The sequence below is a fragment of the Paenibacillus sp. Soil787 genome, assembly GCF_001429545.1.
Classification (GTDB): Bacteria; Bacillota; Bacilli; order Paenibacillales; family NBRC-103111; genus Paenibacillus_E.
Window position 1 is genome coordinate 1 of sequence record NZ_LMSP01000009.1, and the last position, 57,073, is coordinate 57,073.

General features: G+C 46.2%; 62 protein-coding genes, 2 pseudogenes and 1 other annotated feature (1 of these 65 cut by a window edge). Of the genes and pseudogenes, 26 read left to right on the forward strand and 38 right to left on the reverse strand.

The genetic code is table 11. The features are described 5' to 3' along the window. Positions 1–543: 543 nt before the first annotated feature. The 5 genes from rplT to ASG93_RS10720 form a co-directional block, all read right to left on the reverse strand. Positions 544–903 carry a 50S ribosomal protein L20 gene (gene rplT / locus ASG93_RS10700; protein ID WP_029199204.1) on the reverse strand — a complete coding sequence of 120 codons (360 nt, stop codon included), beginning with the start codon at positions 901–903 and terminating at the stop codon, positions 544–546. Positions 904–957: 54 nt separating this feature from the next. Next, positions 958–1,161: a 50S ribosomal protein L35 gene (rpmI, locus tag ASG93_RS10705; protein ID WP_029199203.1), complete on the reverse strand. Its 204-nt coding sequence runs from the start codon at positions 1,159–1,161 to the stop codon at positions 958–960. 33 nt (positions 1,162–1,194) lie between these two features. Then, positions 1,195–1,695: a translation initiation factor IF-3 gene (gene infC, locus ASG93_RS10710; protein ID WP_047681158.1), complete on the reverse strand. Its 501-nt coding sequence runs from the start codon at positions 1,693–1,695 to the stop codon at positions 1,195–1,197. Positions 1,696–1,746: 51 nt separating this feature from the next. Further along, positions 1,747–1,893 (reverse strand) — a sequence feature (ribosomal protein L20 leader region). Between the two features lie 30 nt (positions 1,894–1,923). Next, entirely contained in the window at positions 1,924–3,159 is a 1,236-nt protein-coding gene (locus ASG93_RS10715; RefSeq protein ID WP_056831701.1) for a glycosyltransferase family 2 protein, read from the reverse strand. 350 nt (positions 3,160–3,509) lie between these two features. Further along, positions 3,510–4,694: a glycosyltransferase family 4 protein gene (locus ASG93_RS10720; protein WP_200984473.1), complete on the reverse strand. Its 1,185-nt coding sequence runs from the start codon at positions 4,692–4,694 to the stop codon at positions 3,510–3,512. Between the two features lie 189 nt (positions 4,695–4,883). Here ASG93_RS10720 and ASG93_RS10725 point away from each other — a divergent pair, with 189 nt between their 5' ends. Next, positions 4,884–5,411, forward strand: a complete 528-nt coding sequence (locus ASG93_RS10725; RefSeq protein WP_056831706.1) for a phosphatase PAP2 family protein — start codon at positions 4,884–4,886, stop codon at positions 5,409–5,411. A 4-nt stretch (positions 5,412–5,415) separates the two neighbouring features. After that, entirely contained in the window at positions 5,416–6,546 is a 1,131-nt protein-coding gene (locus tag ASG93_RS10730) for an MGDG synthase family glycosyltransferase (RefSeq protein ID WP_056831707.1), read from the forward strand. 72 nt (positions 6,547–6,618) lie between these two features. Here ASG93_RS10730 and trmB read toward each other — a convergent pair whose 3' ends face one another. From trmB to ASG93_RS10745, 3 genes are all read right to left on the reverse strand, one after another. Then, a complete protein-coding gene (gene trmB / locus ASG93_RS10735; RefSeq protein ID WP_056831709.1) occupies positions 6,619–7,350 on the reverse strand; it encodes a tRNA (guanosine(46)-N7)-methyltransferase TrmB in 732 nt (243 codons plus the stop codon). Between the two features lie 75 nt (positions 7,351–7,425). Then, positions 7,426–7,617, reverse strand: coding sequence for a hypothetical protein (locus ASG93_RS10740; RefSeq protein WP_056831711.1), 192 nt, complete (start codon positions 7,615–7,617; stop codon positions 7,426–7,428). Positions 7,618–7,760: 143 nt separating this feature from the next. Then, positions 7,761–8,270: a WGxxGxxG-CTERM domain-containing protein gene (locus ASG93_RS10745; RefSeq protein ID WP_056831713.1), complete on the reverse strand. Its 510-nt coding sequence runs from the start codon at positions 8,268–8,270 to the stop codon at positions 7,761–7,763. 149 nt (positions 8,271–8,419) lie between these two features. Between ASG93_RS10745 and ASG93_RS10750 the strand changes: the two genes are divergently transcribed. From ASG93_RS10750 to ASG93_RS10765, 4 genes are all read left to right on the forward strand, one after another. Then, on the forward strand, positions 8,420–9,379 hold the full coding sequence (locus ASG93_RS10750) for a TIGR01212 family radical SAM protein (RefSeq protein ID WP_056831715.1): 960 nt from the start codon (positions 8,420–8,422) through the stop codon (positions 9,377–9,379). A 127-nt stretch (positions 9,380–9,506) separates the two neighbouring features. Further along, positions 9,507–10,139, forward strand: a complete 633-nt coding sequence (locus tag ASG93_RS10755) for a c-type cytochrome (protein ID WP_056831717.1) — start codon at positions 9,507–9,509, stop codon at positions 10,137–10,139. Positions 10,140–10,170: 31 nt separating this feature from the next. Continuing rightward, positions 10,171–10,749 carry a class I SAM-dependent methyltransferase gene (locus tag ASG93_RS10760; RefSeq protein ID WP_056831719.1) on the forward strand — a complete coding sequence of 193 codons (579 nt, stop codon included), beginning with the start codon at positions 10,171–10,173 and terminating at the stop codon, positions 10,747–10,749. 75 nt (positions 10,750–10,824) lie between these two features. Further along, positions 10,825–11,790 carry a type I phosphomannose isomerase catalytic subunit gene (locus ASG93_RS10765; RefSeq protein ID WP_056831720.1) on the forward strand — a complete coding sequence of 322 codons (966 nt, stop codon included), beginning with the start codon at positions 10,825–10,827 and terminating at the stop codon, positions 11,788–11,790. 490 nt (positions 11,791–12,280) lie between these two features. Here ASG93_RS10765 and ASG93_RS10775 read toward each other — a convergent pair whose 3' ends face one another. The 5 genes from ASG93_RS10775 to ASG93_RS10795 form a co-directional block, all read right to left on the reverse strand. Further along, entirely contained in the window at positions 12,281–13,780 is a 1,500-nt protein-coding gene (locus tag ASG93_RS10775) for an IMP dehydrogenase (RefSeq protein WP_056831723.1), read from the reverse strand. A 226-nt stretch (positions 13,781–14,006) separates the two neighbouring features. Then, entirely contained in the window at positions 14,007–14,204 is a 198-nt protein-coding gene (locus ASG93_RS10780; RefSeq protein WP_056831725.1) for a twin-arginine translocase TatA/TatE family subunit, read from the reverse strand. Positions 14,205–14,240: 36 nt separating this feature from the next. Further along, positions 14,241–14,969 carry a twin-arginine translocase subunit TatC gene (gene tatC, locus ASG93_RS10785; protein ID WP_056831728.1) on the reverse strand — a complete coding sequence of 243 codons (729 nt, stop codon included), beginning with the start codon at positions 14,967–14,969 and terminating at the stop codon, positions 14,241–14,243. A gap of 40 nt (positions 14,970–15,009) precedes the next feature. Then, positions 15,010–16,731, reverse strand: a complete 1,722-nt coding sequence (locus ASG93_RS10790) for a GMC family oxidoreductase (protein ID WP_056831730.1) — start codon at positions 16,729–16,731, stop codon at positions 15,010–15,012. 41 nt (positions 16,732–16,772) lie between these two features. After that, a complete protein-coding gene (locus ASG93_RS10795) occupies positions 16,773–17,540 on the reverse strand; it encodes a gluconate 2-dehydrogenase subunit 3 family protein (RefSeq protein WP_056831732.1) in 768 nt (255 codons plus the stop codon). 147 nt (positions 17,541–17,687) lie between these two features. On the opposite strand from ASG93_RS10795, the gene ASG93_RS10800 reads away from it, so the two are divergent. Next, a complete protein-coding gene (locus ASG93_RS10800) occupies positions 17,688–18,062 on the forward strand; it encodes a c-type cytochrome (RefSeq protein WP_056831735.1) in 375 nt (124 codons plus the stop codon). A gap of 46 nt (positions 18,063–18,108) precedes the next feature. On the opposite strand, the gene ASG93_RS10805 is transcribed toward ASG93_RS10800, so the two are convergent. From ASG93_RS10805 to ASG93_RS36285, 3 genes and pseudogenes are all read right to left on the reverse strand, one after another. Next, positions 18,109–19,872, reverse strand: a complete 1,764-nt coding sequence (locus tag ASG93_RS10805) for a B12-binding domain-containing radical SAM protein (protein ID WP_056831737.1) — start codon at positions 19,870–19,872, stop codon at positions 18,109–18,111. A gap of 92 nt (positions 19,873–19,964) precedes the next feature. Next, positions 19,965–20,189, reverse strand: coding sequence for a hypothetical protein (locus ASG93_RS10810; RefSeq protein ID WP_056831740.1), 225 nt, complete (start codon positions 20,187–20,189; stop codon positions 19,965–19,967). Between the two features lie 475 nt (positions 20,190–20,664). Then, positions 20,665–20,833, reverse strand: a pseudogene (locus ASG93_RS36285) (FAD-dependent oxidoreductase); the annotation flags it as partial. Between the two features lie 304 nt (positions 20,834–21,137). On the opposite strand from ASG93_RS36285, the gene ASG93_RS10815 reads away from it, so the two are divergent. Continuing rightward, positions 21,138–22,148: an RluA family pseudouridine synthase gene (locus ASG93_RS10815; protein WP_082614844.1), complete on the forward strand. Its 1,011-nt coding sequence runs from the start codon at positions 21,138–21,140 to the stop codon at positions 22,146–22,148. A 21-nt stretch (positions 22,149–22,169) separates the two neighbouring features. Further along, entirely contained in the window at positions 22,170–23,126 is a 957-nt protein-coding gene (locus ASG93_RS10820) for a D-2-hydroxyacid dehydrogenase (protein ID WP_056831742.1), read from the forward strand. Positions 23,127–23,775: 649 nt separating this feature from the next. On the opposite strand, the gene ASG93_RS10825 is transcribed toward ASG93_RS10820, so the two are convergent. Further along, positions 23,776–24,723, reverse strand: a complete 948-nt coding sequence (locus ASG93_RS10825; RefSeq protein WP_056831744.1) for a 1,4-dihydroxy-6-naphthoate synthase — start codon at positions 24,721–24,723, stop codon at positions 23,776–23,778. 1 nt (position 24,724) lies between these two features. Then, complete coding sequence (locus ASG93_RS10830; RefSeq protein WP_056831746.1) at positions 24,725–25,363, reverse strand: futalosine hydrolase; 639 nt, start codon at positions 25,361–25,363, stop codon at positions 24,725–24,727. A gap of 199 nt (positions 25,364–25,562) precedes the next feature. On the opposite strand from ASG93_RS10830, the gene ASG93_RS10835 reads away from it, so the two are divergent. Then, positions 25,563–26,177, forward strand: coding sequence for a metalloregulator ArsR/SmtB family transcription factor (locus ASG93_RS10835; RefSeq protein WP_056831748.1), 615 nt, complete (start codon positions 25,563–25,565; stop codon positions 26,175–26,177). 245 nt (positions 26,178–26,422) lie between these two features. After that, positions 26,423–26,530, forward strand: a complete 108-nt coding sequence (locus tag ASG93_RS35880) for a sporulation protein YjcZ (RefSeq protein ID WP_200984474.1) — start codon at positions 26,423–26,425, stop codon at positions 26,528–26,530. Between the two features lie 62 nt (positions 26,531–26,592). Here the strand turns inward: ASG93_RS35880 and ASG93_RS10840 are convergent, their stop codons facing one another. Further along, entirely contained in the window at positions 26,593–27,861 is a 1,269-nt protein-coding gene (locus tag ASG93_RS10840; RefSeq protein ID WP_156410864.1) for a mannosyltransferase family protein, read from the reverse strand. Positions 27,862–28,064: 203 nt separating this feature from the next. Between ASG93_RS10840 and ASG93_RS10845 the strand changes: the two genes are divergently transcribed. The 7 genes from ASG93_RS10845 (at position 28,065) to ASG93_RS10875 (ending at position 31,736) form a co-directional block, all read left to right on the forward strand. Next, positions 28,065–29,072, forward strand: a complete 1,008-nt coding sequence (locus ASG93_RS10845; RefSeq protein ID WP_056831751.1) for a glycosyltransferase family 2 protein — start codon at positions 28,065–28,067, stop codon at positions 29,070–29,072. Between the two features lie 7 nt (positions 29,073–29,079). Then, positions 29,080–29,526 carry a GtrA family protein gene (locus ASG93_RS10850; protein WP_235550815.1) on the forward strand — a complete coding sequence of 149 codons (447 nt, stop codon included), beginning with the start codon at positions 29,080–29,082 and terminating at the stop codon, positions 29,524–29,526. Between the two features lie 20 nt (positions 29,527–29,546). Next, positions 29,547–29,840 (forward strand): alpha/beta-type small acid-soluble spore protein, encoded by a 294-nt coding sequence (locus ASG93_RS10855; protein ID WP_029199178.1) that lies wholly within the window; start codon positions 29,547–29,549, stop codon positions 29,838–29,840. A 99-nt stretch (positions 29,841–29,939) separates the two neighbouring features. Then, positions 29,940–30,383, forward strand: coding sequence for an Hsp20/alpha crystallin family protein (locus ASG93_RS10860; RefSeq protein ID WP_056831753.1), 444 nt, complete (start codon positions 29,940–29,942; stop codon positions 30,381–30,383). 177 nt (positions 30,384–30,560) lie between these two features. Continuing rightward, complete coding sequence (locus ASG93_RS10865) at positions 30,561–30,779, forward strand: hypothetical protein (protein ID WP_056831755.1); 219 nt, start codon at positions 30,561–30,563, stop codon at positions 30,777–30,779. Between the two features lie 8 nt (positions 30,780–30,787). Continuing rightward, positions 30,788–31,372 (forward strand): hypothetical protein, encoded by a 585-nt coding sequence (locus ASG93_RS10870; protein ID WP_056831757.1) that lies wholly within the window; start codon positions 30,788–30,790, stop codon positions 31,370–31,372. 28 nt (positions 31,373–31,400) lie between these two features. Then, positions 31,401–31,736, forward strand: a complete 336-nt coding sequence (locus ASG93_RS10875) for a hypothetical protein (protein ID WP_063891851.1) — start codon at positions 31,401–31,403, stop codon at positions 31,734–31,736. 23 nt (positions 31,737–31,759) lie between these two features. Here ASG93_RS10875 and ASG93_RS10880 read toward each other — a convergent pair whose 3' ends face one another. The 7 genes from ASG93_RS10880 to ASG93_RS10910 all read right to left on the reverse strand — a co-directional run bounded on the left by ASG93_RS10880 (position 31,760) and on the right by ASG93_RS10910 (position 36,855). After that, entirely contained in the window at positions 31,760–32,020 is a 261-nt protein-coding gene (locus ASG93_RS10880; RefSeq protein ID WP_056831759.1) for a hypothetical protein, read from the reverse strand. Positions 32,021–32,040: 20 nt separating this feature from the next. After that, complete coding sequence (locus tag ASG93_RS10885) at positions 32,041–32,283, reverse strand: spore germination protein (protein WP_056831761.1); 243 nt, start codon at positions 32,281–32,283, stop codon at positions 32,041–32,043. 873 nt (positions 32,284–33,156) lie between these two features. Beyond that, complete coding sequence (locus ASG93_RS10890) at positions 33,157–33,456, reverse strand: hypothetical protein (protein WP_056831763.1); 300 nt, start codon at positions 33,454–33,456, stop codon at positions 33,157–33,159. Positions 33,457–33,649: 193 nt separating this feature from the next. Next, positions 33,650–33,874 carry a DUF1128 domain-containing protein gene (locus tag ASG93_RS10895; protein ID WP_056831766.1) on the reverse strand — a complete coding sequence of 75 codons (225 nt, stop codon included), beginning with the start codon at positions 33,872–33,874 and terminating at the stop codon, positions 33,650–33,652. Positions 33,875–33,986: 112 nt separating this feature from the next. Beyond that, complete coding sequence (locus ASG93_RS10900) at positions 33,987–34,628, reverse strand: TetR/AcrR family transcriptional regulator (protein ID WP_056831768.1); 642 nt, start codon at positions 34,626–34,628, stop codon at positions 33,987–33,989. Between the two features lie 61 nt (positions 34,629–34,689). Further along, entirely contained in the window at positions 34,690–35,331 is a 642-nt protein-coding gene (locus ASG93_RS10905; protein WP_056831926.1) for a YigZ family protein, read from the reverse strand. A gap of 168 nt (positions 35,332–35,499) precedes the next feature. Continuing rightward, positions 35,500–36,855, reverse strand: a complete 1,356-nt coding sequence (locus ASG93_RS10910) for a glucose-6-phosphate isomerase (protein ID WP_056831928.1) — start codon at positions 36,853–36,855, stop codon at positions 35,500–35,502. Between the two features lie 206 nt (positions 36,856–37,061). On the opposite strand from ASG93_RS10910, the gene ASG93_RS10915 reads away from it, so the two are divergent. Next, entirely contained in the window at positions 37,062–38,345 is a 1,284-nt protein-coding gene (locus ASG93_RS10915) for an NAD(P)-binding domain-containing protein (RefSeq protein ID WP_056831770.1), read from the forward strand. A gap of 1,811 nt (positions 38,346–40,156) precedes the next feature. Here the strand turns inward: ASG93_RS10915 and ASG93_RS37150 are convergent. From ASG93_RS37150 to ASG93_RS10945, 5 genes and pseudogenes are all read right to left on the reverse strand, one after another. After that, positions 40,157–40,630, reverse strand: a pseudogene (locus ASG93_RS37150) (glycoside hydrolase family 73 protein). After that, positions 40,627–41,025 carry a holin family protein gene (locus tag ASG93_RS10930; RefSeq protein ID WP_056831776.1) on the reverse strand — a complete coding sequence of 133 codons (399 nt, stop codon included), beginning with the start codon at positions 41,023–41,025 and terminating at the stop codon, positions 40,627–40,629. Before ASG93_RS10930 ends, ASG93_RS37150 begins: the two are co-directional and overlap by 4 nt. 57 nt (positions 41,026–41,082) lie before the next feature. After that, complete coding sequence (locus ASG93_RS10935; RefSeq protein ID WP_056831778.1) at positions 41,083–41,898, reverse strand: minor capsid protein; 816 nt, start codon at positions 41,896–41,898, stop codon at positions 41,083–41,085. Between the two features lie 329 nt (positions 41,899–42,227). After that, positions 42,228–42,902 carry a hypothetical protein gene (locus ASG93_RS35885; protein ID WP_056831780.1) on the reverse strand — a complete coding sequence of 225 codons (675 nt, stop codon included), beginning with the start codon at positions 42,900–42,902 and terminating at the stop codon, positions 42,228–42,230. A 294-nt stretch (positions 42,903–43,196) separates the two neighbouring features. Then, a complete protein-coding gene (locus ASG93_RS10945; protein ID WP_056831782.1) occupies positions 43,197–43,616 on the reverse strand; it encodes an ArpU family phage packaging/lysis transcriptional regulator in 420 nt (139 codons plus the stop codon). Between the two features lie 165 nt (positions 43,617–43,781). On the opposite strand from ASG93_RS10945, the gene ASG93_RS10950 reads away from it, so the two are divergent. From ASG93_RS10950 to ASG93_RS10960, 3 genes are all read left to right on the forward strand, one after another. Next, positions 43,782–44,186 (forward strand): helix-turn-helix domain-containing protein, encoded by a 405-nt coding sequence (locus ASG93_RS10950; RefSeq protein WP_056831784.1) that lies wholly within the window; start codon positions 43,782–43,784, stop codon positions 44,184–44,186. A 204-nt stretch (positions 44,187–44,390) separates the two neighbouring features. Beyond that, entirely contained in the window at positions 44,391–44,915 is a 525-nt protein-coding gene (locus ASG93_RS10955) for an ImmA/IrrE family metallo-endopeptidase (RefSeq protein ID WP_082614847.1), read from the forward strand. Continuing rightward, entirely contained in the window at positions 44,908–45,285 is a 378-nt protein-coding gene (locus ASG93_RS10960) for a hypothetical protein (protein WP_056831789.1), read from the forward strand. The genes ASG93_RS10955 and ASG93_RS10960 overlap by 8 nt, the downstream gene beginning before the upstream one ends. Positions 45,286–46,419: 1,134 nt before the next feature. On the opposite strand, the gene ASG93_RS10975 is transcribed toward ASG93_RS10960, so the two are convergent. The 3 genes from ASG93_RS10975 to tkt form a co-directional block, all read right to left on the reverse strand. Continuing rightward, positions 46,420–46,599 carry a hypothetical protein gene (locus ASG93_RS10975; protein ID WP_056831794.1) on the reverse strand — a complete coding sequence of 60 codons (180 nt, stop codon included), beginning with the start codon at positions 46,597–46,599 and terminating at the stop codon, positions 46,420–46,422. Between the two features lie 75 nt (positions 46,600–46,674). Continuing rightward, positions 46,675–46,992 carry a pyrimidine/purine nucleoside phosphorylase gene (locus tag ASG93_RS10980; RefSeq protein ID WP_056831796.1) on the reverse strand — a complete coding sequence of 106 codons (318 nt, stop codon included), beginning with the start codon at positions 46,990–46,992 and terminating at the stop codon, positions 46,675–46,677. A 78-nt stretch (positions 46,993–47,070) separates the two neighbouring features. Further along, positions 47,071–49,092: a transketolase gene (tkt, locus tag ASG93_RS10985; RefSeq protein ID WP_056831798.1), complete on the reverse strand. Its 2,022-nt coding sequence runs from the start codon at positions 49,090–49,092 to the stop codon at positions 47,071–47,073. A gap of 185 nt (positions 49,093–49,277) precedes the next feature. Here tkt and ASG93_RS10990 point away from each other — a divergent pair, with 185 nt between their 5' ends. Beyond that, positions 49,278–50,591, forward strand: coding sequence for a DUF1800 domain-containing protein (locus ASG93_RS10990; protein ID WP_056831800.1), 1,314 nt, complete (start codon positions 49,278–49,280; stop codon positions 50,589–50,591). Between the two features lie 19 nt (positions 50,592–50,610). Then, the gene (locus ASG93_RS10995) at positions 50,611–51,846 is read left to right on the forward strand and encodes a DUF1501 domain-containing protein (RefSeq protein ID WP_056831803.1); all 1,236 of its coding nucleotides are present in this window, start codon (positions 50,611–50,613) and stop codon (positions 51,844–51,846) included. Positions 51,847–51,884: 38 nt separating this feature from the next. Here the strand turns inward: ASG93_RS10995 and purU are convergent, their stop codons facing one another. Together purU and ASG93_RS11005 are read right to left on the reverse strand one after the other, a co-directional pair. Then, positions 51,885–52,736, reverse strand: a complete 852-nt coding sequence (purU, locus tag ASG93_RS11000; RefSeq protein ID WP_235550816.1) for a formyltetrahydrofolate deformylase — start codon at positions 52,734–52,736, stop codon at positions 51,885–51,887. 153 nt (positions 52,737–52,889) lie between these two features. Next, entirely contained in the window at positions 52,890–54,017 is a 1,128-nt protein-coding gene (locus ASG93_RS11005; RefSeq protein ID WP_056831806.1) for a deoxyribonuclease IV, read from the reverse strand. 122 nt (positions 54,018–54,139) lie between these two features. Between ASG93_RS11005 and ASG93_RS11010 the strand changes: the two genes are divergently transcribed. Next, entirely contained in the window at positions 54,140–54,568 is a 429-nt protein-coding gene (locus ASG93_RS11010) for a DUF2621 domain-containing protein (protein WP_056831808.1), read from the forward strand. Between the two features lie 722 nt (positions 54,569–55,290). Further along, the gene (locus ASG93_RS34995) at positions 55,291–55,449 is read left to right on the forward strand and encodes a hypothetical protein (RefSeq protein WP_156410868.1); all 159 of its coding nucleotides are present in this window, start codon (positions 55,291–55,293) and stop codon (positions 55,447–55,449) included. A gap of 970 nt (positions 55,450–56,419) precedes the next feature. On the opposite strand, the gene ASG93_RS11015 is transcribed toward ASG93_RS34995, so the two are convergent. Further along, positions 56,420–56,638 carry a hypothetical protein gene (locus ASG93_RS11015; RefSeq protein ID WP_056831810.1) on the reverse strand — a complete coding sequence of 73 codons (219 nt, stop codon included), beginning with the start codon at positions 56,636–56,638 and terminating at the stop codon, positions 56,420–56,422. A gap of 72 nt (positions 56,639–56,710) precedes the next feature. Next, on the reverse strand, positions 56,711–57,073 hold the 3' end of the coding sequence (locus ASG93_RS11020) for a hypothetical protein (protein WP_156410869.1). Its footprint extends 1,032 nt past the window's final position; only the last 363 of its 1,395 coding nucleotides appear in the window; its start codon lies off the right edge, out of view; its stop codon occupies positions 56,711–56,713.

Here is a 57,073-nt window from a genome sequence, read left to right on the forward strand (position 1 = left end):
GCCTCGCACTTCCTTTACACGTTCATTTATCCATTACTTAAAAATTTCGTGACAGCATGGGTGAACTCCTGTTTTCGTCGGACAGACTCCTAGCGCCCTGTGGCGACAGATCCGACGACCTTGAGCACAATTTTTGTGCGCTAGCGTCCGGTAACGACGGATCTGATGACCTTGAGCACAATATTTGTGCGCTAGCGTCCGGTGGCGACGAATCTGATGACCTTGAGCACAATATTTGTGCGCTAGCGTCCGGTGGCGACGAATCTGAYGACCTTGCGCACAATTTTTGTGCGCTAGCGTCCGGTGGCGACGAATCTGATGACCTTGCGCACAATATTTGTGCGCTAGCGTCCGACGGATCTGACGACCTTGCGCAGAATTTTTGTGCCCTAGTATTCCTTCTCTCCATACTACCAAATTCACCAAAAAAACAAAAAAATTAGAAAGGGGGAACCCTAAGCTCTACCTCGAAACTTAACTTTCTATTATATTGAAAAAAGCTTGCCCCCTCATGGGGACAAGCTCTTGAACGCGAAGCGAAGCTTACGCGTTTACTTTTGCTTTTGCAGCTGTTGCCAAATCGTTGAACGCTTTGGAATCATTCACAGCTAGATCAGCCAAGATTTTGCGGTTGATGTCGATACCAGCCAATTTCAGGCCGTGCATCAATTTGCTGTAGCTAAGGCCGTTTTGACGAGCGCCTGCATTGATACGTGTAATCCACAGTCTGCGGAAGTTACGTTTCGTTTGACGACGGTCACGGTAAGCATACACTAAAGATTTCATTACTTGTTCTTTAGCTGTTTTAAATAAACGGTGTTTGGAACCGAAATAACCTTTTGCTAGTTTCAAAATTTTCTTGCGACGGTGAGCGCGAATAAATCCGCCCTTGACTCTTGCCATTGTGAACTACCTCCTGGGATATATAAATGATGTTCGAATTTTAGCTAATAACGATTAACCTTTGATGTTAGAAAGTTGTTGTTTCAGACGACGTACATCGCCTGGAGCCATAACTGGGTTTGTTGCAAGAACACGTTTAGTACGTGAAGATTTACCGGAAAGCAAGTGATTCTTACCTTGTTTGTATCTCATCACTTTGCCTGTGCCAGTAATTTTGAAACGGCCTTTCAAGCTGCTGTGTGTTTTCATTTTCGGCATGGTGTTTTGTTCCTCCTAATTTAGTATACGCGCCTAGGTTGTTACTTTCGGCGTTAAGATCATGATCATGCTTCTTCCCTCAAGCTTAGGAGCGCGCTCCTGTGAGGAAATGTCAGCTGTTTCAGTAGCTAAACGTTCAAGCACTCTGCGACCAATCTCCGAGTGCGCTATTTCGCGACCACGGAATCTGACACTGGCTTTCACTTTATCGCCTTCGCCAAGAAACTTAACGGCATTGCGAAGCTTCGTTTGGAAGTCGTGCTCATCGATCGTCGCGCTTAAGCGAATTTCTTTGATATCCACGATTTTCTGGTTCTTGCGAGCTTCTTTTTCTTTCTTCTGTGTTTCATAACGGAATTTACCGTAATCCATAATGCGGCATACTGGCGGCTTAGCCGTCGGTGCCACATTTACCAAATCCAAATTCGCGTCAAGTGCGATTTGAAGAGCTTCGCGAATCGGCGTGATGCCGAGTTGTTCTCCGTCCGCCCCAATCAGGCGTACTTCCTTCACACGAATCTCGTCATTAATCATATGGTCTTTGCTAATAGTATTCCACCTCCAAAAAGTATGTACATCTTCTCGAAAATATAAAAAAGATGCGGGCACAGGTAACGGCCCACATCTTCATCAATAACAGGTTCAGACAAACCTATTGTACTTTCATGACGATTCATTCAAACCAGCCAACGGTGTTGGTCAGGTGAGAAGCGGGCGCTTCTGCTTTTACTTGAAATATAATATCATCTCAGTCAGAGAAAGTCAACTCACTTGTTTACTTTTCATTTCGTCTAAACGAATCACACGTGTATGCTCCGTATGGCTCCATTGTTTGTTGTTTTGCGTGAAGAACGCATAGAACGTAATTGGCCACCAAGAAAGCATAAACACTGGATAAAGAATTAAATACTTATATACCTTGACAGGAGCTTTCTCTACGAACATGGAAATAGGCAGCAGTACATAAATCGCTATGCTGACAGAGTTAAAGAAAATAGGATTGATATCGGCAAGCATCGGTGTGTCAGACCAACCCGGAGTCACGGATTTAATCCACAGCAGCACGGAGATAATCGCACCGAAAAAGAAGTTATATACGTTAGCTGAGTATACAGCCGCGTCAATCTTCGTCCAGCTGCCCTCTTTGATGCCTTGCCACAACAGAGGGAAGAAATAACGCTTGGCCACATCAAAGTGTCCTTGCATCCAGCGCAAACGCTGTTTGGCAGATACTTTAAACGTCAGTGGCTTCTCATCATATACAATCGCCTCGTAGTTGTAAGTCGGTCTGATACCGAGCTTAATGCAGCGCATGGAGAACTCAAGATCTTCAACAAGGCTGGTTGCTCCCCATCCGATTTGTTTAAGCAGCTTGGATTCAAAGCACATTCCTGTGCCGCCCAAGTAATTAGCAAGCCCTAAGTTTGTACGGGGCATTTGCCAGAAGCGGTTTGCAAAGTAATACGAGATGGCATAGGAGCCAGTAACCCAAGAATCGTTCGGGTTCTTGCTGTCTAGGTAAGCCTGAATAACTCTGGAACCGGAGCAAAGATCATTGTTCATGTGCATCAAGTAATCAGGACTGGAAAGATTGTCGGCATCAAACATGACAACGGCGTCGTACTGACGCTCCCGCTTCCAAAGCTCTTTCAGCATCCATTCGATCGCGTAACCTTTCCCTCTCAGGTTCGGGTTATGGCGTTCCATGGCATGAACACCATGACTGCGTGCAATATCCGCTGTATTGTCTGTACAGTTATCACAAATCACGAAGATGTCATAAAGCTCTTTGGGGTAATCCAAAGCCTTCAGATTCTCGATCAATGCGCCAACGACCTGCTCCTCATTATGAGCGGCGACCAATACGGCAAACGATTTCTGGGGAGCAAATTTCTGTTTGTTTCTGGGACGGTACCATCCGAAAAAAGTTAAAAACAACTGATACGCACCAACCAAAGCCAAGCCAATTTGAAAGGTAAGCATAATCTTGTCAAGCATGAAGCAAAGTCCCCCTTTTTTTGTTTATGCACACAAGCTATCTTTTTATACGCGTATGCGCAGTTTTATGTACTCTGTGAATAACCGCTCTTGATTTTCCTCTCTTTCCACTCATTTGTCAAAGTTCACAATGACGAATATAAGCCATTTCTCTGAGATTTGAGCGGAACGCGCACAGACTATGCAGCATGTGCTTGAAATCAGATCGTTAAAGTCCTGTTTTCAACGTTTTTCATTTTATTGTGTACCAAAAGTTCACCATTTAGACGAACTAGCCGTCCCCCATGTGATACGGGGTTTATTATAATTCACCTGAGCTCTTCCTGACAACTTTTGCTCATCTGCCCCTGTTAACGGATCATACGGGTTGCCTGCATGTGGGACTGATTGGCAGATGTCCTATAGACTACTTCTTCATAGCTGGTCAGCAATTGGTTAAATATGTGATCCCAGGATTGACGCAGGGCAAACTCCCTGCCCGCTATGGCAAGTCTATGACGTGTTTCCTGTGATTCATACAATCTTACGATGGCTTGTGTGAAAGCAGCTACGTCGCCAGACGGACAGAGTAAACCCGTCACGTCATGCTCAATAGTATCTTGTACCCCGCCAGCAGCAGCTCCAATCACCGTTGTCCCCGAAGCCATTGACTCCAGAACAACATTGCCGAAAGTCTCTGTCGCCGACGGAAAAAGAAACACATCTGCAGCCGCATAAAGCTCAGCTAGCTGTGTCCCTTGAACGAATCCGGTAAAGGTAACTTCCGGAGCCCCTCCATAACATTCGCGCAGTACACCTGAAGACGGTCCGTCACCAGCAATAATTAGATGACAATCATCTCTGATATCAGCTGGCAGCGCAGTAAAACTGTCGAGTGCGACCTCTACACTCTTCTCAGGGGCCAAACGCCCGACATAAAGCATCACGAACTTTGCAGGATCTATGCCATATGTCCCGAGTACTGACTTTCGGTCGACAATTGGCTGGAAACGTTCTGCATCGACACCGCGGCTCCAAATCTCTAAATGACCTAACCCTTTGGCATGCAGATGCTGCAAGGTAGACTTAGAGGGCACATATACCTTCTGACAGCTTTGGTGAAACCATTGCATGTATTTCCAGAGCGTAGGCTCCACCCAAGGAATTTTATAATGACTCAAGTATTGGTCGAAGTGAGTATGGTAGGACGCAACTAATGGTATTTTGTGCTTGCGAGCATGGTGCAAGCCAAAAAGTCCCAAATTGAAAGGGGTTGCACAATGAATGATTGTAGGCTGAAAGGCATGGAGGGATTTGCGAACATTGAGAGGATTTGGGATAGCCAATCGACATTCGGGGTACAATAAAAAGGGAATACTGTAAAAACGTTCTACGCGGAACGGATCGTTGTCTCCTTCTGTCATACTAGTAGGAGCAAAAACTTTACAAGCCACATTTTTGGATTCCAAAAACCGCGTCCATCTGCCAAGTGTTTTGGCAACTCCATTTACATCTGGCAGGAATGTATCTGTAAATAAGGCAACTCTCAATCTCATCAGCCCCTTTTACCATTGACCTTCAATTCCCTTATTTCACATCATGCTAGCATAGGATTGTTATCGGGAGATCAGAGGAGCGTTAAATTGAATTTCTTAAAATTTATTACTGCGTTAATCTTCCTTTAATAAATGGCCTTTACAATAGACTTAAGAAAGTTACCAAAATAGCGAAGGAGGCTACTACTCATGAGCAGGGTCGTCCACTGGCTTCAGCATCATGAAACACGCGTATTCCACTTTGTGAATCAACGTATCCAGCACTTCTTCCTTGATCATTTCTTTAATAAAATCACACATTTAGGCGGGGCCACAGCCTCCATTGCGATATCCTTATGCTTTGCATTGTTCGGGCAGGGCTCGCTGCGCACAGCAGGTATTCAAGCACTTATTGCTTTAACAATCAGTCATATTCCAGTTGCTATTATAAAGAAGAAATATCCGAGACTACGGCCGTATCTGGTACTTCCACAAACGATTACTTACAAAAACCCGCTGACGGATCATTCCTTTCCTTCTGGGCATACAACCGCCATCTTCTCGATCATTTTCCCTTTTGTTGCAGCCGTACCTGTTCTTGGACTTATCCTCATACCGCTCGCGTTAATCATTGGTCTATCACGTATCTACCTAGGGCTGCACTATCCTTCCGATTGTATTGTCGGATGTTTGATTGGAACGACGGCTTCTCTAGTGACAGTAGCTTTCTGGGGGTAAACGAATGAATGTATTGCATGGTAAGAAACGGGTTCTCATACTTTCTGAAGGCTTCGGAGCCGGACATACGCAAGCGGCTTATGCACTTGCCGTAAGTTTAGAGCAGCGTTGTTCGACCATTGAGACACGTGTTTTGGAATTAGGTTCATTCCTTCATCCGACATTAGCACCATGGATTATTCATGCTTACAAAAAGACGCTAACCGCTCAGCCCAAGCTTTACGGCCGATTGTACCGCTCTCAATATAAAAAATCGCTCAACCGTTTGACGCAATTGGCCTTGCACCGCATTTTTTATGCACAGACGGCAGCGATTATCCAGCAGTGGGCTCCTGGGGCTATTGTCTGCACGCATCCTTTTCCCAGTGTTGTGGTATCTAGATTGAAAAGAGCTGGCTTAGACATCCCTCTTTGCACGGTCATTACAGACTACGATGTCCATGGGACTTGGGTCAGCAGAGAAGTAAATAAATATATGGTTTCGACAGAAGACGTCAAAAATAAACTCCTTGGCCGCGGAATCACAGCAGCCCAAGTCGAAATCACAGGAATTCCCGTTCATCCAAGCTTTCGTGAAGCCCACGATAAAGCGATGATTCGACAGCAATTCCAGTTGGCTTCACTGCCTACCGTACTCGTTATGGGAGGCGGCTGGGGACTAATCGGTGGCGATTCGCTCAGTGAGCACCTGATGACATGGAGAGATCGGATCCAATTCATATTCTGCTTAGGCAATAATGAGAAAGCATTAGCCAAGCTGGCGATGGACGCCCGATATCAGCATCCCCATATTCATTTACTTGGATTCACCCAAGAAATCGGCAAGTTAATGGAAGCTTCCGATTTGCTCGTTACGAAGCCTGGCGGTATGACCTGCTCGGAAGGGCTTGCGAAGTCGATTCCCATGCTGTTCTATGATCCGATACCGGGTCAGGAAGAAGAGAATGTCCACTATTTTACACAGCATGGCTTTGGCGAACCGATCCGATCTGCAGATACAATAGCGAACTGGTTATCGATGCTTGCTAGCAGATATACAGATGTAGAAGCTAAGCGCGTTTCTAATTATCATAAAAAGAAGATGTACCTGCCTTCAGCCGATTGCTCAGAGGTCATCATGCAATTGCTCGGGTGATTTAAACAGAAAAAAAGCTAATCTCCTACCACATTATATGCAGAGGGGACTAGCTTATTTAATTTAATAAATCTATTCCGATTTGGCTTTATTCAATTGCTCCAAATGTGAAGCAAGCACATTTTCGCCAATAACTACTTCACAGCGATGAATGTTCATCCCTTGTCCGGCGAACTTCGTTTCGTATTCGGTCATCACATGGTCAGGATGAATCCCTTCCACATGCAGGTTTAAGGAAATATTTCGCATTCTCAGTCCCATATCTGCAAAAGAATTGAGCGAGAATTCGAATAAGGATTGCGAATCAGTTTTCAAGTGAATTTCGCCGTTCGCATTTAATATTTGCTGATATTTCTCTACAAAGCCCGGATGTGTTAAACGCCTGCGAGCATGCTTTTTCTTCGGCCACGGATCACTGAAATTCAAATAAACCCGCTCTAGTTCACCTTCAGCAAAAGCTTCCTCAATATGTTCGATATTGAAAAGCATGAGCTTCAAATTCGGAATGCTTGGCGCAGACTCCGCCTCTTCATCCGTCTTGATTTCATGTGCATTTCTTGCTTTCTCGCTCGCTTTGCGAATCAACTCGTCATACATATCAACACCAATGAAATTAATGTCCGGATACTTCTTACTCATTTCACTAATGAAGCGCCCTTTGCCCATCCCAAGCTCGGCATGAATCGGGTTGTTGTTACCGAATAACTCGGCCCATTTGCCTTTATAATCCTTGGCATTTAAAACAACGAGTTCCTTTTGACGTTCTATATCTTCTCGAATTCCTTTTCTTCCCCGTAAACGCATCTACTTTTTGCCTCCTACACGTACAAGCTATCGAATACAAATCATAGACGATTCGAGGAAAAAAATCAAAGGGAATTACACTTCAAGGAGATGATAATCAATGGTATTCGATGTAGCAGGAAACAACTTTTGATCCAGGGAACGCATTACTTTTCGTCTTGCATCCTTCGATATGCTCGGATCTGCAGCGAATTTCACGCCACTGCTCAATGCGAATGCTTCTTTAATTGTCAGCTCGACGGATATCGTATCGGTTGCTAAGGACATCTTAATCAACTCATTCACCTGCTTTCCTATTACATCATTAATGATAGCTTTCGTTATGATGACGCTCTTTATGAATGGCAGATCATTCTAGCCACAAAGAAAAACGCCCTCCAACTTGGAAGGCGCATTTAGCTAATATCTATTTATCTAACTTCATCTCTTCGTTTGTCTTTGCCTCTTAGGCCAGTTAAGCCTAACAAACCTAATAGGCCAAGCCATCCCCAATTCGTACGAGTACCGGCAGTTGGTGTAGTCGCGTAAGTTCGATATGATGAAGTATCATAATTCCCAGTGTGTGTACCCGTAGTACTCATGCGATCCATCATATTGTTGCTATAAGTATTGATTTGACCCCTAACCCCATCAGTACCATACCTTGAGTAGGTATTAGGGGTAACAATAGGTGTAACAGTAGGTGTAACGGTGGTAGGTGTAACGGTAGGAGCAGGAGTAGCGCCTATACCTACTGTAGCGTCATAATTACTTCCCGTATATCCCGATGTTGTCGTAGTTCCTGTTCCCGATGTTGTCGTAGTTCCTATCCCCGTAGTTCCTGTAGTTCCTGTAGTTCCCATAGCCAGTGCACTAGTTGCCCCAAAGCTTAATGCTGTCGTCAAAGCTACCGCCAAAGTAATTGTACGAAACTTTTTCACTTGTTCAAATCCCCTTTCGGCATGTAATAGTTATGCAAAGTTATCATGCTCCGTATGGCTCCCTTTTAACGGGGAACTTCTTGGAAAGGCAGGGGTCGCTTTCATGCTTCAATTTCGCTACAATAGGTTGGAAAGAAAGGAGCAGCTCTATGACTACAATTACTCAGGAGTCACCTCAATTATGGGGGGACAAACGTTTCCATACATGGAATTATGAAATGCGTGAAGCTTTCGGCGGGAAGGTTTTTAAAGTTATGCTTGATGCAGGTTTTACTTGCCCTAACCGTGATGGCAATATCGCAACCGGTGGCTGTACATTTTGCAGCGCGCGGGGGTCAGGTGATTTTGCCGGAAGCCGCCGCGATGATCTAGTTACCCAATTTAATAAGATTCGAGATCTTCAGCATCAGAAATGGCCAGAAGCCAAATACATTGGCTACTTTCAGGCCTATACGAATACGTATGCACCTGTTCAGGAGCTGAGGGAATATTATGAAGTTATTTTAAAGCAGCCAGGCGTTGTGGGTTTATCCATTGCAACCAGACCTGATTGTCTACCAGATGATGTTATTGAATACTTGGCGGAATTGAATGAACATACCTATCTATGGGTCGAAATGGGCCTTCAAACCGTACACGAATCAACCTCTGAACTCATCAATCGTGCCCACGACACGCAATGCTATCTGGATGCAGTTGCCAAGCTTCGAAAGCATAATATCCGTACCTGTGCACACATTATTTATGGATTGCCTGGGGAGACCCACGAAATGATGCTGGATACCGGACGAGCGGTCGCTCAAATGGATGTTCAGGGCATTAAAATCCATTTACTTCATTTAATGCGTAAAACACCTATGGTGAAACAATACGAAGCCGGCTTGCTTCAGTTCCTCGAAAAAGACGAATATGTGAAGCTCATCGTAGATACACTCGAATTTCTTCCACCGGAAATGATTGTGCATCGCCTTACTGGAGACGCTCCCCGCGATCTATTGATTGGTCCGATGTGGAGCCTCAAAAAGTGGGAAGTATTGAATGCCTTCGATAGCCTCTTGAAAGAAAGAAATACTTGGCAGGGTAAGCTTTGGAAGGGTAAAGCTGACTAAAGGTGAATGTAAGGAAAACGTAAACCAATAAACGTATAAACACATAAACATATAAACACATAAAACCAAAATAGATGATTATCCGTTTCCTTTATATAGGTAGAATGACTAAAGGAGATGGATGATCATGATGATGAAACGAGCTCAAGCAGCCATTGTAGGGATGATGCTAATTGTCGCTGGATGTGGAGGAGAGCCGGCGCCAGTTGCCGTTACGACAAGTACGGCAGCGCCAAGTACTGTGGCGCCGTCACCATCACCGACGACGGCAGTAAGTGCGTCGCCGGTTGCTGCGGCGACGGCAGCACCCGCAGCCGCTACGGTGCAGCCGGCGGCAAGCAGCACTCCGCAGCCGAGCGCAGCGGCGACAGCGAAAGCAACTGCTGCGGCTACGCCAGCAGTAAAAGAGCCGGCAGCGGCGACGCCGGCCGTGAAAGAGGCGGCTACGGCGCAGCCGGCGCCGGCCGCAACGCCAGCGCCGGCCAGCGCGGCGCCTTCCCCATCCGCTAAGCCTGCGGATGGCGGAACCAGCACCGCAGCGCAGGCGCAGGTGCTGTACAAGGACAACTGCATGTCCTGCCACGGGGCAGGGCTTGCAGGCGACTTTGGGCCGAACCTGACGAAGGTCGGTTCGCGCAAAACCAAAGATGAGATCGTAGCGCAAATCCTGGGAGGTAAAGGCGATATGCCACCTTTCAAAAGCGCATTGAAATCCGAAGAAATCGAAGTGCTAGCTGCATGGCTAGCAGACAAAAAATGATCGTATAAGCAGCATGGAGGGTTTTCATCGCATGGGTTTTGTTTCGGTACTAAGTTTTGCTCATCAGTTAATTAATCAGCGGGCTCAGCCGGGCGATACCGTAGTAGACGCGACCCTCGGCAACGGCGTAGATGCCCTGTTCTTAGCGAAGCTGGTAGGCACCCGAGGCAGCGTTTACGGCTTCGATATCCAGCAGCAAGCGCTGGATCAAACAAAGATGCGTCTGGAGAAAGAACTTCCAGACGCATCTTCTTGTGTGCACATGAGCCTATGCAGCCATGCGCTCATGGAGGCGGCAGTGCCGCAGGACCGCCACGGCAAGGTCGCCGCGGTCACGTTCAATCTCGGATACCTGCCAGGGGCCGATCCGGCAACGATTACGAAGCAGGAATCGACGATTCCTGCCCTCGAGGCTGCTCTCCGCCTGCTCCGCAAAGGCGGTATCGTGACCATCGTGCTCTACAGCGGGCACGATGGAGGCTCGGAAGAAGCTGCGGCCGTCGAAAGCTGGGCCCAGCGCCTTCCGCTCGCAGCCTTTCAGGTGCTGCGTTACCAATTCATGAATACCAGCCAGCATGCTCCCTATCTCTTAGCTGTAGAAAAAAGATAGACGCATGATATAATGCTAGAGAGTGTATTAGCACTATTTTGTAGGAGAAATTAGAGAAGAAAGTAGGGATAGTTTGTGAAATCATACCCGCTTCAATTTCAACCTGAAATGAAAGAACGTGTCTGGGGTGGAAGAGCCCTAGAAAAGTTTGGTTTTCAACTTCCAGAAGGCGCTATTGGCGAAGGCTGGATGATTGGCGATCACCCGAATGGAACAACAAAGGTTATTAATGGCGAATTAGAAGGCCTTGGTCTAGACGAAATTCGCGAGAAATACGGTAAAACATTATTCGGTACGAAAGGATTTTCCGAAAAAAACGGCCGCTTCCCTCTACTCATCAAGTTATTGGATTGCGAAGACGACCTTTCCGTACAAGTACATCCGAACGATCATTACAAGAATTTGGCTGCCGGCGAGCTCGGCAAAACAGAGATGTGGTACATCCTTGATGCTAAGCCCGGCGCCAAAATTATATATGGCATGCAAGAAGGCGTTACACGCGAAAGCTTAGCTCAGGCAATCGCAGAGAACCGCATTTTGGACTGCTTACAGGAAGTGCCTGTTGAAGCCGGTGATTCCTTCTACATCCCAGCAGGAACGGTCCATGCCCTCGGCGCTGGCGTCCTAGTTGCCGAGATTCAGCAAAATTCCGATACGACCTATCGTTTGTACGATTATAATCGTCCCGGACTGGATGGTAAACCTCGTGACCTTCATATTGAAGATTCACTCAACGTTATCGCGTACGAAGGCTCAGGCTCCACTCGCATGAAAACAGATTTAAATGAAGCCGGTACTTGGTTAACGCTTGCCGAGTCTCCTTTCTTCACCGTGGAAAAAGGCCTAGTAGGACCGAAATGGGAGCTAAGCACCTCCCTTGAAAGCTTCGTCATTCTCGTTATTGCAGACGGCAAAGGAACCCTCCAGTGGGCCGATGGCAGTATCTCCACTAAGCCAGGCGACTGCTTCCTGCTTCCTGCCAATCTTGGAAGCTATGCACTAGAAGGCAGCATGACGGTTATTCGCAGCTACTTGCCTTAATTGTTGTTCAATGAGAACGTCCCACTCATCTTTTGATGAATAAGGGGCGTTTTTTGTTATGCCTAAGATGCATGGGAGCTTACGTATTGGGGATTACCAACTGGCGGGGAGATCATTTTGGAGCTTACTTGAATTGGTACCTATCATCAGATTTGATGTAAAAAGTGCATCTAATCTAGCCAATATGCTCGATTTCATGAGAATACATGTAAAAAGTACATCTATTTCGACGAATATGCTCTATTTTGGTCGAATATGCGAAAATTAGATGTACTAAATACATCTAATTTCCTGATACTGCTGACAAGGCCGATATTAGATGCACTATTTGCATCTAAATGAGAAGGCACATATTACTCTAAAGTGTCTGAATGGGGGCATTTTGCTGATATATTGTTTACTTGGAGCAGTAAGCTATATTATGGATCAAAAAGGCTCTCCAACTATCATCTCTAAGATGATTTTGGAGAGCCTTTTCCATTCCCAGCTATTATTCTTCAGATAAGCTGCTTTCTTTTAAAATAACGTCGTGCGCTCCGCCCTCAACAAGGCTGGTTGCGGAAACGAGCGCAATTCTCGCTTTGCTTTTCAGCTCGTCCAAGCTTAATGATCCACAGTTGCACATCGTTGACTTTATTTTGCCAAGTGTCTTGTCCAAGTTCTCCTGCAGGCCTCCAGCATATGGAACGTACGAATCGACGCCTTCCTCAAACAAGAGCTTGTTTTTGCCGCCCGTATCATAACGCTGCCAGTTCCGGGCACGATTGGAGCCTTCTCCCCAGTATTCTTTCACGAAGTTGTTGCCAACTTTTAGCTTTCTGGTCGGGCTCTCATCGAAACGTGCGAAATATCTACCCAGCATGACAAAATCAGCGCCAATCGCTAAGGCTAATGTAATATGGTAGTCATGTACGATACCACCATCTGAACAAATTGGAATGTAGGTACCTGTATCTTTGAAGTATTGGTCTCTGGCTTCGATAACTTCCATGAGGGAAGAGGCTTGTCCGCGACCAATCCCTTTTTGCTCACGAGTGATACAGATAGATCCGCCGCCGATACCGACTTTAATGAAGTCCGCTCCTGATTCTACAAGATAAAGGAACCCTTCACGGTCTACAACGTTACCTGCACCGATCTTCACATTGAAATTCTCTTTCACATACTGAACCGTTTCCCGCTGCCATTCACTGTAACCGTCCGAGGAATCGATGACCAGAATGTCTACTCCCGCTTCAACAAGCGCAGGCACTCTCTCTTTGTAGTCCTTCGTATTAATCCCCGCACCAACAATATAGCTTTTGTTAGCATCTAGAAGCTCCATCGGGTTTTCTTTATGCTCATCATAATCCTTGCGGAAAACGAGGGTGTCAAGCTTCTGATGCTCATCCACAATCGGTAAACAATTCAACTTGTGATCCCAGATTAAATTGTTTGCTTCTGACAAAGCAATTCCTGATTTACCGTAAATCAGTTTATCAAAAGGCGTCATAAAATTATAGATTTGGCGATCCAGAGGGTCACGACTTGTCCGGTAATCACGCCCCGTTACAATACCAAGCAATTTTCCGTTCGCTGTACCATCATCTGTAATGGCAACCGTAGAATGACCTGTTTCTTCTTTCAACGCCAATACATCACTTAGCGTGTGCTGGGGAGTTAAATTAGAGCGGCTAACTACAAATCCTGCCTTATACCCTTTTACTTTACGTACCATAAGTGCTTCTTCTTCAATCGATTGCGAGCCAAAAATAAACGAAATCCCGCCACTCCGCGCCAAAGCAATCGCCATTCCATCATCGGATACGGCCTGCATGACAGCAGATGAAAACGGGATATTGAGCGAGATCGCAGGCTCCTCGCCTTTATTGAATTTAACTAACGGTGTCTTAAGCTTCACATTCGCCGGTGTACATTCCTTCGTTGTAAGATTAGGAATCAACAAAAACTCACTAAACGTGCGGGATGGTTCTAAATAATACGTAGCCACTTTACGATTCCCTCCTTTTGACCCATAGGTAAATTTTTTCAATCTTATCACTGAACCTTATCAGTGGTCAATGGATTTTTTTAGCAAATACAATAAAGGCGTTACAAATCGGCGACCTATCGGCTGCCTGCTCTGTAACGCCTAATAACCAATTTTACATCGGCTATTGCGGGCGCGTTTTCACGCATCGCTAACATATAGCCGTTATTCCAAAATATGGACGGGCTTAAAGCGGCTTCTTGCCCTCATTATCGATAAGTGGATCCCGCTCGTTATCATCGATGATGTTACGGGTAGAGTTGCGAAACTCGCGGAGCGTATCACCAAACGCTCGCCCAAGCTGCGGCAGCTTAGACGGACCGAACACGATTAAAGCGATTGCCAAAATTAATACTAACCCGGATACACCAATATTGTTAAACATGAACATCATCCTCTTTTCTTTGTGCTTTATTGGAAGTCAGCTGTTCGCGGAACTTTCCTGCATGGTTCGCCATTGCCAGCCTGCAACCATTACACTAATTTCAAACAACAGGATTAATGGCAGCGTGACCGATAGATGAGATATCATATCAGGCGGGGAGATGCATGAACCTATGATCGCTAAGCCAACATAGGCATATTTCCTCGTCATTTTCAATCGCTGCGGAGTCAGCAATCCGATTCTTGTTAGAAACAGAACGACTACGGGCAATTCGAAGGCAATTGCCATGGGAAACACAACTTCGAACAAAAACGAAAAGTATCGGTCGATTCCATAAGTTTCCACAGCCCCGACCGATTGATTCATACGTATCATAAAACGAATCATCATCGGGAATACCACCCAATAGCTGAACGATACCCCGATAATGAATAGTGCAAATGACGCCGGTATGTATGGAAGGGTGCTCTTAGCCTCCGCGTCCGTAAGACCAGGACGAACGAATGCCCACACTTGATAAAGCAGCACTGGAACTGTGAACAATAAAGCAACCAGGAAAGCGCACTTCATATAGATCATCAGCCCGTCCGTGAACGAGAACACGTTCCAATTTATTTCGCCCACCAAAGGTTGCGATTTCATATACCGCAGGATTCTAGGCGAAACATATAACCCAATGCTTAGTGTAACCACAAACCATGCGAACACAACCAGCAAACGTTTGCGGACTTCGGTCAAATGAAAGATCCAATCTTCCTGCTCCATCCCTTCACCCCATTAAACAAAGTCCCCTGCCCTACCTTGATTAAACGACCATTCCGCCTTGTTTCAAATATTTCGCAATACCTTCTACTGCCCGATAAGCAAGTGCCCCGACCGTACCCGTAGGGTTGTAGCCGCTGTTGTGCGCGAAAGCTGACGCTCCGACAACGAAAACATTTTCAGCATCCCACATTTGCAAGTAGGAATTTACGGCTGAAGTTGCAGGTTCTGCCCCCATAATGACGCCCCCGGTATTGTGCGTAGATTGATAAGGGACGATATTGTAAGGTCCAAGTTGATCCGATGAACCTATTGTCGTAGCCTTCATTTCTTTCATGATTTCGGCTGCCTTGCCAGCCATGAATTTGACCATTTGCCGATCCTGCTCCTCGAAATCGAAAGTAACTCTAGGTAGCGGCAGGCCATAAGCATCTTTATAGGTAGGATCCAAGTCCACATAATGATGTTTCCACGGCAAACTGCTGCCCTGCGGAGAAACAGCCAGTACGCTGTTCGCATATTTGAGTGATTTTTGCTTGAAATCCTTCCCCCATGCCGGGGTCCCTTTCGGAACGGAATTGGTCGCGATTGGCCGCTGACCAGTCTGTGAAATGCGCATTCCTGCGCCATGCAGGAAGTTCAGATTGCTATGGTCGAAATTGTCTCCATTGAAATCAGGGATTTCCATGCCAAGGGAGCCTGCGCCGGCATACAAATTGAATTCCTTATCGTCAAAAAAACCGGCAGCTGAGCCACCATTGGTCTGATAGCAATAATTTTTACCGATAACTCCTTTGCCTGTAGCTGGATCGTAAGGCTTGCCCAATTTTGAAGTTAACAAGAGCTTGATGTTATTGAACACGTAGCTCGCCATAATGACAACATCAGCCGGCTGCTCAAACTGTTCTCCCGTGACCGTGTTGACATAGACAACTCCATTTGCTTTCTTGCCGTCATTGAGAATTTGAATCACATTCGAATAGGTACGCAGCTCAAAATTCCCTGATTTCTGAGCGATAGGCAGTACAGTAACCACGGCATCTGCTTTGGCTCCGTACTCACAACCGAAGCGTTCGCAGTAGCCACAGTATTGACACGCTGCCCGAGTGACCCCATCCGGATTCGTATATTGTTCCGACAAATTGGCCGATGGCATCATATAGGGATGATAGCCTAGCTTTTTCGTCGCTTCTTCAAACAGCTTCAAGACCGGAGTTTTCACCATCGCTTTGGTTGGAAAAGGGCTCGAACGCTTCCCAACCAAAGGGTTTTGGTCTGGGTCGCCGGAAATTCCCGCCATCTTCTCGAATTTGTCAAAATATGGCTCCAATTGATCGTAGGTAATGCCCCAATCTTGAATGGTCATTCCATCCGGTATTTTCTGTTTGCCATACCGCTCTACCGTTTTACTATAAATTTCAAAATCATAAGGAAGAAACCGATAGGTTTGCCCATTCCAGTGTATGCTTGCTCCACCAAGTCCCTCCCCGAGCAGGAAAGAACCGTGTTCACGCATTGGTACTGCCGTCATTTTCTCTGTATTGCGAAACGTCACCGTTTCCTTCGATAGATCCTGCATGAGATCTAACCGCTGGGCATAACGCAACTCGTCATGCACCATGTAGTAATCCTGTGTGCTTCGCGGCTTCCCTCGTTCCAATCCAACTACTTTAACCCCTTGCTTAGCTAATTCCGCGGCAATGATACCCCCGACCCAACCCATTCCGACGATCACAACGGGAACTTTCGGCATTTTTGTAGCCATACGATCTTTCCTTTCTCACCACTGTTTGTGTTTAATTTACTCTAATGTGCGAAATGATCATGCAAACTACGAGGGTTCATGACCACGAATTGATCCTTCTCCATAATGCTTGCGTAAGTCATCTGATTACCTGGATATTTACGCATTTTCCATCCCAACATGTCCTTGTTTCCTCCATATAGCGGATCAGAGTAAACGCCCTCCATAGTCAGCCTTAAGAACAGATTGAAGAACGTTTTGCCCGTTATTCCGTTAATGACCATGATCTCGCCTTTTTCCATGGAAGTCAGAATCGCGTCCTTTTCCTCCGGCGTCAAATCAACAAAGGATTTGGAATATTTGGTTTTACTGGCCTCTTCCATACTTTGAAGCCCCATTGTGAATAACTCGTGACGCTTGATGCTCTGGTAATCCCCTTGTGTCACTTCGCCTTTTACAAAAGGACCTGTCCGATATTCACGGTTATTCACACCCCATGGACTGGCCAATTGATGGTCAATATAAAAAGCGACGCCCAAATCTGTCGCTCCCGGTCCATTTTCATCTTTGGGAAAAATACGTTCTGCCGCGGCTTCCGTTAGCTGCAGCTGAGCTTGATTAAAAAACATAGGAGCTTGATTATAGTCAGCTGCAGCTTGCGGCGCAGTAGATGGAGCTGGTGAAGGAGCCGCCTGTTTGTTTCCAAATCTCCCCGAAAGCGCACTGCCGACTACGCCCCCCACGACAACACCGCCAATAGCCGTACCGGTATATTTCAAAAAACTGCGCCGTGAGTGATCCGGAGAACTTCCTTTATTATTGTCTGCCAATTTCTCATTCCTCCTTGGAGTTTTAGTATAAATTGGTTGTTATGGCTATGATGAACGTCTGGTTCATAAATTATTCCGATTGCATGAAAAGTAACAAAGACGGGAAATGTAGAGACAGAACTCAAATGAAGTAAAAGAAGGAGAATGATGCAGTTGAACAAATCATTTCTATGCCTCTTTCTATTGTTAGCCTTCTCCCTATCTGCCTGTGGGAAGAGCAACACGACACCTCCGGCAACAACGGGAACTCCAGCAGCAACAGGAACCCCCACAGCAACTACCAGCGGGGCAACAACCAAAGTCGATGCCCAGGCCGTATTTAAACAAACCTGCGTGAGCTGCCATGGCGTTAACCTAGAAGGCTCAGTAGGACCTAATTTACAAAAAGAAGGCAGCAAGCATACAAAGGACGAACTCGCAACGATTATATCGAATGGTAGAGGCGCAATGCCCAGCTTCAAAGGGAAGCTTACGGACGATGAAATCAGCTCTTTGGCTGTCTGGCTCGCAGACAAAAAATAATAGATACAAAAAAGCTTCGCTCTCCGAGAAGGAAAGCGAAGCTTTTTTATGTTGTCGCCATTTGATGCAGCGGCATGGTGTAATAGCTGGCCGGCTGCTGCGCGTCCGGCGGGAAGTGTACAACAAGCAGCTCTTTGCTGCTTTCGTCGATCTCTCCGCTCTGCAGATAAGTCTGCAAAGCGAAAGGCAGCACCTCAAGCATCGCGTGCTTGTGGAGATCTTTTTCGTTTATGCGGAGATGGTGGAAGTCTCCGCTCACGAGCTCAGGCTGCTCAGCCAGCAGCTTAAGGTAGGCGTTTTGTTCGGACTTCTCCAAGGTGAAGTCCCACCAGATTTTGCGCGGCTTATATTTATGGCCGAGGAAATAATCCAGTTTCATCAGGCCTTCTATGACGTGCATATTTTTGGTTTCACGATACATCAGGAAGTCGCGCAAGCGGGTAAACAGATCTTCTAGCTGATGCCCAATCTTCTGCCAACCGCGGCCTTCCCAGAAGTCGCCGAACTCTTGAAAGAAATCGAACGCAGAGGCGAATTCTTTGGCGATTAAATATTTGACCGTATGATCCATACGGTGCGCGTTCCAATATTTCTCGAGCACATCCTCCACCCGTTTGATGCGAATCAAATCAGTGAATGGCAGTATGTCATTGCCGAGAATCTCATATGGCGCGTGGTCCATATAGACGTAGCCGTATTTATGCGCGTCATTACGCATACCGGTGCCGCGCAGCATTTTCAGGAATCCGAGCTGCAGCTCTTCCGGACCTAGTTCAAAGACATCGTTAAACGTCTTGCGAAACGAGTTATAATCCTCTTCCGGCAATCCGGCAATAAGATCGAGATGCTGATCGATTTTCAGGCTATTTTTCACCTTAGATACCGTACGGCTCAGCTTGAAGAAGTTCTGCCTGCGCTGTACCAAATCATTAGTCGTATCATTCGTTGATTGAACACCGATCTCAAAGCGGAATGTGCCCGGAGGGGCATTCTCTGCTAGGTAATCGAGTACCTCTGGACGCATAATGTCTGCAGTAATCTCAAACTGGAACACGGTGCCGCGATGATTCGCAATGAGGAATTCAAAGATTTCCATCGCGTAATCACGCTTAATATTAAACGTCCGATCCACGAACTTGATTAGCTTCGCGCCGGAGTCGATTAAGTACAACAGGTCTGACTTGGTACGTTCCATATCAAAATACCGCACGCCGACCTCAATACTCGACAAGCAGAATTGACAGGAGAAGGGGCAGCCACGGCTCGTCTCGAAGTACACAACACGATTAGCCAGACTCGGCACATCCTCTGCAAAACGGTGCGGAGAAGGAATATCATCCAGCTTCAGCTTAGGTCTGCCTGGCATCAGTACGACTTCCTCGCCTTTGCGATAAGCCAGTCCATAAACAAAATGATATTTGCGAGTTGTCGAAATTTCCGTTAGCAGTTGGTGGAAAGTCTCTTCCCCTTCGCCCATCACAATGAAATCAACCTCTGGAATGCGATTCATCCAGTACTCAGTATCATAAGAAACTTCGGGGCCGCCAAGCATGATCAGGAGATCTGGCCGAATCTTTTTGATCATTTTAATAATCGTGATCGTTTCTTCAATGTTCCAAATATAACAAGAAAAACCCAGTACATCCGGGGCCTTTTGGTAGATGTCCGAAACGACGTTCATGACAGGGTCTTTAATCGTATATTCTGATATTTCAACGTCAAAATCCTTCTCGCAGAACGCTTTCAGATAGCGTAAGGCCAAGGAGGTATGGATGAATTTGGCATTAAGTGTGGATACAAGTACTTTCATTATCAAAAAACCTCGTTCTATTCTCGTTTATCGTACAATCTAATTCTACACGAAAACCGAGGAAATACAAAGGTAAGCCCTCCCAAAGAAGACTAAAGAACCATATCATCATCCAACTGAGGGTTCTCATAAGGGAACTGCAAATAGGACGCTTCCTGGATCGCATTTTTCCACCGTTCGGCATGGGAATACAGCTGATCTTCGACTTCTTGCATTCTTTGCTGCAATTCACCGGTATTTTCAGCAGGACCGCTTTGCAAAGCCTTTTGCAGGGTGGTGCGCTCTTCGAACCATTGCGTTAACTGATATAAAAGCATAAGGAATTCCCACCTTTTCTCATATGAAATGTTGCAGCATGTAAGTAGAAGTGTTCCCTTTTTTGGAGGTGGGCATACAGGCGAGTACTGCTGCAAGCTCGGATTCTCGTATTCTCAGCCTGCTTTACCGGCTTCGCTGCCGTTCACGCTTACTTTAAGCCGGTTTCCGAACAAGGAGACTCAAAAAAAACTACGACTGACCAATCGAGATGCAGCTGTTAAGTAAGGATATGGGTATGAAATCAACTTCAGCTTCATCTTTCATCGCTAAAGGACTGGAGCGACGTTAATCCCCGAAAATGAGTGAATTTGAAAATCTAATGGACTCGACAGCCCTTAATCTACTTCAAATTATGAAAATAAGATAGATGGAAACCGAATAGCGGCGCTGAAGTCCTTAAGCTCGGAATCATCGCTCCAAATAGGCAGTTAACGGCATTTAGGTCCGTTAAACGTATATTTCCGGTTGGTTTCATTAGCTGTGTGCGTTAATTTCCGCAGGCAAAATGCCATATTTAACAGCTGCTGCTGAATCGGCTGCTTGACCTGTTGCCATACAGCTTGGAGTGAAGGCGCGTTGTTGCGAGTGCTTCATGGGTCGTTGAGATACACCTCCCTGCGGTCAGCAGGTTCTCAATTTTTTGCGTAGTATTGACCAGTACTTCGTCGGCTTCAGGACCTAACACTTGATCTCGATTAATCGGCAGGTTCGCTTCTTTCCAGTGCTTGTAATAACCCAGAACACGGACAAAGGCAGACCAGCAATCGGCGTTTTTTATAAAATTCATTCATTTCATATTTCGCGCTGCTCAATGAACAAAACGACAGGAAAGTCACACGCTCTAGAAGATCTTGCCCATAGCGTTTCTTTTGCTTTTGCGAACGTGGTATATTGTAAGATAAATGATCTGACCGGAAGGTAAGCGATCGCAATAGGAGGTCTTTTTTATGCACAAGAAGCCAGGAAAGTTTCAAGGTCCAAATAAAAATCAGAACCAAAATCCCAAATTCAAACAGAATAAGAGTCAGGGCCAGAATCCTGCTCCGTCCAATGGAAGCCAAGAGATGAGCACTCGCCAGTACACCGTCAAGGAGTCCTCTGAGCTACTTCCTTTTTTAATAGAAAAGCTTTCGAGTTTGGGCCGGAATTCGGTTAAAGCTATACTTGCCCGTGGACAAGTCGCAGTGAATGGCAAAGCCGTAACAGCTTACAACTATCCCTTGCAGCCAGAGCAAACGGTCACCATTAACAAGGATAAAATCGTAGAAGATATCCCGCTCGCTGGCATGAGTATTTTGCATGAAGATGAAGATGTAATTGTCATTCAAAAGGATGCCGGGCTATTATCCATCGCCACTAATACGAAAGAAAATGAGATCACGGCCTATCGCCAGCTCACAGCACATGTTCGAAATCACGATCCGAAGGCTCGAATTTTCGTGGTACATAGACTGGATCGAGACACATCCGGCGTGATGATGTTTGCCAAAAACGAGAACGCTCAGCAACACCTACAGAACACTTGGCAGGAGAGTATCAAGGAACGCACTTATGTTGCCTTGGTTGAAGGCATGGTGAAGAAGCCCGAAGGGACTATTTCCTCATGGCTCAAAGAGCATACGAAGTCGCTTAAAATGTTTTCGACGCCGTATCCGAATGATGGACAGCACGCAGTTACGCATTATAAAACGCTGCAAGCGAACCGGAGCTTTTCGCTGTTAGAGGTTAATCTCGAAACCGGCCGCAAAAATCAAATTCGCGTTCATATGCAGGACATCGGCCACCCTGTTGTTGGCGATAAGAAATATGGTTCAAAAACAAAGGAAATCGGCCGACTTGGGCTTCATGCGCGTGTGCTTGCCTTTTTGCATCCGACAACGGGTCAGCTGCTGCGATTTGAGACGCATATTCCGAAGTTGTTTTTGAATCCGTTTAAAGAGTTGCCTGCGAAGAAATAATGGCTTGGGGAGCGATAAGAGATGCAAATCGTTGTACTTGATGGCTACACACTAAATCCCGGCGATCTGGACTGGAGCGAATTAGATTCACTCGGCAAGCTTGTTGTCTATGATCGAACTGCTGAGTCGCAAATCATTGAGCGCGCTGCTGACGCGGAGATTGTGTTGACGAATAAAACTCCGCTTTCCGCTGAAATGCTGCAGCAGCTGCCTAAGCTTCGCTATATTGGCGTACTCGCGACCGGATACAATATCGTTGATATTCAGGCAGCCAAGGAAAATGGCACCATTGTTGCTAACGTCCCAGCTTACAGCACGCATTCTGTTGCTCAGCTGGTTTTTGCTTTGTTATTGGAGTTTTGCCATCGGGTGCAGCAGCATAGTGACAGCGTGCTTAATGGGGATTGGTCTGGGTCCATTGATTTCAGCTACAGCCGGTCTCCGCTCGTCGAATTAAGCGGCAAAACCTTAGGACTGATTGGCCTGGGACAAATCGGCAAACAAACCGCGTTGATTGCGCAGGCAATGGGGATGAAGGTTATAGCATCTGGCAGCGGAAGGAATGTCCCTCAACCAATTGAGGGGATCGAGTGGGTGCAAATCGACGAGCTGCTCCAGCGCTCTGATGTCATTAGTCTCCACTGTCCGCTGACACCGGCAACGAATCAACTGATAGATGCTAAACGGATAGCTCAGATGAAATCGACGGCTATTTTAATCAATACAGCACGAGGCGGTCTTCTTAATGAGGAAGATGTAGCTCATGCTTTGAACGAAGGCAGACTAGCAGGCGCAGGACTCGACGTGCTGACCGTAGAGCCACCTCGGCCGGATAATCCTTTGCTGCATGCGACAAATGTGATCATTACCCCGCATATTGCGTGGGCTACAAAAGAAGCAAGAGCTAGACTGATGGATACGGCGATTGGTAATGTGCGCGCTTATCTAGATGGGCGTCCGGTGAATGTGGTTGGGTAGTGGAAGTGAGTGAGTGAGTGAGTGAGTGAGTGAGTGAGTGAGTGAGTGAGTGAGTGAGTGAGTGAGTGAGTGAGTGAGTGAGTGAGTGAGTGAGTGAGAATTCTGGGAATCTTACCTTGCATCCCAGTTGTGAAGTGAATTTAGTGATGTTTTACATCGCTAACTGAGCTCATTTCCTCTTCATGCACACTTTAGCGATGAAAAACAGGCTGTCTAATTATTGTGAACAGTTTTGACGTGAACGGACACATGCAGAGAATGTATATGAATTTTCGAATATATTTAAAGGATTAAACCTAAGATCGCGTTTTGTGTATGAAATTTCGAATAGAATCGACTGATTCGATGTGTACGCCGCTCATTATGTATGATTTATCATATACATGTTATGGTCTTCCTCAGATTTCCGAAGTTATGTACAATTAATCGACAGCCTCAAAAACATCACTACAGGACTTGAATGGCGTAAAACGGCTAGTCTAGCCAGCTCGCGCGTCCCGCAAAATTCTTAAGGAAGAAAAGACCACTGTGATAGGGTTCGCTCCCTAAACAGTGGTCTTCTCTATGTTCAGAACTATGCGGCTGCGGTATCCACAGCCTCGTTAACTTGCCGCTTAAGTGTTAGCTCACTTAAGCGGTTTTTCAATTTTTATTTCAGCAAGGCCGCATAATCCATCTGCGGCACAAGCCCTTCTTCGGCTGCCCGCTGGAGCAAGGTCAAGACGGCGCCATAGCCGCTCTCTCCTAGATCAGCGGTGAACTCGTTCACGTACAGGTCGATGTGCGCCTTAGCGACCTGCGGGTCCATCTCCTGCGCGTGCTGCATGACGTAGTCGCGCGATGCTTCCGGATGCGCCCACGCGTATTCGACCGAGGCGCGGGTCCAGCCCGCAAGCGCCTCAAGATCCATGGAGCGCCGTGCAATGATGGCGCCAAGTGGGATCGGCAGGTTGGTGTCCGACTCCCACCAACTGCCCAGATCTGTGAGAAGCGCTAACCCGTAAGACGGGTAAGTGAAGCGCGCTTCATGAATGACGAGGCCGGCATCGATGAGGCCATCCCGCACGGCGGGCATGATCTCGTGGAACGGCATGACCACGATTTCTCCAACGCCGCCCGGAACGTTCTGTGCCGCCCAAAGGCGGAACAGTAAGTACGCGGTCGAGCGCTCGCTCGGCACAGCGACCCGGCGGCCGCTGAGCATAGCCGGGTCTGGCGTTGTTCCCGCTGTTCCCGTTGTTCCCGCTGTTCCCGCTGTTCTCGCCGTACCCGTTGTTCCCGCCGTTCCTGTAATCCCCGCTATTCCCTCTGCTCCCGCCATTCCCTCAATGCCGCTGTTCTTAGTCAGCACCAGCGGTCCGCAGCCTCTGCCCAAGGCGCCTCCGCAGGGCAGCAGGGCGTAGTCCTTCAGCACCCAAGGCAGTGCTGCGTAAGAGATCTTGAGGACATCCGGCCCGCTGCCTTCAGCAGCCAGCTTGTTGGTAATATCGATGTCGGCATATAAGACATCCAACTCGGGGGCACCTGGGATTAACCCATGCGCCCAAGCATGGAAAACAAATGTATCGTTCGGACATGGTGAGTACGCGATCTTCATATTAAAGCACCTCCGCTAGGACTGAACTTGCTGCTTCTAAAGCCTTCAAGGCATCGCCGATACGCCAAGCGTCTCGGTCGCGAGGACCGATAGCGTTGGAGATCGCGCGGATCTCCAGCACAGGCACGCCGCGCTGCTGCGCAGCTGTCGCAATGCCGAAGCCTTCCATGGCTTCGGCAGCGGCTCCAGGCACGCGCGCAGCCAGCTTGGCCGCTGTCGCTGCCGTCCCGGTGGCCGTTGCCACCGTGAGCACTGGCGCCATCTGCGCCTGCAGACCAGCGGCTAACAACGCCGCCGTCACTCGCTCGGCTGCATCTGCGGCAACACCAACGCGCGTCGAGCCGAAACCAAGCTCATCCAAACTGCTGAAGCCATCCAGCAGCTCCACGCCAAGGTCAGCGGCGATGATCTCGCTTGACACAACGAGCGAGCCTACCTCCGCTCGCCCTACAAATCCGCCGGCAATACCGGCGATTACAACCAAATCATATTCAGCCTTTGCTAGCTCTATCGCTCCGTTCACTGCTGCCGCGACAAGACCAATGCCAGCTAAGGCAAATTCAAACCTGCTGTCGCGGCCAAGGCCGCGCTGAACTGCATCTCTTTCAGGAGCTACAGCTGTCATTACAAGTACACGCATCGTTGTTCCAATCCCCTTTTATGATCAATAACCATTCTTATATACGATTATTTTACATGACCATGATCAAATAGGAAACTTTCGAGGAATGACCAAACTTTCTTGAACGATCCATTGTATTGACAATCTCATCTAATTTAAATATTATCTAATTAGATATATATCAAATTAGAAACGTTTTTAAGGAGGTGCACCCGCCATGCAATTAGATAAAATCATTACCTATCATAAAGCCCTCGCCGACACAACGCGTATACGCATGCTCATTTTACTAGCCGATGGAGAGCTGAACGGCCAAGTTCTTGCCGAGAAACTGGGAGTTACCCCAGCAACGATTACCCATCACGCCTCCAAGCTTCGCGAGGCCAGCCTCATCAATGAGCGTAGAGACAAGAACACGATTTACTTCACTTTAAATGAGTATTTCATTCGCAGTAATGCCACCGCGACGGCTGATCTCATATTCAAAAATAAGAAGGGAGAGACAGAACCTATGAATGATGAAGACCTTAAAGATCGTAATCAGAACCTCAAGCAATCTGTCATTCGAAACTTTATAACCTTAGATGGGAAACTCAAGCATATTCCTGCTCAGCTCAAGAAAAAACTTATCGTCCTAGAACATTTAGTCGAACAGCTTGAGAAAGGACGCTCCTACACAGAGAAGGAACTGAATGCATTTATTAAGAACTACCATCCTGATTTCGCAACGATTCGACGAGAATTCATTATGCACCAGTTCATGTTTCGCGAGAACGAGATATACGAACTCAATCCAGTTGAGATGTGGGCCAAATGGGAAAACTTATCCTAATTCAGCATGGATCTGTCTAAAAAAAGGACGATTCCCAGTCGATTATACGACCTAAGAACTCGTCCTTGCCTTCATATCCTTATCCTTTTAAAAGAAACGTATTACCATCCTCATCGTAAAATGTGGCAAAAGTTCCCCACTGCATCATGGACACGTTACCTAATTTAAATATCAGAATCGGGACATTCATCCAAGCGCCCTCTAGTTGAATGACATATAGTAATCTTGTGAAGGGAGGGATTGACATGAGTTATGGTTGCGGTCCTGCTGTACCTTATACTGGAACAGCTGTAGTCCTCGTTTTATACATCCTCTTGGTTATCGTTCTTAGTACTTTCGGATTTGGATGGTAATGAAGTAATAAGCGGCTGGGACGATGATTTCACGTTCCGGCCGCTTTGTTATTCAACCCTGTTTAGATCACAAAATAATACCCATTAAAAAAGCCAATCGTCACGAAAACCTGTAGAATCATAAACAGCATCATAAAGAAAACCCGGGCATTTTCCCACTTTTCAGTTAACCTAACTAAGTAGAAATAAAGCGGTATACTCACCATCATATAGCGTACGACGCTTACGAGAAATAAGGGTTGACTTGAAAATGGGATGACGATTAGCAGCAAGCCATAAACGAAAAATAGCAGCTCATGCTTATTTGTCAAAAGCTTTTTCAAGTGAACAATGAGGTAACTCAAAAATACGACAAACACAGCCGTCGATACAGTAAAAGCAATGAAGCCGTTATCCCAGCCATCAGGTGTGGAGAAGTAAGGCTTTCTCAAATAACCAACATAATTGATAAATGGTATTGTTGTGTACCGGAACCAGTGCAAGCTCTGCTCATGAAAAGGAGCCAAGAAATCACCGGTAATGATTTTCATATGTAGAAGATAAATTCCCATTGGGATAAGGGATAAAAAGCTATACAACGACCATTTCAGATAGCGCCAGGTCCATGTGAACCCTTCGTCCATAAACACGGTACCCATCACAAATGCAAGGTTGATAAACCCAGGTACCCTGGTTACGGTGGATAAGCTGGCAGCTATAAAGGCGAGTGCATACTTTCGGCTGCCTGCATAATAGATGGAGGCTGCCGAGAGCAGCAGAAATAGACTCTCTGTGTACGGTAGGGTATAGTAAAGCGACGATGGGTAAATCACAATTAATAACAGTACGGTTCCTGCCTGACGCTCACTGAGTCCCCGCTGCAGGGCAATAAAATAAATATAAATTAAAGCTCCGAGCAAACATAGATTCGAAATAATCATACCGACTATCGCAGGTTCGAACCAAAATATTTTACCAAGCAAGAAAATAAGCAGCGGAAACAATGGGAAGAAAACCCAACTAGCAGCTGTGTGTGGTTCGTCCATCCGGACCTTATCATAGCCTTGGGTGGCAATTTTTAAATAGGAATACGTATCAAACTTGATAAAATCCTCTAATTTCACCTTCTCCGTAGAAGCTAGTTCTCCAGGGAATTTCAGCGTCCACTTGGATAAGGTGCCGGGCACATTCTGCATATACACTGGTACCTCAGACGATTTACTGAACAAATTCATCCCGATATAGCCAGTAAATAGCATGAGTGCCCGAGAAATAAGGACAAGCAAGACAATCGACAGTATCACATTGACCTTCCCTCTTTGTGGCGTTTTCTCTTGCCGTGGTTCCATCATCCATCTCTCCTATCCGAACATCATATTTCTTTTCTGTAAATTTACCTGATTCGTCCTAAATTACCAAGTTAAGGATTCGTAAAGCCCTTATTAATATGGACGTTGATTGGTTAAAAATGTTTAATTTTCGTTAAAAAATTAATATTTTACATACATTACGATATAATGAAAGCCATATATCATCCTTTAATCCCCTTAGCAGAATGGAGACGAGTATTGTGGTTTATCCCGTTTTGACCATTGTGGTCCCCTGTTATAACGAAGAAGAGGTACTCCCAGAAACGGTATTCCAGCTTACCAGCGTGTTACAAACTCTCATCTCTGATAAACTAATTGCCGCCACAAGCACAGTGCTGTTTGTCGACGATGGCAGCAAGGATGCCACTTGGACGCTTATTGAGCGCTTCCACGCTTCGAGTCCCTTTATTACTGGGCTTAAGCTCGCGAAAAATGCTGGGCATCAAAGCGCTTTGCTTGCCGGGCTTATGAAAGCCAAGTCCTATTCGGACTGCGTCGTTTCCATTGATGCCGATCTGCAAGATGACACGAATGTTATTCGCGAGTTTATCGTCAAATTCCATGAAGGATACGATATCGTTTACGGCATCCGACAGGATCGCTCAGCGGATACGTTTTTCAAACGGGTTACGGCCCAAGGTTTTTATAAGCTAATGACATCGCTTGGTGTGAAAATTCATTACAATCATGCCGATTTCCGCTTAATGAGTAAGCGTACCCTCGAAAATTTGGAGAAATTTCAAGAGGTCAATTTATTTCTGCGCGGCATGGTGCCTCTACTCGGCTTCCCATCCACTCAGGTCTATTACGACCGTAAAGAACGTTTTGCCGGAGAATCCAAATATCCGCTTCGCAAAATGCTCGCATTCGCCTTCGATGGCATCACATCGTTCAGTGTAACCCCCATTCGCTTCGTCACCATGATGGGTTTCCTCCTATTCGCACTCAGTGTCGTTGCCGGTTTATACGCAATTGTAGGCAAAATCCTCGGAGAGAACGTTACCGGTTGGACATCGCTTATTCTTTCAGTTTGGTTCATTGGCGGCGTTCAGCTTCTCGCTCTCGGCTTAATTGGTGAGTACATAGGTAAAATATATAAAGAGGTGAAGCAGCGTCCGCTTTTCGTCATCGAGAAAGATTTGACATCAGCTGGACAGGATCAAGAAGCGGTCCGTACGCTATCCACTCGGTGAGCATACGATGAACCGGATAAAAGCTTTGATGACTAGCAGCTTCGCGCGCTTCTTACTTGTCGGCCTGTTCAATACGTTGGTTGGTCTTTCAGCCAGCTTTGCTTTCTTTAATCTGTTTCATCTCAATTATTGGATATCTACTTTCGCAGGAAATACCCTAGGCGCTATTGTTAGCTACACGCTGAATCGTACATTTACGTTTCGTTCCAATGTTAGCGTCGGCAGCAGTTGGTGGAAATTTGCTGTTGTAATTTTGAGCTGTTATGGCCTCTCTTATGGTTTAAGTTGGGCGCTTGCTGAAGCGGCAGGATCTGTCGTGCCATCCGTGCGGGCAGATTGGCTGCATAATGCTGCCATTTTGGTTGGGAATGGCTTGTATACGATTGGAAATTATTTGGGACATAAATATTTTACATTCCGAACTCATGGCACGGACAACCCTGGGGCATCCTAATCACCAAGAGGTGATGCCTAATGGCACGAAGAAGAAGCAACCGGGCCATCGTGCCCGGATCAGAACACGGCCTTGGACTGCTCAAGGCGCAAGTCATGAAGAATCAGGGGTATAATGTCAACCCAGAACGACCTGATCTCGTCAAATACGAAGTAGCCCGAACGCTTGGCGTTCCCCTTCAGCAAGGCTACAACGGGCAGCTTAGCTCGGAAGACGCGGGCAAGGTCGGCGGTCCGATTGGTGGGGCCATGGTGCGTGAGCTCGTGCGCATGGCGCAGCAGCAGCTCGCTAATCAGCGGCCGCCGCAGCGATAGGTTCATGAGAGAAGCCATATTCCGCCGCGGGTGTACATAAACTAGTAGCAAGCTGCTCGCAGCGCTACTTTCTATGTAGAAGTCAGGTGATGATGGCCGATGAATCCCCCAGGCAACCGAACGCCTAAGCCCGATTGGAAAGGGCTGTCGGCGCAAGCCGGCGATGTGCTGGGCCCCGAATTCTGGCAGGATATTGCCAGTATCATCCCGCTAACCGGGCCAAGAGTTGATATGTATGAGACACCACAGGAACTCGTTGTTGTGGCTGAAGTTCCCGGATTGTCTTCACCCGAGCACATTCAGCTTTCTTTCCGTGACCAATCCCTGCTTATGCGCGGCATGCTCGTACGGCCCTACCAAGTACTCGATGAGCAAATGCGGTTGTCCGAGCGGTACTTCGGTGCATTCGAGAGAGTTTTCCGCCTGCCCGGTAACGCTATGACCGCTCAAATGCGGGCGCAGTATCACAACGGTTTGCTCATCATTCGAATCCCGCTTGCTCCTTCGGATGGAGAGAAAGTTATCCCTATACAGTTCACGTAATGAGCACACTGATACCAAATAAAGATTACCTTCTAACCGGCCTTATTGGCCGACTGGTTGGTAATCTTTTTCAGTAGATAAGAAAATTAATCTTTAGCAAAAAGAGAAATGATTCTCCCTTTGTCCCCATATAAATAAAAGAGAGCGTTCGGAAATGCAGGATTGGAGGGATAAACTGTGGTGCGCATACAATTTCAATCTATTCATATTGATGGAATCGCGGAAACATCCAGCGTGAATAAAGGTACGAATCGGATCATCGGTAGGCGTCATTCCGAGAAGATTAATCAGGGGCTCGGGGAAATAAGCGGGGAGCACAATGTTATTCTGGGTGGCAAGCATACTGTCCAAGATGGCGACACCTTTGATGTTAAACCATCTACACGGAAGAGCTGAGATTCCTTATGTGGTTTCAAAAAAAGAAAACGTCCCCGCCCAAAACGCAGCCAACTACAGCAACAGCTGATGCGAAAGTATCATCTCCAGCTAGAACTGAAGCTGGTTCTGGAGCTAAATCAGAAGCTAGATCCGAGGCTAGATCCGAGGCTAGATCAGAGGCTAGATCCGAAGCTAAATCCGAAGCTAGAACTGCAGCCATATCTCACGTTCATGATCAACATGTTCAGCAATTAGAACGGCGTCTTCGCAAATTGGAAGAAGAATTAGCTGATCTTACTGCCAAACACCCGAAGATACATATAGATACCTTGCATATTCATCAACCCGTTTTAGAAAACTTAACCTTTCGGCTGGATCAACTCGATATCAAGGAACTGAGCGGTTCTTTGAATTTAGGCAACAATTTCGGTGCCAAGCCAAGTGAAAAAAGTGCACCGGTTGATGAAGCTTTTAAACGTGCTCAAGTGTCAAAAGAAAGTAAAGCCGCCGGCTCTCGTACAGCTGCTGAAGGTGTAGATGCTGCTTCACAAGCTGCTGCCGCTCCGAAAACAGAACGAACCTCGACCGGCTATAAATACACAAAATCATAGAGAGAGGTGATATAAGGTGTCCTCCTTCATGTCCCCAACGTTCATTATCGGCTCAATCCGCATCGGATCGGTACAAAGCGCGTCCTGCCTCAATATGGGCAATAATTGGCCGACCGATTTTCAAAGCAATCAGAAAACGGTCCAGGGCTTTGGCGCTGTCGAAGGCGACAACAATCAGTTAGTCGGAACTCGTTCTATGCTGAGCGACTCCGATTTTCTTGATATGCTCAATATCGGCGATAACGAAACGCCCGATTGGCTGCAGGACATGATTACTAGCCAAGCTCAGGCATCCGGCTACACCCCTGCTCCCGCCAGCCCGCAGGCGGAACATACGACAAATGCTCCGCAAACTGCTGATTGAAGCAGCTGCGGAGCATTCTTTTTTTATACACGGCCGATGATCAAGTCCCCTTTGGTATAAGGTGCATCGATGATGTCATTATCGTAAACCGTGTTGATATTATAAAGCACATAATTATGATCACCGTCTATTTCTCCAAGGCCGTTGTTCGTTTTCCCGCTTGTAGACCAATTCACTTGTGTATTTGTGCCAATAAAAATACCGGATGCATCGGATATGGAATTAACATGGATAGAATCAAATTCAATGAGCGGCGGCTCTAGCGGGCACGGTAATTTCAGCACGACATTCACCCACCATTCAACTATGCCTGATTAGTAACAGCTGGTTTAAAGTCCTGATCATTAATTGGTGCATCAATAAAGTCGTTGTCATAGATGAAATTAACAATATTGGCGGAGACGGCATTTCCGATCCATTGACCGGTCCCGTAATTGTTCTTGCTGTGTGAATCCCAGCTGGATTGCGCATTCTCACCGATCCCGACGGTGGCATTCGTATTTTGACTGTTTATATTAATCATGTTAAAAACGATGGAACTCGGCACACTGCTCACTCCCTGTATTTGGATAACTACCAGCTTCATTGCCCAGCTTGAGGGACTTGGGCCGGAGACTTGTATGTTAGCCTATTCATCCAGAGCCGGATTGGTGCCATAAACTTTAAGCTCTCTTGCAATCATAACTAGCTTTGCGAGTGTAACTACTCCGCGTTGACCACGCGATTATTGCAGAAGATTCATTCAGTATCCCTCCTCCCAACAGGAAGGCATGACTTCAAAATTCGATATTAGAGTCATATACAAAATTTCGTGCAGGTAGATGGGCTAAGGTGGTAAGCAATGTTGTAGTTTCTATAACAATTCACTCTCCTAAAAGCTATTTTTCATGATGAAGTTGCAGTTTGTACATCATTTTTAGTCGATTTGTTGCGAAATGGCTTTTTTAGGGCCTAATTGTTGTGCATTATGCAACACCGAAGGGAGAAATGCTGGATTTAGAGAACATTTGTTGCACATTCTACAACAGCGTTCAACCGAGAATAGGATTAGATTCAACAAGCAACCTCAAATATGTATTTATGACGATGGTTTCCGATTTAAGCCTCTTCAATGGTAAACGAGATTATCTGAACGGCCCACAATTACTGCGAAAGTGCAGGTATTTTTGCTAAAATCATTTAAAAAAAGGAAAAGCCTGCTATTCTGCAGGAATTTTAGCTTTTCCTTCCTGAAATCAAAAAAAGACCGCAAAAGCCTGCACTATTGCAGGAATGTACGAACAGGAGCTATTCGTAAGAAAAAAGCCTGCATTATTGCAGTATCACAACCACAGTTACTTCTTCTCCTTAAGCTCGCACAAACCAAAACATACAAATCTAAAAAAAAGAACCCTTTCCCCATTCGGGAAAGAGTCCTCCTTTACCAGAAGAATCCTGGACCGCCGAAGCCGCCATAAGGATAACCGCCATAACCAAAGCCAGGGCCGTATCCGAATCCACCATAAGCATAAGGTGCTGTACCAATTGCTAACAGATCAAACAAAACCAATGGAATAATGGCTTTTACTTGAACCTTTTTGCCTTTTTGTGGAGCAACAATCAACGTGTTACCGCTAATCCGCACCAATTTACCAGTTACTTGAGTTCCGTCTTTCTTAAGAGCCACGATATTTTTTCCGACCAATTTCCGAACGTCGTCTTTACGAATTTTGGATGCCACGAACGTCCACCTCCTTCAGCCAACAGTGATACATTACTCTACAGTGTACGGTTGTTTAGGTAACATCGCTTGGATAGCTGTCCATTCTCCTGTAAAAATACGCGGTTGCCCTCTCTTCTTATCTACGCAAAAAAAATTGCCGCATCTCCAGCCCTAAGGCCAAGATAACGACAATTTTATGGATAAAAAGTGCTTATGCTTTACGAATCTTACCAAGCTCTGTGGTAATCGCATCAATTTCGCTAATGCTGAAATTATTTTTGCTGACGACCAAGTCGTACAAGTCCTTCAAATCCTCATATACTTCTTGCTTGACGTTCGAGGCTTTAATCGACCCACCGGTAGCCATGCGAAGCTTTCTCTTAATTTCTTCAAACATATATTCCACGTTTTCTTCCGACCAAATGTTCAAATCCATAGATTTATGTTCTTCCTTCCTCTAAGCGCGTGTGCCACATTAAGGAGCAAGCTCCCCTTCTGTTATTCTAAAGCACTTATCGGATGTTGTAAAATGAAATCCACTTACTGATCTATGCAGATTCTGTATTGACGAGTGTCACAAGCGGACGCTGTTGTTCATAGGAATCTAAATCTAAGCTGACACAGATGAGACGGATATGCTCTTCAGCCAGTTTCCGCGTATCCTCATAGGATTGTTTAAACTGAATACAATACGAAATTAGGCCATGTAAGGACATAAACAAATTCCACGGAAGTGTAAACTTCCTGCTCTCGGCTCCCGGTTGGTCTGCCACCACTTGACGGATGACAATAGCAAACATTTCCAAGGATTGGGCTTGCTCGGTACGCGAATATTGCTGCAGTTCTGGCTCGTTAATCATGAACATCATTTCGTAATGATGTGGATTGTTCAAACCAAATCGCACGAACTCCATCATCAACTTTTGAAGCAGATTCACGCTAAACCCTTGCTCTCGAACAATCATTTCCCGCTGACGCTGTACTAATTCGGAGAAATCTTCCTTAATTAACGCATAAAACAGTTCAGCTTTCTCATTAAAATGGTAATATAACGCACCATGGCTGTACCCCATTGCTTTTGCGATGCTGCGCATCGTTAAAGCGCGATAGCCAAAAGTAGCGAATAATTCCCGCGCTTCCGCAAGTATTCGTTCTCTGCTAAGCTCTTGCGCGACTGCTTTCCTAGCCATTCCTATCCCTCCGCATCCTTAGCTTCTATGAAATTAGTTGTGCCTTGTAGCCCGAGCCTGCCTATTCCGGCAAGCTCTTATGAACCATGTATTCGTTCTCTCCTGCGATAACAACGCCTTGACCTTGTGTAAAATCTGTTGCCCAGTTGATAAATGCTTCCGCTGCCGCAGCCAAAGGATAACATGCCGCAGTCACTTTATCCGTAAACTGAATGTCCCCTAGGAGCATCCCCTGACTTCTTAGCTCGTTCTCGAGTTTGCCATACCACGTATAATCCACCTCAATCAGCACTTGCTGATGATTGACTTTATAAATTGGCTGTCCTGCTTCAATGCCTACCACGGCTCCATCCGTATAAGCCCGAATGAGTCCGCCCGCGCCAAGCATAATGCCGCCGAAATAACGGGTAACGACAACAACGATATTCTTAAGTCCTTGATGCTTAATCACTTCCAGAATCGGCTTTCCTGCTGTACCACTCGGTTCCCCGTCATCAGATTGCTTCTGAATTTGATCCCTTTCTCCGATGACATAAGCACTGCAGTTATGGGTTGCCGACCTGTGTTCCTTCTTGATAGCTTCAATAAATAGGGTAGCTTCTTCTTCTGACTCTACCGGTTTGGCATGACCGATGAAACGCGACTTCTTGATGATGATTTCCGACGATCCGTACGATTGGATAGTTTTGAAATGTGCTAGCATAGCCGACCTTTCTTGGTAGAAGGAATCATCTGTTTCATTATATTCTACACACATCCTTTGACTTCGACAATATAGAAAGAAAATTTACCACATAAATAATGGAAATTATCCATGGAAAAAACGACCAATCCGATAGGATTGATCGTTTTTCTGTCTGACATACATGAATTAGTTCTGCAAGCGTGCTTCCAGCTCGGCTTTTTCCTTCTCATAACCCGGTTTGCCTAAGAGGGCAAACATGTTCTTTTTATAAGCTTCAACACCTGGTTGGTCAAAAGGATTCACACCCATCAGGTAACCGCTGATACCGCATGCTTTTTCGAAGAAATACACCATATATCCGAAGGAGTAAGGCGTCATATCTGGCAGCGTTACGATCAGGTTCGGTACGTTACCGTCCGTGTGAGCAAGCATCGTACCTTGGAAAGCTTTCTTATTCACGAAATCCATCGTTTTCCCGCTCAGGAAGTTGAGTCCGTCCAAATCGTCAGGATCCGTGCCAATTGTAATATGATCAGCCACTTGATCCACTTGAATGACTGTTTCAAACAGAATCCGGTTGCCATCTTGAACGAACTGACCCATGGAGTGCAGATCCGTCGAGAAGTCTACCGATGCTGGATAAATACCTTTGTAATCTTTGCCTTCGCTTTCACCGAACAGCTGCTTCCACCATTCCGATACGAAATGCAGGGAAGGCTCGTAATTGACGAGAATTTCGATCGTTTTCCCTTTGCGGTAGAGCGAATTTCGAACAGCAGCATATTGATAAGCCTGATTCTCACTCAATTTCGGATTAGAGAATTCATGCTGCGCATCCGCCGCGCCTTTCATAATCGCTTCCACATCAATGCCTGCTGCCGCGATTGGCAATAAACCAACAGCTGTTAGTACCGAATAACGTCCGCCTACATCATCTGGAATGACAAAAGTTTCGTAGCCTTCTGCTGTTGCGAGTGTTTTGAGAGCACCCTTCTCTTGATCCGTTGTAGCGTAGATACGTTTGCGCGCAGCTTCTTTGCCATATTTCTTCTCTAACAATTCACGGAAAATACGGAAAGCAATCGCTGGCTCTGTTGTCGTACCGGACTTCGAGATCACATTCACAGAGAAATCTTTGCCTTCAAGCAGTTGAAGCAAATGCGTAACATAGGTAGAGCTGATGTTATTTCCCACGAAATAAATCTCAGGCGTCTTACGTTTATCTTTTGGCAAAATATTATAGAAAGAATGAGACAACATTTCCAGCGCCGCGCGCGCGCCTAAATAGGAACCACCGATACCGATAACAACTAACGCTTCGGAGTCGGATTGAATTTGTTTAGCGGAAGCCTGAATACGAGCAAACTCTTCACGATTATAATTCTCAGGAAGATCAACCCATCCTAAATAATCGGAACCTGCACCCGTTTTGTTATGCAGCTGTTCATGTGCAAGCTCTACTTGAGCCGCCAAATAATCAACCTCATGCTGGGATAAAAAGGATAGTGCTTTACTGTAATCAAATTGTAGTTTCTTACTCACTATGATCGCCTCCATCTCTATTTTTTTCCTTTTCTTAGCATACTTATTTGCCTGTCCAAAAGCAAGTAAGCGATCCTATATTGAATGATATTGGAGCGATGAGGGATCGCGTAAGCGGAGAGACTTTGGTCTCCGAACAAAGATCCCTATAAAGTAATTCACAGGTTATAATTGCCATGATAAAATGATTCTAGAGGTGAAGGATCATGAAACGTATCGGCTTTATTGGACTTGGCACTATGGGCAAACCCATGGCTGCTAACCTTATACAAAAAGGTTTTATGGTAACCGTATATAATCGGACTGCTGAAAAAGCGGACGAGCTGGCCCATCTTGGTGCCGAAGTGGGTTTGACGCCTGCTGAAGTAGCTCGCAGTTCGGATGTTTTAATTACAATGCTTAGCAATGACGCTTCACTGTTAGAAACGTTCTACAGTGAGCAGGGCATTCTGAGTGGCATTCATCCCGCTCTGACGATTATTGACTCCAGTACCGTAGCCCCGCAAACAAGTCAAAAGCTGGCTGAGGAGCTCGCGGCACATTTCGTCGACTTCCTCGACGCGCCTGTCACAGGCAGTAAACCTGCTGCCGAAGCAGGCACGCTTACTTTCATGGTCGGCGGCAGCCAAGAAGTGTTCGACGAGCATCAAGATGTATTCCTCGCACTTGGCAGCAAAGCACTTTACCTCGGGCCGAGCGGCTCCGGTTCGTACGCCAAGCTTGCCCACAACACGATGGTGGGCATTAATTTAGCCGGCTTAGCCGAAGGCTTATCGATTGCAACTAAAGCAGGGGTGAACCCTGCTCAATTCTTAGAGATTGTTCGCTCCGGCGGAGCAAACAGCAAAATGGTTGAACTGAAAGGCGATAAGATTATCGATCGCGATTTCAGCAACCAATTCTCCCTGAAGCTGATGCTGAAGGATCTGCAGCTTGCGCAGGAAATTACGGGCAAGTTCCAACTGCCGACTCCCATGCTGCAGTCAGCTGCTAACTTATTCCAAATCGGCCTAAGCAAAGGCCTGGGTGAAGAAGATTTGAGCTCCGTCATTCAGTGTTACGAAGAATGGATGGGGCAGCAAGTCGTTCGACCTAGCGAGCCTGTCGTTGCTACAGAGAAGCCGGCTTCACCGCTTTCTGGCCGCGAACGCCGCCGGAACACGCGCGTGAAGCTGGACATTAGCCTGAAGCTGTCCATTTACCAATGGGAGCAGGAAGGTTCCTTCTCCGGCCAAAACATCGACGGCACCCTCTTCGACTTGTCCGAGAGCGGACTGCAGATCACATCTGCCGCCCCACTTGCGCCGGACATGTTCATCGTCATCCACTTCCCGCAGGAAGCGGAGCTCCCGCCCATCACCGCTCGCGTGATTCGCATCGAGCCTGACGGCCGCAGCTTCCGTTATGGCTGCATGCTGTCAGCTTTGCCGCCTTATGTACGGATCAAGCTGGAGCAGTATATTGAGGATCATATTGCTTATGCGATGTAGGAGAACCTTTTAAAAGAAACCCTTAGAGAAATAGTGATTATTCATTAAAGAAATAGTGATGATACATTAAAGCAATAGTGATATAGGTTTACGCGACGCGTGAAGAACATGCCGTCTTTCCCTTTTGGGAGAGGCGGTGTTTTTATTTTGCAGGGGAGGTGTTGAACTTCATTTAACTTCATTTAACTTCATTTCACTACTCATACCACGTTAACCAAACTGCACTGCAACACACTACACTTCACTTCACTTACCACGTTAGACCAAACTGCAATGCTACACACTACACTACACTTCACTTACCACGTTCGACCAAACTGCACTGCAACACACTACTCTTCACTTCACATACCACGTTAGACCACAACTGCAATGCTACACACTACACTACACTACACTTCACTACACTTCACTACACTACACTACACTACACATACCACGTTAGACCAAACTGCAATGCTACACATTACACTTCACTACACTACACTACACTACACTACACTACATTACACTACACCAGGCTAGCCCACACCACTGCTCAACTTAAAGTTGAACATAGCGAGAAAATAAGAAAAATCACTTTATAGTCGGAGGTTGGAATGATGGAGTTTGTAAAAGAGCATGAAAACTTTGTAAGATTCCATAAGGAGAAACGCTCAGGAGAGCGATTGCGCCGGTTAAAGGAGGGGCATGGTCATGCTGAAAAGCAATTTATGCAGCAAATCTGGTGGCCGCTCATTGGGCATTTTCACCATCTTCATCCCGAGTATGAAGTAAGAGATTTTCAAGACAACACAAGATTCGTTGACTTTGTATATCTCCGTCCGCCACATCGGATTTGTTTCGAGATCGACGGTTACGGTCCGCATGCTCGAGATGTTGACCGCTCTCGTTTCGGGGAAAACCTGATGCGGCAGAATCAGTTGATTTTGGACGGATGGAAGGTTTTTCGGTTCTCACTCGATGATATCACCCAGCATCCGCGACGCTGCCAACAAGTCGTCCTCAACATCATGGCGCGATGGTATGGCGATCAAGCTCAACTTATATCACTCACACATCGAGAAAAAGAAATCGCTCGGCTGGCTACGAGTACCACTGATCCACTAAAACCACAAGTAGTGGCTGAACATCTGGGCATCCGAGTTGAGCACGCACGGAAGTGGCTTCGCAGCCTGCACAGGAAAGGGATAATAAAGCCNCACTAAAACCACAAGTAGTGGCTGAACATCTGGGCATCCGAGTTGAGCACGCACGGAAGTGGCTTCGCAGCCTGCACAGGAAAGGGATAATAAAGCCAGCCAGCGGGGAGCAGAGAATTCGCTCATACATTCTGGATCCTGCAGGGCGGAAATTTTTCGTTTAGGCTATTTTTAGAGGAGGGGCGGCTGAAATTGGTTGGTGCTCCCACGGAAGCCAGAATAGAAGTCTTTTGGGACTTCTATTTATGCTAATTCGAGAGTTTAAGTGAAAATAGAAGCTTTTAAAGACTTCTATTTGTTAAAAAAGCGGTACCAAATTGGAATATTGGTGTAAATAAGAGTCTTTGGAGACTTCTATTTACCTCCAGTGAAGAGAAAATGCCAAAATAAGAGTCCCTAGGGACTCTTATTTTGGTTCGAGATGAAGGGTTACTAGTGTTTTACGCCGACAGCGGATGATTATCTGATTTTTGCTGAGTATTCAGCCATATTCAGCCACCTACTGCTGCCCGGACGCTTTCCTAAGCTCGTCAGCCAAACGGTGAAACTCCACTCTTAGCTTCTGCAACCTCTGTGCTCATCCAAGCAGGGGATAAGAAGTTAATAATCTTATTGGTTATCATCAGAACTCATCATATCCCCCCTCTCCTCCTCTATCTGATCAAAACGAGTTAGCTCGCTCCCTTCAATAATCCGAATCAGCTTGTCCGCATACTGCGGATCTGTTGCATAACCTGCGTGCTGCAGCTCCTTATTTGCACATCTGTAGTCCCTCTCAATTAACACATTCGCATACCTAGGATTGCCAGCAAGCAGCAGCGATTGATCACGTATGCTATCGCAACAGCTGTCGTACACACGAAAGCCGCCTACAATTTGTATCCACTTGCCGTTTATGAATTCCTGCGCCACTTACTGCTGTCCGCTCCCCTTGATCCCAAACAAATTATTACCATGAGCTGAGCGACCCCAGCCACTTTCAAGAATAGCCTGCGCGATTGTGACACTAGCTAAAATACCAAACTCCCGCATATCCGCTCGTGCTGCTGAAGCTAATTGATCAATAAAGCTTTCTTTGCTCATAACCCCTCCTCCTTGCCTCGCAGCACTTGAATCATCCGCTTCATAAAGCTGGGCAGCGGCAGCCCTAATCGTCCATAATTTTCAGTAATGGATATAAACTCATTCGCCAAGTAAAAATAAATCGCGCCCGTCATCATCAGGCCTGTATTCATGAGAATATCCATACGTTGAGCCAGCATAATCACGAGCAGCATCAACCCTTTGCGGGCAAGCCCCCAGTAGCCAACTTGGCTATTAAGTCCACGCTGCTCCCTCATCGAGGCGGCAATGCCCGTTACATAATCGACGAGTATCGCCATTAGAAATAGGCTAAGAAGTTCGTTCCACTCGCCGAAGGCATAGGTTGCGAGCCCTCCGAGCGTGGCAGAAATCAGGTTAAAACCGATTTGGTTCATTCGTATTTGCTCCTTTCTGTTGAGATTGGTTGGGGAGGCTGTAGGGATTAAGAAGCCTCAATTATGAATTTGTGATGCTGTGTGTAAGCCTGCCATGGGTGGATACGTGCCTTGCGGAGCTGCAACTGCCCCAGTCAAAGTAACGGTCAGGACCCCCGTAGACAAATCCCCCGATCGAATCGCTGCACTGGAATTAATCACCGTTAACCACCTGCTTCCAGTTGGCAATTTAGCTTGTTCAGCCAGTCCCAGCAGTAATATTTGAGCGGCCAACTGATACTCATTTGCTGACCTCGCAGCAATCTGCCCAACGAATTGTTTCGTAAGCTGGCAAGCACCTCTTGACGTCGATGCACTCTGTACACTCAAACACTGCCATGAGACGCTAGGTCGACACGTACCGATGAATCCACGGTATACGCGCCACTGCGAGCCTAAAGCCGCTTCCGTAAATACGGATATAGCTTTCAGCCAAGTTTCTAGAACAGGCTTTACTTGCCGAAGGATCAGGACAGATTTCATGAGGCATCTGCCTGCCCCATCCTTGTCCTGCACAGTAGGAAGCGCAGCAATTTGCACCGTGTAAGTTTGCCCGTCCACCTCGATGACACCGTCATCCGGATCGAGCAGCTTGTTAATAGCGCTCCAGATGCGATCCTGCGCCCCCGCCGACGTTGAACTTCTCACGTTCAAACTCAGCTTGCGCCAGCTACTCGGCGCGTCCAGCTTGAACTCTGCGCTGCCACCAACGTGACTGAGCCAAATGGCCTCATCGGGGGACTGTGGAACAACGTCCACGAACATGTCTCTCCCGAGTGCTCCCTCACCTTTCGACTGTAGATAAAGTGCTAGCTGATTTCCCATGTTAATCATTCAATTCTTTCATCTCCTTCCTGTGTAAAAATCGTTACAGCACGTTCCCGATTCTTTGTCTCATCTATAAGCATGTTTTACATCGTCTCAGCGACGATCTCACCACCGAAGCCCTCTGTAACGATGCAAAAGAGCCTGTCGATTAACTGTTCATAGACCACAAAATGTATGCGAAAAATCATACATAATGAGCGGCACACACAAAGAATCAGTCGATTCTATTCGAAATTTCATATACAAAACGTGATTTGAGTCCTGATTCTGTATATATATCCGAAAAATCATATACATTCTCTGCATGTGTCCGTTCACGTTAAAACTGTCCACAATTAATCGACAGTCCCCAAAACATCGTTACAGCACTTCACTCCAACGTTCTCGCTTACCACAAAGTTATAAGTGCTGGTGTTAGTGTTAGTACTGGTCTTGGTCTTGGTCTTGGTCTTGGTCTTGGTCTTGGTCTTGGTCTTGGTCTTGGTGTTGGTCTTGTTATTGGTATTGGTGTTGGTATTGGTATTGGTATTGGTATTGGTATTGGTGTCGGTGTTGGTGTTGGTGTTGGTCTTGGTCTTGGTGTTGGTCTTGGTCTTGGTCTTAGTCTTGGTCTTGGTATTGGTATTGGTATTGGTCTTGGTCTTGGTCTTGGTCTTGGTGTTGGTGTTGCTCTTGGTCTTGGTGTTGGTGTTGGTGTTGGTCTCGGTCTTGCTCTTGGTCTTGCTCTTGCTCTTGCTCTTGCTCTTGCTCTTGCTCTTGCTCTTGCTCTTGCTCTTGCTCTTGCTCTTGCTCTTGGTCTTGCTCTTGGTCTTGCTCTTGGTCTTGCTCTTGGTCTTGCTCTTGGTCTTGCTCTTGGTCTTGCTCTTGCTCTTGCTCTTGCTCTTGCTCTTGGTCTTGGTCTTGGTCTTGGTCTTGGTCTTGGTCTTGGTCTTGGTCTTGGTCTTGGTCTTGGTCTTGGTCTTGGTCTTGGTCTTGGTGTTTGTGTTGGCGTTGAGTGTTTTGAAATTCAAAACACTTTTTTTCTTTTCAAAACGGTCACTACCTAAAAGAACTCACTACCACTCGCTTCACTCCTTCCATTCGTCCCTAAGCAGCCCTCACAGATCTGCTCAATCTGGACATTATCCCTTGCGTCCTGTTCAGCATAATCACCTCCCTCACTACTCTACACAACGATCTTACCACGGTCCCACTCTAACGAACTGCCAACAAGCGGCCAACTTACGGTCACACTATCCTAGCCGGTTATATGTTCTTATATAGGTGTGCTCCCTATCGCCCATGAGCCATACCAACATTGATCCTTAAGAAAGTATCACCTCTAGCCGCAGCATGTAAGCTAGCTTAGCTATCGCCTTAGCCTTCACCCGGCGATACGTGCGCTCGCTCAAATTCAGCTCATTGAACAGCAAGAAATCGAATAACTTGTCCCTTTGCAAATATCGTTTGCTGACAATTTCCTGTTCAAGTTCATCAAGCAGCAACAACGCTTGCTCTACCTCAGCGCATAAACCAACCAGTTGTTCCTCCATATCTGCCTGGTACACAGCTGCCTGCTCCTCCATTTTGAGCACCTGATTCGAGCCCGAAATCGCTCCTCTCTCTCTCCGCACATCACCGATCAACCGGTACATACGAACCGTTTCGAGCACGTCTTCCACCCGCTTGCGCGTTGCCCGCCGGTCAATTTGTTCTTGCTCTATGTGTAAAATACGTTCCACCATTCTCCGACCACCTCCTAAAATTTGTCGTTTTGAATTTCTAAACAAATCATACATCTTCTTGTTTTAAAATTCAACACAAAATGTATTGAAAATCAAAACTTTCTTGCCGAACCCTCTTGTTTTTTGTACCGTCAACCCTTTACAATAGAATCAGGTGATAAAGCGATGAAAGATATGGTACAATTCGGCATTCGAATCCGGCGTCTGCGTCAGCAGAACCATTTTTCCCTTAGAGAACTTGGCGAACGGTCCGGTGTTAGTTATTCGTTTATTAACTCCATAGAGAATAACCGCTTCAACCCATCCAGGGAAACGGTTATCGCCTTAGCTGATGCTCTTAGAAGTGCTGATAAAGACGAGCTTCTGCTGCTTGCTGGATTTGCTCCGACAGAAGAAGAGTCGCTCGATGGAGCGTCTGGAGCCGGTTCCGTGGAAGTCGATGATCCTGAAGTCAGCTTATTTTTCAAAGATTTCAAAAATGCGCCCAAAGAGCGCCGAGACGAAATGCTCCGCTTCTGGAACTTCATCAAAGAGCAGCAGATGACCCGTGATCCGGACAGTCAGCAGTAACAGTGGCTTAGGAGCCATCTTGATGAACTTATCCTTTTGCAATAAGCCAAGCCCTAACGGGCTTTTCTTTACCATAAATAAACGAACATACATTCCTATAACGAGGTGTTTGTCCTGTTCACTCACTACCAAACCACCCCTCTAGAACAATGGGTCGAAGCTTTATATCTCCAATACGATATCACCGAGCCAGTTCAGCTTAGCATGACCAATTTGGCCGCTAAACTGCATATTTGGGTTTATGCGATGGATATGAGCAGCATGGCTGTCGAAAATAACGGACAATTCAGCATTAACGTAGACCGTCGATTATCTGCCAAAGAGCAGTGGGAAGACTTCCTGCATGAGCTTTGTCATGTGCTTCGCCATTCCGGCAACCAAATGATCATGCCAGATCGCTATGTCGATTGGCAGGAGCAGGACGCTTCGGCATTCCAGCTTTACGCGGCAATACCCATTTCAATGCTTAAGAAACTGCCCCTGCCCGAGCAAAAGAACGAAATGATTGCCCTGCTCTCCGAAGAATTTCAAGTAACCCATAGGCTTGCAGCAGCGCGTATAGAACAAATTCAACGGCGCGTCCTACAAGGTATTTTGGATCATGAATACCAGCTATTTACGCAAAGCCAAGCTAGCAAATACAATTCGGACAATTGGTCCGATGCAACTCGCCTTATCATGGACAAGCTGGAGCATCTGAAGCAAAAAGGAGCACCCTCTGATGGCTAAGCTGACTGTTTTTTATGACTTCCATGAAGAGCGCATCCAGCCATTTCTCATGGCGCTGCGTTTTCGGCCTCAAGAGCTGGATTGGAGCAAAACTTCGATGTACATTCCATTAACTGCTCCGTTTCAGCAGCTTAAGATGGAAGAAATCCCCGACCTAGAGGCTGGAATAACCGTCTTGCTGGATGACCTTGTCGTCAATCCACTACACCCCCAATGCATTGGCATAAGCCTTTCTAGGATTAAGCAGCGACATATGGCGCTTCCACCTGATACGCTGCAAAGCATCCAACAGCTATGGATACGCATGAGCGACATCGAAGAAGTACTACAGATGGATACCCGCTCTCTCTACCCCTGGTCTTCTAATTAAATCCGCTCAAAAGACAAAGACAATTAAGCGCGGAAAACCGCGCTTATTCTAGGCGCCCGAGCAAATAAGCGCGAAAACCGCGCTTTCCGCGGGAGCTCTGCGAGCCGAAGCTCGCCGACAGAGTCTGAGAAGCCGAAAATCGATTATGCAGCAAATCTGGTGGCCGCTCATTGGGCATTTTCGCCATCTTCATCCCGAGAATGAAGTTAGGGATTTTCAAGACAACACCAGATTTGTCGACTTTGTATATCTCCGTCCGCCACATCGGATTAGTTTCGAGATCGACTGTTACGGTCCGCATGCTCGAGATGTTGACCGCTCTCGTTTCGGAGATAACCTGATGCGGCAGAATCAGTTGGTTTTGGACGAATGGAAGGTTTTTCGGTCCTCACTCGATGATATCACCCAGCATCCGCGGCGCTGCCAACAAGTCGTCCTCAACTTCATGGCGCGATGGTATGGCGATCAAACACAACTTATATCACTCACACATCGAGAAAAAGAAATCGCTCGGCTGGCTACGAGTACCACTGAACCACTAAAACCACAAGTAGTGGCTGAACATCTGGGCATCCGAGTTGAGCACGCACGGAAGTGGCTTCGCAGCCTGCACAGGAAAGGGATAATAAAGCCNACCACTAAAACCACAAGTAGTGGCTGAACATCTGGGCATCCGAGTTGAGCACGCACGGAAGTGGCTTCGCAGCCTGCACAGGAAAGGGATAATAAAGCCACCCAGTGGGGAGCAGAGAATTCGCTCATACATTCTGGATCCTGCAGGGCGGAAATTGTTCGTTTAGGCTAATTTTAGAGGAGGTGACGGCCAAAATTGGTTAGTGTTCCCACGGAAGCCAGAATAGAAGTCTTTTGGGACTTCTATTTATGCTAATTCGAGAGTTCAAGTGAAAATAGAAGCTTTTAAAGACTTCTATTTGTTAAAAAAGCGGCACTAGATTGGAATATTGGTGTAAATAAGAGTCTTTGGAGACTTCTATTTACCTCCAGTGAAGAGAAAATGTCAAAATAAGAGTCCTTAGGGACTCTTATTTTGGTTTGAGCTGAGAGATTACTATTGTTAAAACGCGTTACGCCGACAGCTGATGATTATAGGATTTTAGCTGAGTATTCAGCCACCTACTGCTGCCCTGACACTTTCCTAAGCTCGTCAGCCAAACGGTGAAACTCCACTCTAACTTCTACATCCTCTGTTCTAAGTCCATATTTAGGAGCGCCCGAGCAAATAAGCGCGTTTTCCGCGCTTTCCGCGAGATGGGTAAGCTTTGCTAACCCCAAACCGAAAAAAATCCCATACATCCTCGGCCACTCGGTCCGATAGATATATGGGATCTGCAGGGAGATCTCTTCCCTATTTTTAATTACTGAATTTATTTACTCATGAATATAAGAGCAAATATAATCGCTAACTGTTTTCACTTCGAGCTTGAATTTCGCGCCCGCAGGAACTGTGAATTCACCTTGACCACTGATGGTAATCCATTCGCTGCTGCCTGGAAGCAATACGTTCAGCTCACCAGCTTGGATTTCCATGATTTCTTTTACATCTGTTCCGAACTCATACTCACCCGGGAGCAAAATGCCGAGAGTTTTTTTAGAACCATCAGCGAATTGAACAGTGCGGCTAGTCACTTTACCGTCGAAATAAACATTGGCTTTCGTTAAAACAGTTACATTTTCAAAGCTAGACATAATGATTGGTTCCCCCTCTAAAATGACAAAAATATTGCCACGCCCACCCTAAGGTGGACTGTGGCAACTAACTATTAATTAAGACAATAGAGCTTTCACTCTAGCTGCAACGTTCTCTGGGTAGAATCCGTATTCTTTGAGAACCAAATCCCCTGGTGCGGATGCTCCGAATGTGGAGATACCGAGGATGGAGCCTTCGTCGCCAACGTAACGTTCCCAACCAAGCGGGTAAGCCATCTCAACAGCTAAACGTTTCTTCACTTCCGGCAAAATGACGGAGTCTTTATATTCTTTGGACTGTTTCTCGAATAGTTCCAAGCTTGGCAAGCTTACGACACGAACGTTAATGCCATCGGCTTCAAGAAGCTTTTGCGCCGCGACAGCCAATTGTACTTCGGAGCCTGTTGCCAGGATTTGTGCAACTGGCTTGCCATTAGTAGCATCGGATACAACGTATCCGCCTTTGCTTAGGTTTTCTTTCGCGCCTTGAACTGTTCCTTCAAGAATCGGCAGGTTTTGACGAGTCAATACGAGAGCAACTGGCCCCTTAGCTTTGGAAATCGCATAACGCCATGCTTCAGATGTTTCGTTCCCATCTGCAGGACGAATAACGGTGATGCCCGGAATCACGCGAAGCGCTGGTAATTGTTCAACCGGTTCATGCGTCGGTCCATCTTCACCAACAGCAATGCTGTCATGTGTTAGAACGTAGATCACCGGAAGCTGCATAAGAGCTGCAAGACGAATCGATGCACGCAGGTAGTCGGAGAATACGAAGAATGTAGCTCCATAAACTTTAACCCCGCCATGCAAAGCCATACCGTTCATCGCTGTACCCATACCGAACTCACGAACACCAAACCATAAGTTGCGGCCTGCATAGTTGCTAGCACTATAGTTGGATTCGCCTTTGATCATCGTGTTGTTGGAGCTCGCCAGATCCGCGGAACCGCCGATCAACTGCGGCAAATTAGGTGCAATCGCGTTAATTGCATTACCGGAAGCAACACGAGTAGCCATAGGCTTGTCTGATGTGCTGTAAACCGGAAGATCTGCGTCCCAGCCTGCTGGCAATTCATTATTCACTGCCGCGCTGAACTGGTTACCGAGTTCTGGATATGCTTTGATGTAGTCATTCAACAAGTTGCTCCAAGCTTGTTCAGCTGCAGCGCCTTCTTTTTGAATTTCTGCATAGTGCGCTCTAACTTCGTCCGGAACTAAGAAGTCCGGCTCTTCCGGCCAGCCGTAAGCTTGCTTCGTCAGCTTCACTTCTTCGCCGCCAAGCGGGGATCCGTGAGGTCCAACGTGGCCGCCTTTGCCGCCTTTGTTCGGGCTACCGAAACCGATTGTCGTTTTCACTTCAATCAATGTAGGGCGTGTTGTATCAGCTTTCGCTTCAGCAATGGCTTTGGAAATCGCCGTAAGATCATTTTGCTCTTCTACGCGCAGTACTTGCCACCCGTAAGCTTCAAAACGCTTTTCAACGTTCTCGGAAAATGCCATATTAAGCTCGCCATCTAACGAGATATCATTGGAATCGTACAACATGATTAATTTGCCCAATTTAAGGTGAGCTGCCAAGGAAACCGCTTCAGATGAAACGCCTTCCATCATGTCGCCATCACCACAGATTGCGTATGTATAGTGGTCGATTACAGGGAAGTTCTCTTTATTGTAAGTCTCTCTCAGATGAGCTTCAGCCATGGCCATACCAACTGCCATACCGATACCTTGTCCAAGTGGACCCGTTGTTGCGTCAACACCTGCTGTATGACCGTATTCCGGATGTCCTGGGGTTTTGCTTCCCCATTGGCGGAAGTTCTTGATCTCTTCCATTGGCAGATCATATCCACACAAGTGAAGTAGGCTGTACAGCAGCATGGATCCGTGGCCGGCAGAAAGCACGAAACGGTCACGATTGACCCATTTAGGATTAGATGGATTGTGCTTCATATGCTGTTTCCACAGCACATAAGCCATTGGCGCAGCCCCCATGACCATACCTGGGTGACCTGATTTGGCTTTCTCAACGGCGTCGATACCCAAAGTACGGATCGTGTCGACCGCTAATTGTTCAATTGTTTTGTTTGTTACTGTCATTCGAAAATTCCCTCCTATTTTTCTGTATTTTCGTCAATCAATGACTTGTACATACAAGTAACTTTTCTCGCTTGCATTATTGTACCATTTGCTTTAATGCTTTGCCACAATAAGCCGCTAAAACTCATCATTTCCTAGTTACAGCAATATATATGTATAGAAGCCATTTGTATGGGGGTGAGATCATGGCAAAAGGCTGGACAGAGAGAGAAATTATTCATTTACTAAATCGTGCCGCCTTCGGTGCATCCGAATTGGACATCCAGTCCTGCCTGTCTTTTGGAAAAAAGGAAACCGTCCAACGCCTCGTGAACGGACTTCCTCTTACTGATCAGCTTCAAAGAATTACGTCTATTGAACAAGTCCAAGCTGACGGCAAAGCGCTGAAAGCCGATCAACTTATAGATCAACAAATCTATTGGCTGTATCGAATGATTCAAAGCAACAATCCGTTAATCGAAAAAATGACGCTCTTTTGGCATAGTCACTTTGCTACCTCATTCTCCAAAGTCCAAAGTGTTCCCTTAATGGTAAGGCAAAATGAACTTTTTCGCAGCCACGCCCTCGGCTCTTATCGTGATTTACTGCTCGCTGTGGGGACAGATCCCGCCATGATGATATGGCTTGATGTCGGCGATAACCGTAAAGGAAGCCCCAATGAGAACTACGCCCGCGAAGTGATGGAGCTGTTCACCCTTGGCCGGGGCCATTATTCGGAGCAGGATGTGAAAGAGGCTGCGCGGTCTTTTACAGGCTGGCGGTACGATCGTGATAAAGACCAACCAGCGTTCAATCCGAATCAGCATGATAGCGGCCTCAAATCCATTCTCGGCGTGCAAGGCAATATGGATGAAGGGGATATCGTCGAGGTTCTTCTTAAGCAATCGGCCTTGTATGATTTTCTAGCTTTAAAGCTGCTGGAAGCTTTCGCTTGTGAGGATCCATCCAAAACCTGGCGTGCTAGAATTGCGTCTCACCTTACTCAATCTTTGCAAATCAAAGATGCATTATATGAAATTTTCATATCTGATGAATTTTACGATAATAACTGCTACATGACCTTGATCAAATCGCCGGTAGAATACGTCGTTTCCTTGGCCCGCTCCCTCTCTCTGCCTATATCTAGAAGTATGGCTAGTGCCGTAAATAACATGGGACAGGAGCTTTATAGGCCCCCCGACGTAGCCGGTTGGAGAGGTCACGAATCCTGGTTGATGACAAGCTACCTTCTCGTCCGTTTTCAATATGCAGAAACTGTGTCCAAGCAAGTTGGCAGTGACTGGTTCCTTATGGATGCTGCAAAACCTACAGCCACAGCCGCAGTCCCTATGGATGAGCGGCTTCGCACCTGGAGCCAGAGACTACGTATCGGCCAATTAACCGATGCGACGATCGACGGACTAACTGCCTTTTCACAAGATAGTCTCTTGCTTACGGACTCGGTTAAGCGTCAATTGCTGCAGATGCTGCTGCTCTGTCCGGAAAGTCAATTGAAATAAGGGAAGAGCGTGATCTGATATGAAGCTAACCCGCAGGGATTTTCTGAAAAAAAGCACCGCTTTGATCGCCGCGCTAAGCTTCGGCGGGACTCTGTTAGCGACCGAAAAAGGACGAGCACTCCTAACCGGACATGCTGAGTTCAAGCATCGCGTCAAATCTCCTGTGCTTGTTGTTGTTCAGCTTTCGGGGGGGAATGATGGCATCAACACCGTCATCCCTTATGGTGCAGGAGCATATTATGACACCCGGCCAACTCTCGCCTACAAACAAAACGAAGTGCTGATGCTGAATAATGAGCTGGGACTACATCCTAGTCTGCCACACATGCAGCAATATTACCGCGATGGGAATCTCGCCATCATTCAAGGCGTCGGCTATCCGAAGCCAGACCGCTCACATTTCCGTTCTATGGATATTTGGCAAACCGCCAAGCCTGATGAGCTTTCAGACAGCGGATGGTTGGGGCGCTATATCCTTTCATCCATGCCCAAACAGCCCCTTCCTGCTGTGCAAATCGGGGGGCTTGTCCAGAAGGCCTTTATCGCTTCGAATATCAATGTGCCCTCCATACAATCGTTAGAACAGTTCTATGCATTCAACCCAAAGACACCTATCAATGACAAGGAGCGAATGACGCTTGCTCTGAAAAGCATCTATCAAAAGCAACCTAAACGGGAGATGCTCGGTGTCTCCGCACAACATGCCTTGGCCGCTTTTCAAAGTGTGGAGAGCATCCAATCCATGGTGAGCGGCTACAAGAGCCAATTACAGTATCCAAAAAGTGGATTCGCTAGTGATCTACAGCTGGCCGCCAAGCTGATCGCCGCCAAAGCGGGAACGCGCATCTATTACACCAATTTAGGCGGCTTCGATGACCATGCCAATGAGAGGCAGCAGCATGCCATAACCTTGCAGCAACTGGACGAGGGTCTGCATGCTTTTTACACAGATTTGAAGGATCAAGGGCTGCATCACGATGTTGTCACGCTTGTATTCTCGGAGTTTGGTCGTCGCCTGAAGGAAAACGGCAGCGGCGGAACCGACCATGGAACAGCGGCGCCGGTGCTGGTGCTAGGCGGGCAAGTAAAAGGCGGCTTGTTCGGTGCGTACCCCAGCTTAACGAATCTGGATCAAGGGGATCTGAAATACGAGGTGGATTTCCGTTCCGTCTATTACACTCTGATCGATGATTGGCTGCGCGGCGATGCCAAGAGTGTGCTGGGAGCTGCTTACGAAAAACTTCGGTTTGTATAGAAAAAGGCTGAATCCTCAGAAGAGGACCCAGCCTGTGTTTAGTTAAATACAACCGTCTTATTATTATGAACGATAATGCGATCTTCCACATGCCAAGCTACCGCTCTCGCAAGGACAATACGCTCGATGTGACGGCCAATCCGCTTCAAATCTTCTACGTTATCACGATGGCTGACCCGTTGAACGTCCTGTTCAATAATCGGTCCACCGTCGAGCTCCTCTGTCACATAGTGCGCGGTAGCTCCAATAATTTTCACCCCGCGGTTGTGTGCTTGCGCGTAAGGTTTTCCACCAATAAATGCCGGCAGGAAGGAATGATGAATGTTAATAATTCGATTCGCGTAATGCTTAATGAAAGATGGAGAAACAATTTGCATATAACGAGCCAAAACAATAGCATCTACGTTGTCTCCAACCACTTCCAGCTGGCGACGTTCAGCTTCCGCCTTCGTATCCGCTGTTACTGGAATATGATGATAAGGTATACCGAAAGGTTCTACCAAAGATTGCATGTCTGGATGATTGCTGATCACCATGGCGATGTCCGCGTTGAGATCACCTGCGCGCCAATGCCAGAGCAGTTCAAGCAGCGCGTGATCTTCCTTGGATACGAAAATAGCAATACGCTTCTTCTGACTTGCCAAAGAAAGGCTCCAATCCATCGAGAACTTATCTGCGACAATGGCAAAATCCTTCTTTAACTGCTCAGCGCGGTGAGCAAGCTCTGATAAATCGAACTCAATGCGGATGAAAAACATTCCGCCCTCCGGGTCCATCGTATACTGATCGGATTGCACGATATTCGCGCCATATTCGAATAAAAATTGTGAGACCGCCGCTACGATACCCGGCTGATCCGGACAAGATATAAGCATTCTTGCTCTGTTCATGTTGTTTCCCCGTTCCATATTATCCCCCTACGAGTTTTCGTAGAAAACTTACTTCGTAAGCATCCACTTCTATCTATCTCTTAACTTAACCCCACAAAGTGACGTGTGCCTTCGAAGCTTATTCCGATTACTTTGCGGGGACCCCGAAACTAATTAAGCTTGTTTAAGCGCTTCTTGACCAGCGAGCCACACCGTCAGACGCTGATTGATTTGCTCCTCGCTAAGCTCCGGCAATAAACTCTCTTCAATCACGATGTCGTACAAACGCTCTAATGGCTCGCGTCCGTCTGCTTTCTTGGCTTTCGCGTCGTTTTTGAGGATATCCCATGTGTTCAGAATGTAATCACGATGATGGATATCTTTTTTCCCAAACAAATGATTGATTCGCTCCACATGATCAAGGAACTCACCGCCAAAGCGCCCGCTTAGATTACCTGAGAGCAGTGCGATCTCCACCTCGTACATAGGACGCTGGGTCTTGTCTTCTTTTCCAATCCACGGCGTCTCCAGAATCATAGGCAAGTGCTGCAGCTTCTCGTGACGAGCCACGTTATTCATGGCTTGGAAACCAATCCATCCTGAACCAACAGGTGCATGACGGTCCTTACTGGCTCCGCGAGGATTTTTACTATCATTCAAGTGAATGACACCTAGCTTATCCAGACCAATTACTTTGTCAAAATGATGCAGAACACCATCCAGATCGTTAACGATATCATAGCCAGCGTCATGAATGTGGCAAGTGTCCAGACAAACGGTTATTTTGTTGTTAAACTCAACGCGTTCTATAATTTCCGCGATTTCCTCAAAGCTGCGGCCAATTTCTGTCCCTTTGCCCGCCATTGTTTCAAGAGCGATATTGACGTTCGTATCTTTTACTCCAGCAAGCACCTCGTTCAAACCTTCAGCGATACGGGCAATCCCATACTCGGCGTCTTTATCCGTGTAAGCACCTGGATGAAGAACGATATTACGCACACCGATATAATCCGTTCGGCGGATTTCTTCTTGTAGAAAACGGACAGCAAGTTCAAACGTGTCATCCTTATAGGACCCCAGATTAATAATGTAGGGCGCATGCACAACAATTTCACCGATGGCATGCTTGTCCATCAGCGCTTTGCCCTCTTCAATATATTGATCTTCGATCGGTTTGCGGCGCGTATTTTGCGGTGCCCCTGTGTATATCATAAATGTAGATGATCCGTATGAAACTGCTTCTTCAGCTGCATTCAAAAGACCTTTATCTGAGAACGAAACGTGCGATCCAATTTTAGGCATAATCGATTACTCCTCTTCGCGTGGTCACTACCTTCCTATTTTACTCGGATTGTCGCAAGAAATCTAGAAATTTGGTATAATTCATTTCATATATGGATGGAAAATAGTGAGGTGACAAATAAATGGGCAATGACTTTTTCATGTGGTTCATCATCTTCTGGGTATGTGTCCTGCTTTTTTTCATGTCGGTTGGCGGGTATTTCATGTTCCGGAAATTCCTTAAAGTACTGCCCAAAGAAGACGGCAAATCCAAGCTCGATTGGCAAAATCATTACGTGGATAGCTCCCGGCACCTTTGGACAGATGACTCTAAAACCTTTCTTGATCAATTAGTGTCCCCCGTACCTACAGCATTTCGGGATATCGCCAAGCACTCCATCGCCGCTAGAATCGCCCAAGTTGCTTTGGAAAATGGGGCCAACGAAGTAACACGAGACCACTGCATCGAAGGGTACATTCTCGCCACGCCGCGGCGCGATTATAAGAGCTTGACCAGCTTCCTGGAGAAGCAGCAGATCGATTATAGCGCTTATAAGCATTTATTGAATTAAAATAACACGTCCTCCGGGTGTCTGGTGGACGTGTTTTTCGTTTTCATTATTTCAACATATCGATAATTAACCATGCCCAACCAATCAACGATACCCATAAAGGAATAGCTAATGTGGTACCCCAGAATAAACCGATACCCAAACTTCCATCCTTATTCATTAGCATCAACTCCCGAATAAGATGTCGTCCATTTCTATTCTGGATGCTTAGTTCTATTATATGAAAGCGCTTCAAATAATACAATATAATTGTATGAATTATTCTGAAAATTTATGTCTCCGTTAATACGAAAACTTTGAGCGATCCCAAGTTTAAAAATACTAGATATTGCCCATACTTTTCACTAAAACGAGAAGTAAGGTGCATTATATGGATCAAGAAAGCCATAGAAGAATTTGGATTGGACTCTTCTGGGGCACTATTATTAGTGCCTTTATTTGGACAACGTTTATCATTTCAGTCATTGGATGGATGGATATAATCAAAGATTTGTAAAAACAGACACGAATAAAGGGGCTGCCACGGCAGCCCCTTCGTCTTCATTTAACTTTGTTTATTAAGCACGTTGTATATCGCCTTGTTCAATTCCTCTTTCGCCACGTTGATATTATTTGGGCATTCTTTCAGACTTAATGCAATCTTAATACTCCTTTAATGAACATGAACGTCTACTGTGATACAATTCGTAACAAATAATCATATATTAAGGAGTGTGAATGGTATGCCTTACTATTACCACAATGAAGTATGGACACCTTTTAAGTATGTTGGCATCCGATTATTCATTGATGAGAATGGTAATAAGTGGATCAAGATTTGGAACAAGCATAGAAGACCGTTTTTCAAACAATCCAATGCAAGTCCTTTTGAAGAGCAATAAAAAAGAACCCGCGTGGCGTTACCTATTTGAAGTATCTAACAATCAACAATGGATGGAGGTTGAGATACTGCTTAAAATTCCGCTGTAGCCTCAATACTCGCAGCATCTGCATCTTCTTTGTTCTCCCAAGACAGTACAACCGTATGTTCATTGGTTTCTTCTATACTTAGAAACTTCTTCAATAAAGCCTCTTTTATCTATTAATACCCCTAAAACTTCGTCTGTTGCACGTTCTGCAATGTCTCTAGAACCCGGAGTAATGATGAATTTCATTTATCAGATGTATTGATACTACACTACTTGCAATGGAACGATTACCCGGTGCATCTTTAGCTTTAATGGTGAAATTGTATGTTGTGTTTAAGGCTAAGCTATCGACTCTATGGGTTGCATTCTAAGGGTCGGTAGTACCAACCAGCACTTTTCCATTATAGATTTTGTAAAGACTTACACCAACGTCGTCAGTTGATACCGTCCAATCTAAGTACTGTTTGTTCCGTTGCCAAGCTGACCGTAACCGTTATATCCTTATACCCAGAGAGAGCCATCTTGTTTGATTGCCGACCAAAGTGAGCGTAGATATACAAGCTATTATTAGTGCCTAATGTTAAAGGGAGAGAAGTGATGGCAAGTTGAGACTATGTGTTCACTTTAAGTACGTTACTTGATGGAGCAACGTTACCGGCTCCATCCACGGCTTTCACTGTAAACGTATAGGTTGTATTCGGCGTTAATCAATTACTGTATAAGATGCTCCGGCTGAAGCAGGTGAAGTGAACAACTTTGGTCGTTCGTTATAGATTTATTGGGAAGTTGATCAACCCTCTGTTGGTATCCTCGAAAGCAGCTTTTGACTTGTAAAAATCAATACCCGCCACTATATTGCTCCCGCCGATGAAAAGTTGAGCTATGCCGTTATTCGTACCTTTTTTGGCTCTAATACTGATCGTATGTACCTGTTTAGGTACATTTACTGCATATTCTGCGAAATCGCTATTCGTATTTGCTTGATAGGCAATGGATATGCAGAGAAACCTGAAACCGTTGTGAAGCTAAATGGTACAGATTCGTGAGGGACTTCTTGATAAATCACTTTCTGTCCTGCATCCATCCAATCTACTTTATCATCTGTTGAGTAAGAATTACGGTATTTGTCGGCTTTGTTCAGTATTTGTTGTACTGTTGGCAAGTTCCTCACCTTCAAAATAAAAAGAGCCGATAGGCTCCAAATTCACAACTTTTTCGCTATATCATTGTCAGCTTATTTCGATTGTAGAACTAAACCTTTAGATATAGCTAAATCCCAATCAAACGGTGAAATTGTCTTGTCGCTTGCATATCTGACTAGAACGTTTTTCATGGTCGTGCTACCTTCGGTTTTCATGACTACTTTTAAGTCTTTCACAGCAATGTCAAAAGACACGTTTTCAAGGGCTGTGTCTTTGACCCGTATACCCGTATATCCGATGGTTCCTTTGGACATACCCTTTATATTGATGTTTTTAAACTGTGCGCGCTTTACGGAGGCACCTTTAAATTTAATTACATAATCGGATTCACTCGGAGCAACATCGGCTTTTAATACACAATCACTAACGATCAAGCCGTCAATTTTTGCAGGAGC

Bases quoted from the DNA above. Each gene is read 5' to 3' on its own strand.
- ASG93_RS10730 (WP_056831707.1), top strand. From the start codon at position 5,416: ATGAATGTATTGCATGGTAAGAAACGGGTTCTCATACTTTCTGAAGGC.
- ASG93_RS10820 (WP_056831742.1), top strand. From the start codon at position 22,170: ATGCAAATCGTTGTACTTGATGGCTACACACTAAATCCCGGCGATCTG.
- ASG93_RS10860 (WP_056831753.1), top strand. From the start codon at position 29,940: ATGAATCCCCCAGGCAACCGAACGCCTAAGCCCGATTGGAAAGGGCTG.
- ASG93_RS10930 (WP_056831776.1), bottom strand. From the start codon at position 41,025: ATGAACCAAATCGGTTTTAACCTGATTTCTGCCACGCTCGGAGGGCTC.
- tkt (WP_056831798.1), bottom strand. From the start codon at position 49,092: ATGACAGTAACAAACAAAACAATTGAACAATTAGCGGTCGACACGATC.
- ASG93_RS10975 (WP_056831794.1), bottom strand. From the start codon at position 46,599: ATGTATGGGATTTTTTTCGGTTTGGGGTTAGCAAAGCTTACCCATCTC.
- ASG93_RS10740 (WP_056831711.1), bottom strand. From the start codon at position 7,617: ATGTCCTTAGCAACCGATACGATATCCGTCGAGCTGACAATTAAAGAA.
- ASG93_RS10720 (WP_200984473.1), bottom strand. From the start codon at position 4,694: ATGAGATTGAGAGTTGCCTTATTTACAGATACATTCCTGCCAGATGTA.
- purU (WP_235550816.1), bottom strand. From the start codon at position 52,736: ATGAACAGAGCAAGAATGCTTATATCTTGTCCGGATCAGCCGGGTATC.
- rpmI (WP_029199203.1), bottom strand. From the start codon at position 1,161: ATGCCGAAAATGAAAACACACAGCAGCTTGAAAGGCCGTTTCAAAATT.
- ASG93_RS10980 (WP_056831796.1), bottom strand. From the start codon at position 46,992: ATGTCTAGCTTTGAAAATGTAACTGTTTTAACGAAAGCCAATGTTTAT.
- ASG93_RS10905 (WP_056831926.1), bottom strand. From the start codon at position 35,331: ATGCTAGCACATTTCAAAACTATCCAATCGTACGGATCGTCGGAAATC.
- ASG93_RS10750 (WP_056831715.1), top strand. From the start codon at position 8,420: ATGACTACAATTACTCAGGAGTCACCTCAATTATGGGGGGACAAACGT.
- infC (WP_047681158.1), bottom strand. From the start codon at position 1,695: ATGATTAATGACGAGATTCGTGTGAAGGAAGTACGCCTGATTGGGGCG.
- ASG93_RS10835 (WP_056831748.1), top strand. From the start codon at position 25,563: ATGCAATTAGATAAAATCATTACCTATCATAAAGCCCTCGCCGACACA.
- rplT (WP_029199204.1), bottom strand. From the start codon at position 903: ATGGCAAGAGTCAAGGGCGGATTTATTCGCGCTCACCGTCGCAAGAAA.
- ASG93_RS10850 (WP_235550815.1), top strand. From the start codon at position 29,080: ATGAACCGGATAAAAGCTTTGATGACTAGCAGCTTCGCGCGCTTCTTA.
- tatC (WP_056831728.1), bottom strand. From the start codon at position 14,969: ATGGAGCAGGAAGATTGGATCTTTCATTTGACCGAAGTCCGCAAACGT.
- ASG93_RS10845 (WP_056831751.1), top strand. From the start codon at position 28,065: ATGGAGACGAGTATTGTGGTTTATCCCGTTTTGACCATTGTGGTCCCC.
- ASG93_RS35880 (WP_200984474.1), top strand. From the start codon at position 26,423: ATGAGTTATGGTTGCGGTCCTGCTGTACCTTATACTGGAACAGCTGTA.
- ASG93_RS11010 (WP_056831808.1), top strand. From the start codon at position 54,140: ATGGGCAATGACTTTTTCATGTGGTTCATCATCTTCTGGGTATGTGTC.
- ASG93_RS10810 (WP_056831740.1), bottom strand. From the start codon at position 20,189: ATGCTTTTATATCAGTTAACGCAATGGTTCGAAGAGCGCACCACCCTG.
- ASG93_RS10840 (WP_156410864.1), bottom strand. From the start codon at position 27,861: ATGATGGAACCACGGCAAGAGAAAACGCCACAAAGAGGGAAGGTCAAT.
- ASG93_RS10875 (WP_063891851.1), top strand. From the start codon at position 31,401: ATGTCCCCAACGTTCATTATCGGCTCAATCCGCATCGGATCGGTACAA.
- ASG93_RS10935 (WP_056831778.1), bottom strand. From the start codon at position 41,898: ATGATTAACATGGGAAATCAGCTAGCACTTTATCTACAGTCGAAAGGT.
- ASG93_RS10895 (WP_056831766.1), bottom strand. From the start codon at position 33,874: ATGGATTTGAACATTTGGTCGGAAGAAAACGTGGAATATATGTTTGAA.
- ASG93_RS10815 (WP_082614844.1), top strand. From the start codon at position 21,138: ATGCACAAGAAGCCAGGAAAGTTTCAAGGTCCAAATAAAAATCAGAAC.
- ASG93_RS10990 (WP_056831800.1), top strand. From the start codon at position 49,278: ATGGCAAAAGGCTGGACAGAGAGAGAAATTATTCATTTACTAAATCGT.
- ASG93_RS10955 (WP_082614847.1), top strand. From the start codon at position 44,391: ATGACCAATTTGGCCGCTAAACTGCATATTTGGGTTTATGCGATGGAT.
- ASG93_RS10790 (WP_056831730.1), bottom strand. From the start codon at position 16,731: ATGGCTACAAAAATGCCGAAAGTTCCCGTTGTGATCGTCGGAATGGGT.
- ASG93_RS10960 (WP_056831789.1), top strand. From the start codon at position 44,908: ATGGCTAAGCTGACTGTTTTTTATGACTTCCATGAAGAGCGCATCCAG.
- ASG93_RS10870 (WP_056831757.1), top strand. From the start codon at position 30,788: ATGTGGTTTCAAAAAAAGAAAACGTCCCCGCCCAAAACGCAGCCAACT.
- ASG93_RS10805 (WP_056831737.1), bottom strand. From the start codon at position 19,872: ATGAAAGTACTTGTATCCACACTTAATGCCAAATTCATCCATACCTCC.
- ASG93_RS10780 (WP_056831725.1), bottom strand. From the start codon at position 14,204: ATGTTTAACAATATTGGTGTATCCGGGTTAGTATTAATTTTGGCAATC.
- ASG93_RS10830 (WP_056831746.1), bottom strand. From the start codon at position 25,363: ATGCGTGTACTTGTAATGACAGCTGTAGCTCCTGAAAGAGATGCAGTT.
- ASG93_RS10715 (WP_056831701.1), bottom strand. From the start codon at position 3,159: ATGCTTGACAAGATTATGCTTACCTTTCAAATTGGCTTGGCTTTGGTT.
- ASG93_RS10755 (WP_056831717.1), top strand. From the start codon at position 9,507: ATGATGATGAAACGAGCTCAAGCAGCCATTGTAGGGATGATGCTAATT.
- ASG93_RS10855 (WP_029199178.1), top strand. From the start codon at position 29,547: ATGGCACGAAGAAGAAGCAACCGGGCCATCGTGCCCGGATCAGAACAC.
- ASG93_RS10950 (WP_056831784.1), top strand. From the start codon at position 43,782: ATGAAAGATATGGTACAATTCGGCATTCGAATCCGGCGTCTGCGTCAG.
- ASG93_RS10725 (WP_056831706.1), top strand. From the start codon at position 4,884: ATGAGCAGGGTCGTCCACTGGCTTCAGCATCATGAAACACGCGTATTC.
- ASG93_RS10800 (WP_056831735.1), top strand. From the start codon at position 17,688: ATGCAGTTGAACAAATCATTTCTATGCCTCTTTCTATTGTTAGCCTTC.
- ASG93_RS10915 (WP_056831770.1), top strand. From the start codon at position 37,062: ATGAAACGTATCGGCTTTATTGGACTTGGCACTATGGGCAAACCCATG.
- ASG93_RS10900 (WP_056831768.1), bottom strand. From the start codon at position 34,628: ATGGCTAGGAAAGCAGTCGCGCAAGAGCTTAGCAGAGAACGAATACTT.
- ASG93_RS34995 (WP_156410868.1), top strand. From the start codon at position 55,291: ATGCCTTACTATTACCACAATGAAGTATGGACACCTTTTAAGTATGTT.
- ASG93_RS11005 (WP_056831806.1), bottom strand. From the start codon at position 54,017: ATGCCTAAAATTGGATCGCACGTTTCGTTCTCAGATAAAGGTCTTTTG.
- ASG93_RS10760 (WP_056831719.1), top strand. From the start codon at position 10,171: ATGGGTTTTGTTTCGGTACTAAGTTTTGCTCATCAGTTAATTAATCAG.
- trmB (WP_056831709.1), bottom strand. From the start codon at position 7,350: ATGCGTTTACGGGGAAGAAAAGGAATTCGAGAAGATATAGAACGTCAA.
- ASG93_RS10825 (WP_056831744.1), bottom strand. From the start codon at position 24,723: ATGAAGATCGCGTACTCACCATGTCCGAACGATACATTTGTTTTCCAT.
- ASG93_RS10995 (WP_056831803.1), top strand. From the start codon at position 50,611: ATGAAGCTAACCCGCAGGGATTTTCTGAAAAAAAGCACCGCTTTGATC.
- ASG93_RS10945 (WP_056831782.1), bottom strand. From the start codon at position 43,616: ATGGTGGAACGTATTTTACACATAGAGCAAGAACAAATTGACCGGCGG.